49 protein-coding genes and 1 pseudogene (1 of these 50 running past the window's edge) are annotated in these 57,671 nt (G+C 68.9%); 23 read left to right on the forward strand and 27 right to left on the reverse strand.

All coding sequences use genetic code 11. The features are described 5' to 3' along the window. The first annotated feature begins 244 nt into the window (after window positions 1–244). On the forward strand, window positions 245–778 hold the full coding sequence (locus A4R44_RS50940; protein WP_232791842.1) for a DUF1508 domain-containing protein: 534 nt from the start codon (window positions 245–247) through the stop codon (window positions 776–778). A 590-nt stretch (window positions 779–1,368) separates the two neighbouring features. Here A4R44_RS50940 and A4R44_RS29975 read toward each other — a convergent pair. Then, window positions 1,369–1,656: a hypothetical protein gene (locus A4R44_RS29975; protein WP_067588192.1), complete on the reverse strand. Its 288-nt coding sequence runs from the start codon at window positions 1,654–1,656 to the stop codon at window positions 1,369–1,371. Window positions 1,657–2,013: 357 nt separating this feature from the next. Continuing rightward, complete coding sequence (locus tag A4R44_RS29980; RefSeq protein WP_067588194.1) at window positions 2,014–3,579, reverse strand: NAD(P)/FAD-dependent oxidoreductase; 1,566 nt, start codon at window positions 3,577–3,579, stop codon at window positions 2,014–2,016. A 193-nt stretch (window positions 3,580–3,772) separates the two neighbouring features. On the opposite strand from A4R44_RS29980, the gene A4R44_RS29985 reads away from it, so the two are divergent. The 4 genes from A4R44_RS29985 to A4R44_RS52660 all read left to right on the forward strand — a co-directional run bounded on the left by A4R44_RS29985 (window position 3,773) and on the right by A4R44_RS52660 (window position 8,187). Beyond that, a complete protein-coding gene (locus tag A4R44_RS29985; protein ID WP_067588196.1) occupies window positions 3,773–4,714 on the forward strand; it encodes a LysR family transcriptional regulator in 942 nt (313 codons plus the stop codon). Window positions 4,715–5,130: 416 nt separating this feature from the next. After that, window positions 5,131–5,604 carry a MarR family winged helix-turn-helix transcriptional regulator gene (locus tag A4R44_RS29990; protein WP_067588198.1) on the forward strand — a complete coding sequence of 158 codons (474 nt, stop codon included), beginning with the start codon at window positions 5,131–5,133 and terminating at the stop codon, window positions 5,602–5,604. A 35-nt stretch (window positions 5,605–5,639) separates the two neighbouring features. Continuing rightward, window positions 5,640–7,283, forward strand: a complete 1,644-nt coding sequence (locus A4R44_RS29995) for an FAD-dependent monooxygenase (RefSeq protein ID WP_232791843.1) — start codon at window positions 5,640–5,642, stop codon at window positions 7,281–7,283. 685 nt (window positions 7,284–7,968) lie between these two features. Continuing rightward, window positions 7,969–8,187 carry a serine hydrolase gene (locus A4R44_RS52660; protein ID WP_198545499.1) on the forward strand — a complete coding sequence of 73 codons (219 nt, stop codon included), beginning with the start codon at window positions 7,969–7,971 and terminating at the stop codon, window positions 8,185–8,187. Window positions 8,188–8,272: 85 nt separating this feature from the next. On the opposite strand, the gene A4R44_RS30000 is transcribed toward A4R44_RS52660, so the two are convergent. Both A4R44_RS30000 and A4R44_RS30005 read right to left on the reverse strand, forming a co-directional pair. Continuing rightward, on the reverse strand, window positions 8,273–8,953 hold the full coding sequence (locus A4R44_RS30000) for a response regulator transcription factor (RefSeq protein WP_067588200.1): 681 nt from the start codon (window positions 8,951–8,953) through the stop codon (window positions 8,273–8,275). Beyond that, entirely contained in the window at window positions 8,950–10,185 is a 1,236-nt protein-coding gene (locus A4R44_RS30005) for a sensor histidine kinase (protein ID WP_198545484.1), read from the reverse strand. The genes A4R44_RS30000 and A4R44_RS30005 overlap by 4 nt, the downstream gene beginning before the upstream one ends. Window positions 10,186–10,295: 110 nt before the next feature. Here A4R44_RS30005 and A4R44_RS30010 point away from each other — a divergent pair, with 110 nt between their 5' ends. Beyond that, window positions 10,296–11,270, forward strand: a complete 975-nt coding sequence (locus tag A4R44_RS30010; RefSeq protein ID WP_067588202.1) for a hypothetical protein — start codon at window positions 10,296–10,298, stop codon at window positions 11,268–11,270. Between the two features lie 467 nt (window positions 11,271–11,737). Here A4R44_RS30010 and A4R44_RS48370 read toward each other — a convergent pair whose 3' ends face one another. From A4R44_RS48370 to A4R44_RS30025, 4 genes are all read right to left on the reverse strand, one after another. Continuing rightward, on the reverse strand, window positions 11,738–11,992 hold the full coding sequence (locus A4R44_RS48370; protein WP_157905031.1) for an SDR family oxidoreductase: 255 nt from the start codon (window positions 11,990–11,992) through the stop codon (window positions 11,738–11,740). A gap of 166 nt (window positions 11,993–12,158) precedes the next feature. Further along, the gene (locus A4R44_RS47490) at window positions 12,159–12,326 is read right to left on the reverse strand and encodes a hypothetical protein (protein ID WP_232791844.1); all 168 of its coding nucleotides are present in this window, start codon (window positions 12,324–12,326) and stop codon (window positions 12,159–12,161) included. 756 nt (window positions 12,327–13,082) lie between these two features. Next, entirely contained in the window at window positions 13,083–13,526 is a 444-nt protein-coding gene (locus tag A4R44_RS30020; RefSeq protein ID WP_067588204.1) for an ester cyclase, read from the reverse strand. A 32-nt stretch (window positions 13,527–13,558) separates the two neighbouring features. Beyond that, the gene (locus A4R44_RS30025; protein ID WP_369805955.1) at window positions 13,559–14,323 is read right to left on the reverse strand and encodes an LLM class flavin-dependent oxidoreductase; all 765 of its coding nucleotides are present in this window, start codon (window positions 14,321–14,323) and stop codon (window positions 13,559–13,561) included. Here A4R44_RS30025 and A4R44_RS30030 point away from each other — a divergent pair. Both A4R44_RS30030 and A4R44_RS30035 read left to right on the forward strand, forming a co-directional pair. Beyond that, complete coding sequence (locus A4R44_RS30030) at window positions 14,249–14,461, forward strand: multicopper oxidase domain-containing protein (protein ID WP_095213704.1); 213 nt, start codon at window positions 14,249–14,251, stop codon at window positions 14,459–14,461. The genes A4R44_RS30025 and A4R44_RS30030 overlap by 75 nt on opposite strands. Window positions 14,462–14,746: 285 nt before the next feature. Further along, complete coding sequence (locus A4R44_RS30035) at window positions 14,747–17,650, forward strand: AAA family ATPase (RefSeq protein WP_095213705.1); 2,904 nt, start codon at window positions 14,747–14,749, stop codon at window positions 17,648–17,650. Between the two features lie 82 nt (window positions 17,651–17,732). On the opposite strand, the gene A4R44_RS30040 is transcribed toward A4R44_RS30035, so the two are convergent. Next, complete coding sequence (locus A4R44_RS30040; protein ID WP_067588213.1) at window positions 17,733–18,530, reverse strand: trypsin-like serine protease; 798 nt, start codon at window positions 18,528–18,530, stop codon at window positions 17,733–17,735. Between the two features lie 288 nt (window positions 18,531–18,818). Between A4R44_RS30040 and A4R44_RS30045 the strand changes: the two genes are divergently transcribed. Continuing rightward, on the forward strand, window positions 18,819–20,348 hold the full coding sequence (locus A4R44_RS30045; RefSeq protein ID WP_161269796.1) for a protease pro-enzyme activation domain-containing protein: 1,530 nt from the start codon (window positions 18,819–18,821) through the stop codon (window positions 20,346–20,348). 926 nt (window positions 20,349–21,274) lie between these two features. Continuing rightward, a complete protein-coding gene (locus tag A4R44_RS49355; protein WP_067588217.1) occupies window positions 21,275–21,598 on the forward strand; it encodes a hypothetical protein in 324 nt (107 codons plus the stop codon). Between the two features lie 56 nt (window positions 21,599–21,654). Here A4R44_RS49355 and A4R44_RS30055 read toward each other — a convergent pair whose 3' ends face one another. The 9 genes from A4R44_RS30055 to A4R44_RS30095 all read right to left on the reverse strand — a co-directional run bounded on the left by A4R44_RS30055 (window position 21,655) and on the right by A4R44_RS30095 (window position 30,605). After that, window positions 21,655–22,416, reverse strand: coding sequence for an SDR family NAD(P)-dependent oxidoreductase (locus A4R44_RS30055; RefSeq protein WP_067588602.1), 762 nt, complete (start codon window positions 22,414–22,416; stop codon window positions 21,655–21,657). A 23-nt stretch (window positions 22,417–22,439) separates the two neighbouring features. Beyond that, the gene (locus A4R44_RS30060) at window positions 22,440–23,153 is read right to left on the reverse strand and encodes an SDR family NAD(P)-dependent oxidoreductase (protein WP_157905033.1); all 714 of its coding nucleotides are present in this window, start codon (window positions 23,151–23,153) and stop codon (window positions 22,440–22,442) included. Continuing rightward, window positions 23,150–24,019: a CoA-transferase gene (locus A4R44_RS30065; protein ID WP_067588221.1), complete on the reverse strand. Its 870-nt coding sequence runs from the start codon at window positions 24,017–24,019 to the stop codon at window positions 23,150–23,152. The genes A4R44_RS30060 and A4R44_RS30065 overlap by 4 nt, the downstream gene beginning before the upstream one ends. Before the next feature lie 6 nt (window positions 24,020–24,025). Then, on the reverse strand, window positions 24,026–24,928 hold the full coding sequence (locus tag A4R44_RS30070; protein ID WP_067588223.1) for a CoA transferase subunit A: 903 nt from the start codon (window positions 24,926–24,928) through the stop codon (window positions 24,026–24,028). Between the two features lie 30 nt (window positions 24,929–24,958). Continuing rightward, window positions 24,959–26,104: an acyl-CoA dehydrogenase family protein gene (locus A4R44_RS30075; protein WP_067588226.1), complete on the reverse strand. Its 1,146-nt coding sequence runs from the start codon at window positions 26,102–26,104 to the stop codon at window positions 24,959–24,961. 6 nt (window positions 26,105–26,110) lie between these two features. Next, on the reverse strand, window positions 26,111–27,646 hold the full coding sequence (locus tag A4R44_RS30080) for a class I adenylate-forming enzyme family protein (protein ID WP_067588228.1): 1,536 nt from the start codon (window positions 27,644–27,646) through the stop codon (window positions 26,111–26,113). Window positions 27,647–27,672: 26 nt separating this feature from the next. Further along, window positions 27,673–28,443 (reverse strand): SDR family NAD(P)-dependent oxidoreductase, encoded by a 771-nt coding sequence (locus A4R44_RS30085; protein ID WP_067588230.1) that lies wholly within the window; start codon window positions 28,441–28,443, stop codon window positions 27,673–27,675. 4 nt (window positions 28,444–28,447) lie between these two features. Further along, window positions 28,448–29,251, reverse strand: coding sequence for an enoyl-CoA hydratase/isomerase family protein (locus tag A4R44_RS30090; protein WP_095213707.1), 804 nt, complete (start codon window positions 29,249–29,251; stop codon window positions 28,448–28,450). Between the two features lie 112 nt (window positions 29,252–29,363). Next, entirely contained in the window at window positions 29,364–30,605 is a 1,242-nt protein-coding gene (locus tag A4R44_RS30095; RefSeq protein WP_067588234.1) for a TetR/AcrR family transcriptional regulator, read from the reverse strand. A 446-nt stretch (window positions 30,606–31,051) separates the two neighbouring features. On the opposite strand from A4R44_RS30095, the gene A4R44_RS30100 reads away from it, so the two are divergent. Together A4R44_RS30100 and A4R44_RS30105 are read left to right on the forward strand one after the other, a co-directional pair. After that, window positions 31,052–32,434: an MFS transporter gene (locus A4R44_RS30100; protein ID WP_067588237.1), complete on the forward strand. Its 1,383-nt coding sequence runs from the start codon at window positions 31,052–31,054 to the stop codon at window positions 32,432–32,434. A 10-nt stretch (window positions 32,435–32,444) separates the two neighbouring features. Next, window positions 32,445–33,371 carry a cyclase family protein gene (locus A4R44_RS30105; protein WP_067588239.1) on the forward strand — a complete coding sequence of 309 codons (927 nt, stop codon included), beginning with the start codon at window positions 32,445–32,447 and terminating at the stop codon, window positions 33,369–33,371. Between the two features lie 278 nt (window positions 33,372–33,649). On the opposite strand, the gene A4R44_RS30110 is transcribed toward A4R44_RS30105, so the two are convergent. Then, complete coding sequence (locus tag A4R44_RS30110; RefSeq protein ID WP_163069792.1) at window positions 33,650–34,009, reverse strand: hypothetical protein; 360 nt, start codon at window positions 34,007–34,009, stop codon at window positions 33,650–33,652. Window positions 34,010–36,434: 2,425 nt separating this feature from the next. On the opposite strand from A4R44_RS30110, the gene A4R44_RS30115 reads away from it, so the two are divergent. Continuing rightward, window positions 36,435–37,583, forward strand: coding sequence for a S9 family peptidase (locus A4R44_RS30115; protein WP_067588243.1), 1,149 nt, complete (start codon window positions 36,435–36,437; stop codon window positions 37,581–37,583). 231 nt (window positions 37,584–37,814) lie between these two features. Then, window positions 37,815–38,054: pseudogene (locus tag A4R44_RS52665) on the forward strand (DUF6444 domain-containing protein); the annotation flags it as partial. A gap of 221 nt (window positions 38,055–38,275) precedes the next feature. On the opposite strand, the gene A4R44_RS30120 reads toward A4R44_RS52665, so the two are convergent. Together A4R44_RS30120 and A4R44_RS30125 are read right to left on the reverse strand one after the other, a co-directional pair. Next, a complete protein-coding gene (locus A4R44_RS30120) occupies window positions 38,276–38,629 on the reverse strand; it encodes a hypothetical protein (protein ID WP_157905035.1) in 354 nt (117 codons plus the stop codon). 2,153 nt (window positions 38,630–40,782) lie between these two features. After that, on the reverse strand, window positions 40,783–41,745 hold the full coding sequence (locus A4R44_RS30125) for a LysR family transcriptional regulator (RefSeq protein ID WP_067588245.1): 963 nt from the start codon (window positions 41,743–41,745) through the stop codon (window positions 40,783–40,785). Window positions 41,746–41,860: 115 nt separating this feature from the next. On the opposite strand from A4R44_RS30125, the gene A4R44_RS30130 reads away from it, so the two are divergent. Genes A4R44_RS30130 through A4R44_RS30140 form a run of 3 tightly spaced genes read left to right on the forward strand, consistent with a single transcriptional unit; the run spans window position 41,861 to window position 44,683 of the window. After that, a complete protein-coding gene (locus tag A4R44_RS30130; RefSeq protein ID WP_067588247.1) occupies window positions 41,861–42,841 on the forward strand; it encodes a dipeptidase in 981 nt (326 codons plus the stop codon). After that, window positions 42,838–43,350, forward strand: a complete 513-nt coding sequence (locus A4R44_RS30135; RefSeq protein ID WP_067588250.1) for a VOC family protein — start codon at window positions 42,838–42,840, stop codon at window positions 43,348–43,350. The genes A4R44_RS30130 and A4R44_RS30135 overlap by 4 nt, the downstream gene beginning before the upstream one ends. Then, window positions 43,334–44,683 (forward strand): MFS transporter, encoded by a 1,350-nt coding sequence (locus tag A4R44_RS30140; RefSeq protein ID WP_067588253.1) that lies wholly within the window; start codon window positions 43,334–43,336, stop codon window positions 44,681–44,683. The genes A4R44_RS30135 and A4R44_RS30140 overlap by 17 nt, the downstream gene beginning before the upstream one ends. A 139-nt stretch (window positions 44,684–44,822) precedes the next feature. On the opposite strand, the gene A4R44_RS50950 is transcribed toward A4R44_RS30140, so the two are convergent. Beyond that, window positions 44,823–45,002: a hypothetical protein gene (locus A4R44_RS50950; protein ID WP_067588255.1), complete on the reverse strand. Its 180-nt coding sequence runs from the start codon at window positions 45,000–45,002 to the stop codon at window positions 44,823–44,825. Between the two features lie 1,545 nt (window positions 45,003–46,547). Here A4R44_RS50950 and A4R44_RS46375 point away from each other — a divergent pair. Beyond that, a complete protein-coding gene (locus tag A4R44_RS46375; protein WP_095213711.1) occupies window positions 46,548–47,477 on the forward strand; it encodes a PaeR7I family type II restriction endonuclease in 930 nt (309 codons plus the stop codon). A 249-nt stretch (window positions 47,478–47,726) separates the two neighbouring features. Here the strand turns inward: A4R44_RS46375 and A4R44_RS30150 are convergent, their stop codons facing one another. The 4 genes from A4R44_RS30150 to A4R44_RS30165 all read right to left on the reverse strand — a co-directional run bounded on the left by A4R44_RS30150 (window position 47,727) and on the right by A4R44_RS30165 (window position 52,263). Continuing rightward, a complete protein-coding gene (locus A4R44_RS30150; protein ID WP_067588258.1) occupies window positions 47,727–48,434 on the reverse strand; it encodes a PaeR7I family type II restriction endonuclease in 708 nt (235 codons plus the stop codon). Further along, entirely contained in the window at window positions 48,424–50,094 is a 1,671-nt protein-coding gene (locus A4R44_RS30155) for an Eco57I restriction-modification methylase domain-containing protein (RefSeq protein WP_067588260.1), read from the reverse strand. The genes A4R44_RS30150 and A4R44_RS30155 overlap by 11 nt, the downstream gene beginning before the upstream one ends. A gap of 364 nt (window positions 50,095–50,458) precedes the next feature. Further along, the gene (locus tag A4R44_RS30160) at window positions 50,459–50,749 is read right to left on the reverse strand and encodes a hypothetical protein (protein ID WP_067588263.1); all 291 of its coding nucleotides are present in this window, start codon (window positions 50,747–50,749) and stop codon (window positions 50,459–50,461) included. 1,070 nt (window positions 50,750–51,819) lie between these two features. Continuing rightward, window positions 51,820–52,263 carry an enediyne antibiotic chromoprotein gene (locus tag A4R44_RS30165; protein WP_067588265.1) on the reverse strand — a complete coding sequence of 148 codons (444 nt, stop codon included), beginning with the start codon at window positions 52,261–52,263 and terminating at the stop codon, window positions 51,820–51,822. A gap of 207 nt (window positions 52,264–52,470) precedes the next feature. On the opposite strand from A4R44_RS30165, the gene A4R44_RS30170 reads away from it, so the two are divergent. From A4R44_RS30170 to A4R44_RS30180, 3 genes are read left to right on the forward strand one after another with little or no spacing between them, the layout of a single operon-like run. Further along, window positions 52,471–53,154, forward strand: a complete 684-nt coding sequence (locus A4R44_RS30170) for a GNAT family N-acetyltransferase (RefSeq protein WP_067588267.1) — start codon at window positions 52,471–52,473, stop codon at window positions 53,152–53,154. 17 nt (window positions 53,155–53,171) lie between these two features. Next, entirely contained in the window at window positions 53,172–54,761 is a 1,590-nt protein-coding gene (locus A4R44_RS30175; protein WP_067588269.1) for a (2,3-dihydroxybenzoyl)adenylate synthase, read from the forward strand. Further along, the gene (locus tag A4R44_RS30180) at window positions 54,758–55,222 is read left to right on the forward strand and encodes a PaaI family thioesterase (protein WP_067588274.1); all 465 of its coding nucleotides are present in this window, start codon (window positions 54,758–54,760) and stop codon (window positions 55,220–55,222) included. Before A4R44_RS30175 ends, A4R44_RS30180 begins: the two co-directional genes overlap by 4 nt. Here A4R44_RS30180 and A4R44_RS30185 read toward each other — a convergent pair. Further along, a complete protein-coding gene (locus A4R44_RS30185; RefSeq protein WP_067588604.1) occupies window positions 55,197–55,655 on the reverse strand; it encodes a glyoxalase/bleomycin resistance/extradiol dioxygenase family protein in 459 nt (152 codons plus the stop codon). The genes A4R44_RS30180 and A4R44_RS30185 overlap by 26 nt on opposite strands. An 83-nt stretch (window positions 55,656–55,738) precedes the next feature. On the opposite strand from A4R44_RS30185, the gene A4R44_RS30190 reads away from it, so the two are divergent. Next, window positions 55,739–57,178, forward strand: a complete 1,440-nt coding sequence (locus A4R44_RS30190) for an MFS transporter (protein ID WP_067588277.1) — start codon at window positions 55,739–55,741, stop codon at window positions 57,176–57,178. 4 nt (window positions 57,179–57,182) lie between these two features. Next, window positions 57,183–57,671: the 5' portion of an acyl-CoA thioesterase II gene (locus A4R44_RS30195; protein ID WP_067588278.1), read on the forward strand. 366 nt of this gene lie beyond the right edge of the window; only the first 489 of its 855 coding nucleotides appear in the window; the start codon lies at window positions 57,183–57,185; its stop codon lies beyond the right edge, outside the window.

Raw genomic sequence — 57,671 nt, forward strand, 5'->3', positions numbered from 1 at the left:
TGTCGGCCAACGGTCTCGACTCGTTCATCGCGGCGCAGATCTACTCGAAGCCCGCCTTTCCGGGGCTGGCCAGCGTGTCGGCGACGACACGTCCGCCGGACGAGGCGGGCACGGCTGCCGGCCGGATCCCCGGTCGAATGGCAGCCTGCCGTCCGGGAAACCCCCGGATCGGGCGACGGGCGCGAGCACCGCACGCCCAGCGCGATGGGCTGCACAGGACGGTCGGGCGGGAAGAAGGTGCAGCATGGCGGGGAAGTTCGAGGTCTACCACGACAAAGGCGGCAAGTTCCGGTTCCGGCCCAAAGCCGGCAACGGCGAAATCGTCGCCTCCGGCGAAGCCTACGAGACCAAAGCCGCGGCCAAGCCGTACAGCGCGCCGCCAGCGACGCGAAAAACGTCGAAACCGACGGCTGACTGCCGCGATACTCGCAGAGATCAGGACGTCCGCAGCGAAACCGCAGCACAAGAGCGAGCGACGCAGCGCCTGCGCCGGAGCAAACCACCAAAGTGCAGGCACCGCGCCATGGTCGCCGCCAGACTCGGCATCGACCCGCTCCGCGAAGCCGAAGACGCGCGAGCCCGAAGTCCCACGACAACGCGGGCTGTCCACGACCACCGATCGCGTCCGCGGACCGGCCAACGGCAGGTCCGAGACGACCTCTCCGCCCCAGTGCGCCGTCGCCGCGGCGGGCGTGAATACCAGTCCGACAACCATGAGCAACGCGAGAAAAAAGCGGGTTGCGCCCTTCGCGCTCATGACGGGAACTCATCCAGGTAGTCCGGCCAATGGGTGCCGCCGGGCACCATCGGCTGCGGGTCCGATGCGGCAAATGCGAGAGGTCGCCCAGCGACGTATCGATGCCGCCGAAAGCGCAGAGGAACGCGGGCACACTGGAATTGAACAGCCGAAGCGGCCTGGGCACGCCTGGAATGACTCTCCGCATCGACCCTTCAGCAGTGTCGACGACGGTGGGCACGCCGTAGCTGTCACCGATTCCGACCAATTCGCGCCCGTCGATGAGCCGAGGCTCCTGGACTGGCAGGTCGTGGAAGACAAACTGCCAACAGTTCTCGACCGGAAGGCCGACCTCTGCGCGGAATTCCCGTAACCGCTCGGGCAGCGCCGGATGCAGTGCGTCCGGCGGGATCGGGCGCAGCTTTCCCCTCCATGCTGAGCGGATCTTTGCGACAAGGTCGTCTCCGCTGTCAGCGGTCGCAAGAACCGCCCCTGCCTGCGTCCCGTTCGAGCGCAGAGACCTGCTCCGCTCGCGATCATCCGCCCCTCGCCGGTCACTCGATCAGCCGATGCCGCCGCGCCCGGCGGGCACGGGTCCGCCTGGGCGAGTTCCGCGCTGGGCGTGCGGTGCGCTAGCCCCTTTTCGACTTGATGTACACGGTGACGTTGGTCGCGAACTTCCACCAGCCCTGCTCGACGTGCCGCCAAGTCCGATTGTGGTGCGTAGTCGCGGGGAAGTGGACATAGTAGCCGGTGTAGCTGGTTTCGCTTGCGATATAGAAAGCGTCGATGTCGACGCCTTCCGGGGCAGCGTAGGTGGTGTGCGGCTTGACGTGCGCGAATTGGCTTTTCGGACACGTTCCCGACCTTTTCGGCGGATACGTTTCGTCGGCTCCGCCTCCGTTCCATCCTTTGCACACCAGTATGTGGGTGTCCGTGTCATTTCTTATCGTTCCGCAGATCGGGCCTGCGCAGCCTCCGTCTATCTGAGCCGCCGTCGTGCGGTCATTCAAATGGGACGGGACCTTTCCCTGACCGACGCCCGCAGACGTCGCCCAGACAGCAGCCGCGCGACAACGACCTGGCCTTCCGCCGGCCGAGGCAGGCCTAGGGCGGCTCAGGAATCAGCGCCGAGCCGGGCGGGCCACGTCGTCCATCGGATCAAGCCACGGCCCGGTTCGATCGATGGATCAGCTGAGCGTCGAATAGCCGCTGTGATCGGTGAGCCGGTTCGCAGTTCGCCACGAGGATGGTCTGGTGGTGACCTGCTTCGCGCACTACCCGGCCGACGCCGATCCGGCACAGGAACTGACCCGCTTCCCCGTGGCCGGCGCATCCGCGGCAGAGGTGACCGGCAGGGCTGGAGATCCTGCCGGGCCGGACTTCAGCACGAGGTCGCCGAGATCGAGCGTGCTGGTCATTTTCTGGAAGCTCGCGAGGTTACCGGGCCATTTGGTCACCACTTTGCCCGTCATGCCCAGGCGGTACCAGCTGTGGCACGCACCGGCCTCCCAGACAGAGTCCGCCATTGCGCCGTCGACCCAGGTGTTGAAGTCCCGCTGAGCCCGCTGCGACGGTTGGACGGAGACAGCGTCGTTCTCGTCGACCAGCCGAAGGTATTGCATGATCATCTTCATCTGCGCCTCGATGACCGCGACGATAGACCCGCTCGCCTGGGTGTGCGGCCCGGTCACGAGGAAGAGGTTGGGAAACCCCGCGACGACAGTGCCCTTGTAGGCGTGTGGCGCTTCGCGCCACACATCCGCCTTCAACGACCGCGCGGATTCACCGCGGAACTCGATCCCGGCGAACATGGCGGTCGCGGTGAAGCCGGTCGCGAGAACGACCACGTCGGCGTCCCAGGCGCGCCCGTCGCTGGTCACGACGCCGGTCTCGGTCATCGCTGAGATCTCTGCCGACCAGACTGTGGTTCTGCGGTCGGCGAGGGCGGGATAGAACGCGCTGGACATGACCGGCCGGCGGCAGCCGAACCGGTACGACGGCGTCAGGAGTTCGCGCAGGCCCGCGTCGCGGATCTCCGACTCCATGTAGTCCCGCCACTGCCCTTCGATCTTCGCGAGGCCGGCCTCGTCCATGACCGCCTGTGTCTGCGCCTCGACGTTGAACCTGTGCTCGGCCGCCGAACGCAGGGCGTCCATCCGCGCCGGTTCGTCCCGGAACCGTGCCTGCGCCTCGATGTCGTAGAACTGTTCGTCCTTCGGCATGACGTAGGGCGGGGTGCGGATCACCGCCAGCACGCTCTCGGCCACGTCGACTGCGTAGGGCAGAACCTGCGCAGCACTGGCGCTCGCACCGACGACCACCACGCGCCGACCTGCCAGGGAGATTCGCTCGTCCCATTGCGCGGTGTGGACCACCTCGCCGCGAAACGTCTCGCGCCCCGGAAGGTCAGGAATGCGAGGAGTGCTGAGCGAACCGCTCGCCACGATCAGGAACCGGCACGACAGCGATCCTCCCTCGGCGGTACGCAGGTTCCACACGCCCGCGGGTTCCGCCCAGCTCGCCGACACCAGCCTGGTGGCGAACCGGACGCGGTCCCGGACCCCCAGATCGTCGGCCACCGTGTTGATATAGGCGAGAATCTCGTCCCACGGCGCGTAGCTCCGCGTCCACGTCGGGTTCGGAGCGAACGAGAGGCTGTAAAAGTGGGCCGGGACGTCGCAGGCCGCATTGGGGTATCGGTTGTCCCGCCACACCCCGCCCAGTTCGGCGGCACGCTCAAGAATGACGAAGTCGTCCCGTCCCTCGGCCAGCAGGTCGTGCGCAGCGCAGATTCCGCCGAAACCCCCACCGACCACGACGGTCTCGTGGTACTCGATCATGATGTCACTCCCACGTCGGCTCTGATCGAGCGGTTCTCGCGCGTGGCGGGCATCAGTTCACCCCGTGCCCGTCACCTCGCTTCAGATCGGCACCAACACTCCACGCTGCCGAGGCGGGACGTCCAAGGCTTGTTTCGCATCCCGTGACGCGTTTCAGGCATCACGGCCCGGCGAGCGGGCTATCTTGTGTGGGGTGCACCCGACCGACGCGCTGCCACCGGCCGAGTTCGACCTCCGGCTGGTCCGCTACTTCGCGGTGGTCGCCGAGCAGCGGCATTTCGGCCGCGCCGCGGCACTGCTGCACGTCACACAGCCGAGCCTGAGCCGCCAGATCCGGACCCTTGAGCAGCGCGTCGGCGCCCGGCTGCTCGACCGCGACCGGCAGGGCACCCGCCTTACCCCCGCCGGAGCCGCGTTCCTTCCCCACGCCAGGCAATTGCTAGCCGTCGCCGCGACCGCCGCGGCGGAGGCCCGTGCGGCCGCGGCGCCCAGCCGGGTCACCGTCGGCCACACGCGCGGGCTGATCATCACTCCGGCAGTGCAGCGACTGCGCCACCACCGCCCCGAGGCCGAGGTGCACACCGTGCACCTGGAGCTGTCCGAGGTTCGGGCGGCCCTGTTCGGTCACCGTGTGGACGCCGTCGTGGCTCGACTGCCGTTCGCCACTGACGGGCTGCGCATCACCGTTCTGTACGAGGAGCCCCGGGTGCTGCTCGTGGCCGGGGACCATCAGCTGGCCGGCCGCGAATCGGTCGCCCTCGACGACATCGCGGCTGAGCCCATGCCGAGGCTGCCCCATGCGGAGTGGGACTCGTACTGGCGTCTGGACCCCCGTCCGGACGGTACGCCGGCACCCGACGGTCCGCTGATCGGCCACCTTGAGGACTCGTTCGAACTGATCGCCTCCGGGCAGGCCGTCGCCATCGTGCCCGCCGGGCTGCGTGCCGACAGCACCCGCCCGGACCTGACCTCGATCCCGCTGCACGGCTTCGCGCCCTGCCAGGTGGTGCTCGCCACCCGCGCCGGGGAGACCGCGCCCTTGGTGGCCGCGTTCCGCGAGGCCGCCCAGGCTCTGCTGAAGGGGGCGGGCCACCCCCGCAGCGACCGTGCTGCGCCAGCCGATCGGCCGCACTGAACCGATCCGCCACGACGACAGGCTCTTTCGTCCGCCCAGCGCGCTGGGGCGCACATCGGCCCCTGGTGACGGGGCTGCTGTTCGCCGCGCCGTATCCGGCTTTCATCATCGGTACGGCCCTCGTCCACGACGTGTGCCATCGATGCGTCGTCAGGGGAGACAGCGGCGTACCGAGTCGAAGCAGTCCGGCGATGACGATGCGGAACAGAGCCGCCGTCACCGCCCGGGCGGTGTCCGCTTGCCTGACCTCGCCCTCATTGCATAGGAACATTATCTAATTTGCCCCGAGCGGCGAGACGGTTCGGTGGCGAAACCCCACCACGATCGCGGTTAGAACCCAGACTTCGGTAACACCGAGGGCAGTGACGATCTCCGCACTGCTGGCCAATTACATCATCCTATGATATAAATCGAGGATGGGCGAGAGCGAATGCGACCACGGGCGGGATGACGTCACGGAGGCTTTCGACGAGGTCATCCGCCTGATGATCCGGCACCTGAACGACCACGGAGGCCTGACGTTCCCCGCGATCACCTGCCTGGGCAGGCTCTACCGGGACGGCCCGGCCCGGCTGACGGCACTGGCGGCGGCGGTAGGTGCCAGCCAGCCCTCGACGAGCCAGCTGGTCCAGCGCCTGGAGCGGCAGGGACTGGTGGCGCGGGTCAGGGATCCCCAGGACGGGAGGGCGTCGCTCATCGTGCTCAGCGACGCCGGCCGCACCCTGGTGGCCAACCGTCTCCGCGAGCGCCGTGACCGCCTGACGGAGTTGCTGGCCACGCTCTCCCCCGAGGACGACGCCTCGCTTCGGTTGGCGATGCAGGTGATCCGACCGATCGTCCGGCGGTTGACCGAGACCGCTCGCCGGTCGGAGGCCCAGGCCGGGTCCTGACGACTTGGCCACCCGATCCATTCCGGAGGTACACCATGACCACACCGTCCACAACCGCCGCCGCTTCCGCCTCGGCCGGGCATCCGCTCGACTATGACGTGGTGGTCGCCGGGGCCGGCCCCGCGGGGCTGATGCTGGCCGGTGAGCTGCGGGCCGGCGGCGCCTCGGCAATCGTGCTGGAACGGTTGGCCGAGGCCGATCCGATCCTCAAGGCAGGAACCCTGAACCGGCCCAATATCGAGGCGTTCTCCCGGCGCGGCCTGCTTCCCGCGCTGCGGCAAGCCCAGCGGGAGACGGAGTGGACCGTCTCCTACATTTCCACCCGGCGTCAGGACGGCACGAGCGCGCTGCCCAGGTTCTCCGGACATTTCGCGGCAATCATGCTCAGCGACGAGATGCTGGACGAGTCCGACCCGGACCTGGCCGGGCTCCATCCCCCGGACATGGTCGCCCTGGTCCACCAGAAGCAGGTCGAGGCGATCCTCGCCGACCGCGCCGCCGGGCTCGGCGCGGAAATTCGCCGCGGGGTGGAAGTGACCGGCTTCGAGCAGGACGGCGAAGGGGTGACGGTCACGACCGGCCAGGGGCCGATCCGGTGCGGATGGCTCGTCGGCTGCGACGGCGGCCGCAGTACCGTGCGCAAGCTCGCCAGGTTCGACTTCCCCGGCACCGACCCGGAAATCACCGGCTACCACGGGATCGCCGACATCGTCGGCATGCAGGACCTCGGCGTCGGCTGGCACGCGACCGACACCGGCGTCTACCTCAACGACCCACCGCGCGGGCGGATCACCACGGTCGCGTTCGACGGCGCACCGGCAGACCGCGAGACCCCGGCGACCGCCGAGGACCTCCAGGCATCCATTCGCCACGTGACCGGCGCCGAGGCCACGGTCACCGGGGTCACGAGCCTGACCCGGTTCACCGACAACACCCGTCAGGCCACGACCTACCAGCAGGGGCGAGTGCTGCTCGCCGGCGACGCGGCCCATGTGCACCCTCCCTTCGGCGGACAAGGGCTCAACCTGAGCGTGGGCGACGCGATGAACCTCGGTTGGAAGCTCGCCGCCGCTGTGCGGGGGACGGCGCCGGACGGGCTGCTGGACACTTACACCGCCGAGCGGCATCCCCTCGGCGCCTGGGTGCTGAACTGGACGCGTGCCCAGATCACGGTGATGCGCCCGGAGCCCCATGCCCGCGCGCTGCGCGAGGTGGTGGCCGACTTGGCACGGACCGTGGATGGCACCACCTACCTCGCGAAGAAGATCTCGGGCGTCTGGCAGCGCTACGACCTTTCCGGTGACCATCCGCTGGTCGGCGCCAGCGCACCCGACTACGCGCTGGCTGACGGGTCCCGGCTCGCCGACCACATGCACGACGGCAGAGCGCTCCTGCTGGACCCCTCCGGTGCGCTGCACGACCTCGCTGCCCCCTACCTCGACCGCGTGCGGACGATCACCACGGCCCCGCTGACCGACGACGCTCCGGCGGCCATGTTCCTACGGCCCGACGGTTACGTCGCCTGGGCGGGCGAACCCGGCCGGAGCTCGCTGGACAAGGCACTGCAGACCTGGCTCGGCGTCCCACTGGCACATCCGAACCAGACTCCGGAAGCGGTCACCACCGCCACCAACCCCTCTCTTGGCCAGAACCCACCCAGTGGCGAAGCAAAGCCTTGAGCAGAGTCTCGCGCGGTTCGATCATGGTGCGACACTGCCCAGCAGAGCCCCGAGCCGCGATCGGCCGCACCCGAGACCCCGGGACACAGCACGATTCGAATACCGGCGCTCCACTAGCTCGGTGATCCGCCGAGGGCAGCTTCCGCACGAGAACGCTCGTTTCCGCCTGCCGCGACCGCACCATGATCACTTAGCCAGGTGTCGCGGAGAGAAGACCCCGGCCGTTCGCCAGGGTGACTGAATCTCTGCGGCGGCTTCTCTTTCCGGCTCGCGTGGTAAGTCCTCGCGGAGCTCCAGGAGCGTGCAGTCTTCCTCGACCCGCCGCCGCGTCCGCCAGCCCTCGCTGACTTTTTCGTCGCACGCCGCCCGGATCGCGGCGAAGCTCGTCTCCAGCCCGCACAATGCCAGCCGCCACCAGCATCGCCAGATCCGGCTCACGGGGTCCCGCCGGGCGGATGCCCACCGTGACCCGAACACCACCAAACTCGGTGCCACCACGCTCGCCTGCAACGCCACCCCACCGGCTCCACCAACCCCGCCGAAACCAACAACTGCAGCGACACCAGCCAATTCGTCTCCAGCAACACCTTCACCACCACCGACGGGTTCACCGCGACAGCGCTGGGCATGACCCCGCACGCACCAGCCTCACCCGCGATCCCCAAGGCCCGGCGTCACCAGCGGCATCGACGGCAACCACTTCACCGACACCGGTCGCGACGACGACGCGATCGGGAATTTCGTCACCGCCCTCGCCGGCGAGGGCCACCTCTTCCCGCCGGGCACCGTCTGCTCCTGGTCCAACAGCGGGCACGCGGCGCTCGGCAGACTGGTGGAGGCGTTGCGCGGCAAGCTCTTTCACGACGTGTTCGACGAGCGCCTGGTGACGCCGCTGGCCACGTAGAGGCCGGCGGGGAGCGCGTGCCCACCACGGCATGGGCGGTCCGCTACCTCTCCACACCCCAGCGGCTCGCAGCTGGCGATGAGCGCTACGAGCCCGGAGTGACCACTCCGGCCTCGTAGGCGTTGATGACCAGCTGCGCGCGGTCCCGTGCGTTGAGCTTGGACAGCAGGCGTCCGACATGCGTCTTCACCGTGCCGAGCGTGACGTACAGGTTCTCGGAGATCTCGGTGTTGGACAGGCCGCGGGCGATCAAGGCGAGGACTTCTCGCTCGCGTTCGGTGAGGCTCCGCAACGCCGCGGAGGCCAGCCCGGCGGAAGGCCCTTGGCGGACGAACGCGGCGATGAGGCGACGCGTGATCCGGGGCGCCAGCAGCGCGTCGCCCGCGGCGACCACTCGGATCGCGGTGACCAGCTCGGCCGCGGTCGAATCCTTGACCAGGAAGCCGCTGGCCCCGGCCCGCAGCGCGGCGTAGACGTATTCGTCGAGGTCGAAGGTCGTGAGGATGAGGACGCGGACCGACGCCGTCTCGGGGTCGGCGCAGATGCGCCGGGTGGCTTCGATCCCGTCCAGGTCCGGCATCCGGACGTCCATCAGCACCACGTCCGGCTGATGCCGCCGGGCCAGGCGGACGGCCTCGGCGCCGGTGCCGGCCTCGCCGACCGGCCGGAGCCCGGGTTCGGCCGCGAGCAGAGCGCGGAAGCTCTCCCGGATGAGCGCGTGGTCGTCGGCGAGCAGCACGCGGGTGTCCGGAACCGGGGCGGTCACGAGGCGGTCCTCGGCTCGGAGCGGGGGATCTCGGCCACGACCCGGAACCCGCCGCGGGCGGCCGGGCCGACGCTCAGCGTGCCTCCGTGGGCGGCGATCCGCTCCCGCATCCCGATCAGCCCCTGCCCGCCGCCCGGACGACCGCGCGGCATCGTGCGCGCCGGGCCGTCGTCGGCGATCTCGACGTGCACCGCGTCGCCCAGCCCGCGCACCACGATCCGGCAGTGCCGGGACTCGGAATGCTCGACGACGTTGGTGAGGGCCTCCTGCACGATCCGGAACACTGCCAGATCGACACCCGGCGAAAGCCCCGCCGTTCCGGTGAGCGCGAGGTCGACCTCCAGTTCCGGCCCGCTGAGACGCTCGGCCAGGGCGGGCAGGTCCGCGCTGCCGGGCAGCGGGGTCAAAGCGGGACCTTCCGGTGCCGCGCCGGCGGAGACGGGACGCAGCACCCCGAGGATCCGGCGGATCTCGGCCATCGCGGCCTGGCTGGTCTGCTCGATGGTGCTCAGCGCGGCCTTCGCGTGCTCGGGCTGCGCGTCGGCGAGACGGCCCGCCACGGTCGCCTTGACCGCGATCAGGCTCATGCTGTGGCCGAGGATGTCGTGCAGCTCGCGGGCGATCCGGAGCCGCTCGCCGGCCACCGCCTCCACCGCCGAGCGGCGCGCGAACTCGGCTCTGTCCGCGCGCCGCGCGTGGACTACCCGCCCAGCCGCCCAGACCACGACGAGCTGGACCGCCACGGTCCCGAGTTCGAACTGCCACCACAGCGGCGCCTCGCTGTGCAGCGCGGCCGCACCCACCGGCACGTGGACGCGGTAAAACCTCGGGACGGTCACCGCGGCGGCGACGAGACAGCCGGCCAGCGCGGCGACGGCGACGGCGGTCCGGTCGGTCAGGTTCGCGACCGTGTAGGCCGCGACGGCGACAGGCGCGTAGGTCACCCACAACGCCCCTGCGCCGCCGACGCCGAGGAAGGTCGCCGACGCGGCGACAAGCACGATCCAGGACAGCACCGGAACGCTCCAGCGGCGGCGAAGCAGCAACGGCAACCCCACAGCTGCCCCGACCGCCCAGGAAACCCACGCCGGTCCTGGGTACGGCGGACCGGGCGGGTCGCGCAGGGTGTAGGCCACCAGCCACGTCGCGACCAGCGCCAACGCGACGTCAAGTACGACCCGGCGGTGACGCCGGGCCTCCCGGAACCGGTTCAGGCCGGCGAACTGCGGCACCCCGGCACGCTATCGCGGCTCCGGAGCCGCCGCGTCCTGCCCAGGTCAGACTTCGAAGATCCGACCCTGGTCAGATTCGGCAGGGCGCCCTCGCGCGGGAACGTGTGCCGATGACGACCTTGACTGAGCGCGAGAGCCGCCCCGCGTCCGACCTTCGGGCGATCACCGTCTTCGCCGTGGCCGTTGTGCTGGGCGGAGTGGGCGGCTTCGCGCTCGCCAAACTCTTCGGAGTCGGCGAACTGCGCTGGGGCGAAACCGAACTCTCGGCCATCTCCTCGACAGCCGGCGCGCTCGTGGTGGGGGCGGTCGCCGGGCGGCTGCTGCTGAGCGGTACCGGTCAGGCCATGCGGGTGCACGCGCCGGCACCCGTCGCCGGCTGGCCGGGCTCCCGGTTCGGCGCGGCCGCGCTCGTCCTGGCGCCGTTGCTGCTGCTGGCCGCGGAGGCCATCCGGTCGGGGACCGACTACTTCTACCCCGCGCAGCTCGCTGCCATGGCCAGCGCGCCGGGGGCCATTCTCGCCTCGTACGGCCTTTACACCGCCGGCCTGGTGCTGCTCATCCCCGCCTTCCTCGCGCTGACCGGGCTGATCGCCCGGGAACGGCCTGGATGGGCCTTCTGGGGAGCGACCATCGCCGTCGTGGGCAGCACGGTGCGCATCTTCCAGGACGGAATCAGCTTCCTGGCCCTGCACCTGGTGCCCGCGCAAGGGCTGGAGACCGCGACGACGGCGGTGAGCGAGACCTACCAGTCCTGGTACGTGCTGCAAACCCTCGACGGCAGCGACAACCTCGCCTGGGCGGTCCTCGCGATCGGCGCGTACCGGGCCAGGGTGCTCGGCTGGGTGCCCGCACTCGGTGTGGCGTTCATGCTGACCCACTACAGCGGCGTGCTGAAGGGAACCGACCTCAGCACCCTCACCGGCGCGGCGCTGCTCGCCGCCGTGTTCGTCCCCCTCGGAGTCAGCCTGTGGCGGCGCGCCGAACCCGTCTCCCGCAAGGTGTGGTGGGGCGGTATCGCCTCGGTGGCGCTGCTGGCCGCGCAATACCTGGTCACCGCACTGAACGGATTCCGCAGCTGGGGATGAGTCCCCGGTGCGGCCGGGTGCGAGGCAGGAACCGACCTCGCTCGATCTCGGAACGTCCCTGCCAGATTCTGGACAGTGCTGGGATCTGACGGCAGTTCTTGAGGATGCCGCGCAGGACGGCCTTCCGACTGGCCGGCTCCTGCGACCCAGGCGATCGAACAGTGCTCGCCATCGAACCGTCCATCGAGATGCTTCGCCAGCGACCGCCTACCGCCGCACTCGCCGGACTACGGCGAATAGCGCCGCGCCAAATCGTCCTCGCCTACGACACCCACCGAATTCTGGCTCGCCCACGAGTACATTCCCGAAATCGCCGACCCGGGACTGTCTCGCCCTGTTCAACCGACATCGCGAACGCACTGAAAGCCGACAGCATCACACCCCTGCCCTGCGGTTTCACCGACGGCGTTTCCCGGCCTGCCAAGACCCGCTCAGCCTCGACCAGTGGGACGTCGGCTTCCTGCTCATCATCTGGCGAGATATCCGCCGTCCACGGGAAGCACAGTTCCGTTGACGAAGGAGGTCCCAGGCGAACACAACCAGGCCACTGTTTCCCCCACCTCGCGCGCTGCGGCCACGCGGCCCATCGCGGTGCGGGAAACGACGGCTTCGATCTTGTCCGCTGGAGCGTTGGCGGTCATCCCGGTCTGGATCGGGCCCGGACCAACAGCGGTGACGCGTACGCCCTGTGGTCCGTACTCCGCGGCGGCGCTGCGGGTCACGTGCTTGCTGGCCGTGCAGACGCTCTGGCCCCCGCCGTCGATCAGTCCCAGACCGACGACGGGGTGACGATCGCTCCGCGAGACGCGATCACGTACTTCACGCAGAGAAACACGCCGGTCAGGTTCCCGGCGACGACGCGGTGCCACTCGGCTTCGTCCAGGTCGGTCAGGAGACCGGGGGCGAAGTGCCGGCGTTGTTGCGGGCGAAGTCCAGCCTGCCGAAGGCGTCCACTGCCGCCGTGACCACGTTCTGCACCGACACGTCGGTGCGCACGGCCAGCGCCTTCGCGCCAAGCGCCTGAACCTCGGCGACGGTCTCGTCGGCGTCGACCACATCGCACAGGACAACCGACGCCCCGCGACGGGCGAAACGCCAGCGCGCTGGCCTGCCCGATCCCGCTGGCCGCGCCGGTGACCAGTGACTTTCCCGTCAAATTCGCCGTCCGTGAGGATTTCCTCGTCAAGTCCCGTCTCCGCCCGCGCACGATAGCTATGCCGGATCGGCCGATCCCGGCTGTCCGGCGCGCGAGCGAGGTGACCGTCTCTNCCGTCTCTTGAGGACCGCTTGCCGTCTCGAAAGACGCAGGCGGCCTTCCCCGCGGAGACCAGCGATGCGGGCTCACGGTCCTTGCCGTGCCGTCCGCCCGGCGAAGCGTGGGATCCTGACCCGCACGGCAGCGAGCCAGACGCCCGGCCCGCTGCGCTCTGACCGGAAACGCCGCCCACGCGCGCTGGCCGCAGTGGCCGGAGCCGACGTCGGTCCGTCCGGTGCCCGCCCCGGTCACAGCCCCATGGCGCGTCGTCCGGTCAAAGTCCTCGGCCAGCAAGCCAGTCGCTCGCCCGCGGCAACGGGGCCACGAAAACGTGCTCGGTGCGCGTTGAGCACGAGTGCCGAGCCGGTCCTTCCCCGCCAACCGCCCGAACTGGTTGTCCGTAGTACTCGGGCAACGGCGTATCGCGGAGAAACAGGCATCGTGCCTGAACCCGGCGGGTCGCCGCTTCCGTCTCCAGCACTCCGACCCCGGCCAGAAGCCGCAGGCCGGTCACGATCCGAGGATTCATCTCGCATTCGCCGTATTCCTCCTTTGGTTCAGGAACCCGGCACGTGGGGCAATGCGGCCAGACGAGCGGGGACGACACCGAATCCGTCGATCATCTGCACATAATTCCAGCAGTCGATATTGTGCGCGATCTTCCCGTCGCTGAAACGATACGAGGAAAGCCCGTTGAACTCGATCGCGTGTCCAGTGCGATCGACTCCTTCGAACAATCCGTTCCAATGGGCGCGGATGACCCAGTGGCTGCTTCCTCGTTCCGGCGTCACGACTCTCACCGGGAAGGTCAAACTGAAGTCCGGCATCGTCTCGAACACTCCGCGAGCGAATTCGCGGACGCCCTCGTGTCCCTCGTGGCGCACTCCGAGCGCCAGATCCTCGTAAACACAATCTTCGGTGAACAGCTCCGTCAGAGCGCCGACATCCTTGGTCGACCACGCCAGCTCGAGACGGTCGAAAATCCACTCGCGCGCACGCATCTGGTTCTCCTCGCCTGATCGGCCTGGGCGGGTCATGGCCGGCCGGCGCCGAAGTGCGGAAGGACTTTCGTGCCGAGGAGTGCCAGCGCGCCCATCGGATCGGGCCCGATCGGAGGCCCGAAAGCCACGTGGTCGGCGCCGGCCGCCACCATGCCCTCGACCCGCTCGATGACGTCGCCCGGGGTTCCGGTGAGAGTGAACGCCTCGATCGCCTTGTCGGTCACCAGCGCCTTGGCCTCCCGTACATCCCCGCGGTTGAATGCGTCGTACGACGCATTGATCTCCTCCTCGGCAATGCCCGCGGCCCTGGTCATGGGAGCGAGGAACGGCTGGAGCAGAGCCAGGAAGCCACGGATGTGGTCATCGGCCACCGCCCGATCCTCATGGATCGAGGTGAGCGGGCCCGCGATGATCTCGGCCTCGTCGCCGGACCGGCCCGCGGCCGCACGGCCGGCCAGGAACTCGCTGCGCAGCCGCGCGATGTGCTGCGGCCCGGCCGTGCAGTCGATCTTGATACCGGGTGCGAACTTCCCGGCGAGCCGGGCTGTTTGCGGACCCCAGGTTCCGATGAACAGCGGCACGCGCCGAGGCACCTCGAATTGAAAGTAGAGCTCGGCCGTGGCTTCGAAGAACTCGCCCTCGAAGGGCGTCCGGTCGCCGGTGAGCATGCGGTCCATGAGATGCCAGGCCTCGCGGAGCATCGTCAACGGACGGTGCGGTAGCTGTCCGGCTGGAAGGACACCGTCTACGTGCCGCCGCAGGTCGAGGCGAAGCTGATCATGCGCTTTGCCGACCACGCCGATGCGAAGGTGCCGTACCTGTACCACTGCCACCTGCTCTGGCACGAGGACGAAGGAATGATGGGCCAGTTCGTCGTCGTCGCGCCCGGCCAGGAGCGCAGCACGATCGACGGCGACCCTGATCACGAACACTGACTGGGACTGGGTGTCGCCGTCGTCTGCCGGGTGAAACGGCGGCGGCAGAGCCGGTCCGGACTGGATATGCCCATCGCCGGGAAATCCCGGAAGACGCCGCGCGAGGACCGAGCGGGGCCAGCCGCCGTCCTCGATTCCGGATCGAGGAAAAGCAGGCCGAGGACGGGAGTTGGGGCCGCCGAAGACCCGGAGCCAGCTCGCCGGCACCGCCCTGCCAGCGTGTTACGCTGAGTTGGTTTTCGTTCACTCGCCACGAACTACTGCGGTGGCCGCCGGAGGGCGAGCATGCGACATTCCCGTGCCCCAGTTCGCTCCGCGATTTCGGTGCGCGGTGTCCCTCCGCCGCTGATCGGCCGCGACGACGAACTGCGCACGCTGGTGGACGTGGTGACGCACCCGCCCGCGACAGTGCTGATCGAGGGCGAGGCCGGGATCGGCAAGACCCGGCTCGTGCAGGAGATGCTGCGGCGCGCGGATCCCGGGCAGCGGTGGTCCGCGATCGCCCACTGCCGGCCGCTTGGCGAATCGTCCTCGTACGGGCCGCTGGCCGAGATGTTCGCGGCGCACAGCGAATCCGTCCTGGCCAGGCTCGCCACCGGTCCTCGGCTCAGCCCGGCCGTCGGCGCGCTCGGCCGGCTGCTGCCCGAGTTGTCGGCGGCGTTGCCCGAACCGCCGCCGATGCTGGGCGAGCCGAAGGCGGAGCGGCACCGTACTTTGCGGGCGCTGCGCGAACTCCTCGGCGCGCTGGTCCCGGCCGTGCTGGTGTTCGAGGACGTGCACTGGGCCGACCACGGCACACGGGAGCTGCTCCGGCTGCTCATACAGCGACCAGCCGACGGGCTGGCCGTGGCAGCGACATACCGGCCCGAGGACTCCGACGGGCTCGCGCTGAAATTGGCGCGCCGGCACAGCGGGACGGCTACGAGCGCGGCGCTCACGCTCGGTCCGCTGGACCGAGCACAGGTCGGGGAGCTGGCCCGCGCCCTGCTCGGTGTCCGGACGGTTTCCGCGGACTTCGCCGCCGCCCTGCACCGGCGCACCGCCGGGATTCCCTTCGTCGTGGAAGAAACCGCGCGCACCGTAAGCGCCGAGCAGGGGCCGGCGGGCGCCGAGGCCGGGCTGCTGCGGGAGCTGCCGGTGCCGGTGGTGCTCAGCCAGGCGATGTCCGAACGGATGGCGACGCTGCCGGCGACGGCGGTCCGCGCGGTAGAGGCTCTCGCGGTGCTCGGCACCGCGGCGGGACATCAGCTCCTCAGCGAGGTCAGCGGCCTGTCGGAAGAGCAGACGAACACCGCGCTGCTGGAGGCGCTCGCCCGCGGGATGCTTGTCGAGCCGGAACCCAATCGCTACGACTTCCGGCATGTGCTGGCCCGCCAGTCCGTCTACGACCGCCTGCCGGGGCCGAGACGCCGGGAGCTGCACGCGTGCTCGGCGTCCGCGCTCGGCCGGGCGGCGAGCCCGGACCTGGTGCAGGTCGCCGAGCACCACCGGCGGGCCGACGCCGTCGGCGAGTGGCTGGCGACCGCGTGCCAAGCCGCCGTGCAGGCCCGGGACCGCGGCGATCCGTGGCTCGCCGCGGACCTGTACCGCCGGCTGCTGTCCGGGCCGGCCGCGGACGGGTTCCGGGCCGGCGAGATCGCGGTCCTGCTCGCGAAGACCGCGGTCGAATTCATCGACTCCGACGACGCGATCACATTGCTGGGCGACGTGCTCGGCGACGAACGGCTGGACCGCGCGGCCCGCGGGACCGTCCGGCTGCATCGCGGAGTGCTCCTGCGCCGCAAGTCCGGGTGCGTCGCGCAAGGGCGCGACGAGCTGGAGATCGCGGTCCGCGAACTGCGCGACACCGAGCCGGCCGCCGCCTTCCACGCGATGGCGGTGCTGGCCGAAGCGCAGTACGGGGACCTCCCGCTCGCCGAACACCGCACATGGATCGACCGGGTCGACGAACAGCTGCCCACGATCAGCGACAGCACGCTGAAGACCACCGTGCTCGCCAACCAGCTGCACACCATGGTGCAGATCGGCGACCCGGCCGGACGCGAACGAACCGGCGCGCTGCCCGAGCGGCTGCCCACCGCCGACGGCCGCAGGCAGCTGACCAGAGGACTGCTCAACCTCGCCGACGCCTGCGCCTGGACCGGCCACTACCGGCAGGCAGGCCGGCATCTGCGCGCCGGGCTGGCGCGGATCGAGCGCGGTGACGGAACCCCGTTCCTGCTGTGCGTGGCCCGCTCCACCGAAGTGCATCTCGACCTGCTCACCGGCCGGTGGGCCGGGCTTGCCGACCGGGCCGCGCAGCTGCTCGAACGCTACGGCGACGTACCGAGCGTGCGGGCCGAACTGTCCCTGGTGCGCGGATCGCTGGCGGTGGCCGAGGGGAACTGGAGCCAAGCACGCCGCTGGCTGCGCGAACCAGCCCGGCCCGATTTCGCCAACTCCTGCGTCCCGATGTCGCTGGCAGGCTCGGCCGCGCTGATCCGGGCGCGGCTGCTCTGCGGGCAGCCGCGCTCCGCGGCGCAGGAGATCGGGAAAGCACTGGCCAGCACGCGGCGCAAGGGAGTCTGGAGTTGGGCGGCGGATCTCGTTCCGGTAGCGGTGGGCCACTATTGCCGGTCGGGCCGCCGCGAGGACGCCGCGCTCCTGACCGCGGAATTCGAGCGCGGGATCGACGGGCTGGACACGCCGCTCGCGGCGACCGGACTTCAGGTGTGCCAAGCGCTTCTCGCCGATTGCGCCGGAGACGCTGTCTTGGCGGCCGAAGGCTTCGCGCGGGCGTCGGCCCGCTACGCCGGTCTTCCGGCCCCTTACCACGCGGCGCTGGCCGCCGAACAAGCCGCGAGATGTGCGTTGCGCGGCGGCGGATCCAGCGGTGCGGCCGAGATGGCAGCCGTGGCCGAACAGTTCCAGGCGCTCGGCGCGGCACACGACGCCGAGCGTTGCGCGGCCGCGCTGGGCGCGAGCAGGCAGCGCCGCAGCGGCCGTCCGGCATACGGGACACGACTCTCGCCCCGGGAACGCGAAGTGGCCGGGCTGGCCGCGCAGGGAAAGACCAACCGGCAGATCGCCGAGCTGCTGTTCCTGTCGCCGCGCACCGTCGAACATCATGTCGCGAAAGCGATGCGCAAATGCGGTGCCGGTTCCCGCCGGGACCTGCGCGGGCCGAGCGGGACGCCGGGCGCCGAGTGACCGGGCGGGGCGGGCCCCGCCCGGTCACTCGGCGCCCGGTTCTCCCCGTTCCCGGCCCGGATTCCCGTGCCGGAGACTGTGCTCAGACGCCCGCGGTCGCGGTGATCCAGTCCCGGACCTCCTTGCTCACCACGGTCTGGTACCCGCCGAAACCGTCTCCGGCGGTCGGCTTGTGGCCGAACGAGCAGACCCCGATGACGTTGCCGGTCGCCTCGTCGATCGCGGGTCCGCCGGAGTCGCCCCCGGAGGTCTCACCGTCGTTCTTGATGCAGAACGCGTCGCCGAAACCGGCGCCGCAGCCGACCTCCTCGATACTTCCGCTGGAGGTCTTCAGGTCCTCCGGCAGGTTCGTCCAGTCCGGGTTTTCGTACCCCCAGCCGAACACGTGCTCGGACAGGCCGACCTTGGCCTCGCCGACGTCGCCGACCTTGGCGTACTGCGCGACCTGGACCTCCTTGTCCAGCTTGACCAGCGCCACGTCGTTGTCTCCCGGGGCCTCCTGGAACTCGGTGCTGTCGGCGGTCTGGCCGCCGCTGGAGCGGTGCAGCGAACCGATCCGGAAGGACAGGTCCGAGCCGTCGACGCAGTGCTTGGCGGTAAGCACCCACTGAGCGGCGATGAGCGATGCGGTGCAATGGAATTTCTGGTCGGCCTTGCCGTGCAGCGCCGCGATGAACGGCACATCCTCGGTCACTTTGTGTCCACCGACGACGTTCGGCTGCGCCCCTGGGTGCGCGGCCGCTCCTTCAGCGGGCAGCGCGTGGGTCGTGACCGGCCCGGAACCGGTCGCCGCCTGTGCGGTTCCGCCGCACAACGCGGCGCCGATCGCGAAGGCGACACCGGCCACCGAAAGAAAACGGAGCTCGGCTCGTTGCACCATTCTATTCTCCTTACGGCCGACATTTCCCGGGCACTAATTTACCCACCAGGAAAGTCGTCAATTCGACGAGATTGCGGAAAATGTGCCATTCCGATGATTTCGGGCGGCGACGTCAACCATGAACCCCGAAGACTTCGGAAACAAGGCTCCCCGGGTTACGTAGGTGCACCTAGTTTATCCGAATTCCGCCGGCCATCTTCTTTAGGTATGCGCCGCATACTTTCGTCGGTGTCCGTCCGGTTGCAGCCATCCGATGCTTTCCCGAGGCATCGAGAGAGGCAGCTTTCCATGCGAATTCCAATACTTGTTTCGTCCGTCGTGGCGGCCCTCGCCGGCGCCGGCGTCACCGCGACGGCCGCGGCAGCCCCGATATCCGACGTTCCAGGGCTGGCCCCGTGGGCGGCGACGCGCGATCTGGGCCCGGCCGGCGAGCAGCAGCACGTCGTGCTGACCCTGAAGTCGCACGACCAGCCCGGCCTCGACCGCTTTCTCGCTGACCCACGGCATCCGTCGCTGAGCAGTGCGGAATACCAGGCTCGGTTCGGTCCGGCCCCCTCGGCCGAGCAGACCACGGAGGCCTGGCTGGCCGGCACCGGACTCGACGTGCGGCACCGGCCCGGAAGCCAGGTGTTCTCACTGCGTGGCCCGGCCACGCGGGTGGGGATGGCGTTCGGCACCGAACTTCACCGCTTGGCCGGCCCCGGGGGAACCACGGTCGGCGCGATCCGGGCGGGTGCGCTGCCCGCGCCCGTCGCCGAGGTCACCGCGGGAGTCGCCGGACTGGCGGGCGCGGCGCACGCCCGCACCCCGGCACGAGCCAGCCGCGCAAACTCGCCCGCGGACGTGCATCCCATGGGCCCGCAGGACTTCGCTTCATTCTATTCGGTCCCTGCCGAGCCCTCGGGACGCGGGCAGCGCGTGGCCGTCGTCGGCTGGACGAACATGGACGGGGTCGTTTCCGACCTCGCCCAGTTCCAGCAAGCGCACAAGCTGCCGCAGGTGCCGATGACGGTCGACTACGTCGACGGCAAACCCACCGCGGTCAACGACCAGATGGAATGGGATCTGGACACCCAGTACGCGACCGCGATGGCCCCGGGACTGGACGAGGTCCACGTCTACGCCTCCCGCTCCAGCGAAAACACGGATCTGACCGTGGCGTTCTCGAAATGGGCGGACGAAAACGCCTATCCGGTCGCCAGCGCCTCGCTCGGCGATTGCGAGACCGACGCCAAAGACTGGGTCGGCGCGCTGGAGCCTGTGCTGCAGAAAGCGGAAGCGCAAGGACAGACGCTGCTGGCCGCGAGCGGCGACGACGGCACCGGCTGCTTCAACGGAGTGCCGGACCAGCGGTCCTACCCCGGTTCCAGTCCTCACGCCGTCGCCGTCGGCGGCACGGAGATCACCGACATCAGCGGACACCAGGTGACCGGGTGGTCCGGCTCCGGCGGCGGCGAAAGCGCAGCACTGGCCAAACCCGCCTGGCAGACCGCGCCGATCCCGCACGGCACCGGCAAACGCGCGCTTCCCGATCTCTCGTTCGCCGCGACGAACTACAGCATCGTCGACAACGGCGGGTCGAACACGGTGGCCGGGACCTCCGCCAGCACCCCGGTGATCGCCGCGTTCCTGGCCCGGGCACGGGAAACCAACCCGAAGATCGGGTTCCTCGGCCAACGCCTCTACTCGCTGGGCGAAAGCGCCTACACCGACATCACCTCCGGGAACAACGGCGAACCCGCGGGTCCGGGCTGGGACTACGTCACCGGTCTCGGCGAACCTGCCGTCACCGCGTGGCTGGCGGCAGTGGCTCGCTGAAACGCTTTCTGGCAAGGGAATTTCCTGTCCGGGACAGTCTGTTCCGGACAGGAAATCCCGCTCTCGGCGAGCTGTCCGGCCGGAGATACTGTCGAATCCGGTGGATCGGCAGGTTTCAGGCGAGCGCCGTTCCGGTCGTTTCGGCCGCGGCGCGAGGGATGCCGGTGTGCTGTCGCGAACTCGCGCCAGCGGGCTTGGGCGGATTCGGCAGACCACGGCGATCCCGGCCGCTCATGAGCGCGGAGCCTTGGTGACCTTGGTCCGCATGCGGACGAGCACGAACAGTGATTCGATCGGATGTGCGGTGCGCAGTGCAGAACTAGAGCAGCACGTCGAGGTCGTCGACAGTCTTGGCGACGGCCTGCGGATACTTCGCACCGTGATCGATGTCGAACGCCTTCATCGCCCATCACGCCGGTCGAGGTCCTCGGCCCGATAGATGTCCTTCCTGGTCCCGAACGCGCCGGATGAGCGAGTCCCGGCGGTTCGGCAAGGACATTTCGCCGAGTTATGAACCCAGCGACGCTGTTGCCGGGCTTCCGGAACATGTCACGGAGCGCCTTCCAGAGCCCCGGTGCGCCGTCTTCGATCGCGAGCACGGGTGTGGTCACGCCCCGGCGGCGGCAATCGCGCAGCGGCTCGGCCCACGATCCGGCGGATTCACAGCAGCCGTCACTGATCGGTGCCGGACAGGTCGCGCTGGCCGATCCAGGCGACGCCGCCGAGGTATTCGCCGCAGGCGCGTTCTCCCGGCGTGCCGGGGAAACGTGGCCCAGGTCGTCCTCGGTCGGGTCGCCGTTTCAGCTGGCTGGAACGACTCCCGGCCGTCGTGCGAGGCCGGCAGGTGTGGTGTTGGCACGGCCGCTTCGCGCGAGATCCGGTCGAGATCGGCCAGACCGAGCGCGGCTTGCCCGAGAGGAGTGAGCGTGATCGAGGTGCCGCGCAGTCGGCCGAGCACCGGGCGGCGCTCGGCGGTGCCTCCGCGCGGGCATCTCGTCGACCTCGTCCGGCTCGGTTCGCCGGGGCCGTCCGGCTGGCGCGGCTCCGCCGAGACGTCGCCACACTGCGCGTCCCGGACGGATCGAGCCGGCGAAGTTCCCCCGGCCGAAGCCCCGCGCCCGGAACCGAAGCCCGCCCCGGCGAACACGCCGGGCCTGCGCCGGACGATGTTCGCGGTCGGCGACATCAACCACACCGTCGCCCGCCTGCGTGCCCACGGAGCCGAGCCGGACGGCGAGATCGCGCGCTAGGAGAACATTTTCCCGCTCCGCTACGGCCGCTCGGCGGAGAGCTCGGCTGAGGGCAGTCACGAGATCGTCATCCCGCTGTCGACCGAGACGATCTGCCCCGTCATTCGCCGGGACTCCTCCGATGCCAGGTACAGCGCGATGGCCGCGATGTCGCCCGGTTCGAGCAGGCCCAGCAGGTGCCGATCGAGCAGGGGCTGCGGGATGGCGCCTTGGTCGAGCCGCTTGGCCAATCGCTCGGTGACGGTGACGCCCGGCGCGATCGCGTTGACCCGGATGCCGTGCGGGGCGTACTGGACCGCCATCGAGCGCGTGAACGAGACGATGCCGCCCTTGGCGATGGCGTAGCAGTCCCGCGCGGGCGGCGGTTTGCCCATCAGCGCGGCCATCGACGTCGTGTTGATGACCGACCCGCCGCCCGCGGCCACGAGTTCCGGCAGCGCGTGCCGGCACATCAGGAAGGTCCCGAACAGATCGCGCTTCATCGTCTGCCAGAACACCTCGACCGGCACCTCGGTCACCGGGCCGTCGCCAGGGCTGGTGCCGCCGACGTTGTTGTACAGGACATCGAGGCGGCCGAACGCAGCGACAGCCAGCCGGACTGCCGCGCGCACCTCGTCCTCCTCCGAGGCGTCGACGCGGGCGAAGACCGCGGTGCCGCCGGCCCCTTCGATCTCCCGGACGACCGAACGCCCGGTGTCCTCGTTCAGCTCGGCAGCCACCACCCTGGCCCCGTGCTCGGCGAACAGGAGCGCGGCCGCGCGGCCGATTCCGGCCCCCGCTCCGGTGATCAGGGCGGCTTTTCCGGCCAGGCGTGCCATTTTCGATCCTTTCGCGACCGTGCTCATCCGAATCGCAATCCGCCGTTGACCTGGACGACCTGCCCGGTCACGAAACCCGCCGCCGGAGCGACCAGGTACAGCACGGCCGAGACGACGTCCTCCGGCGTGCCCATCCGGCGCACCGGCACTTGGTCCGGCGTGGCGCCGGGAACCCCGAACATCCCGCTGTCGATCCAGGCCGGGGACACCACGTTCGAGGTCACCCCGTCGGCGGCTAATTCCGCCGCCGCGGCTTTCGCCAGCCCCACGAGCCCGGCTTTCGAGGCGGCGTAGGCGGCGACGTTCCCCGCCCCGCCGGTCTCCGCGACGAGCGATGCCAGCTGCACGATGCGGCCGTATCCGGCCCGCCGCATGCCGCCGATCACCTCGCGGATCAAGTAGAACGCCCCGGTGAGGTTGACGCGCAGGGCGTCGTCCCATTCGCTCGCGGTGTCTTCCAGTCCGCGCCGCGCCACCACCGCGGCGCTGTTGACCAGGATCGACGGCTCGCCGCCCAGCACGGTTCGGGCCTCGGCCACCGCATTCGCGACCGCGCCTTCATCGCCGATGTCGCAGGGGATGAACACCTCCTCCGGCGTTTCTCGCTCCGGCCGGCGCACGTCCAGGCCGCCGACCCGCGCTCCGGCGGCGCGCAACGCCGCCGCGATCGGCCCGCCCAGTCCCCCGCTCGCCCCGGCCACCAGCGCGACCTGGCCGCTCAGGTCAGGGGCGGTCACGACCGGGCGGCTTCGACCAGTGCCCGCGCCCGATCCCATTCCCGGGTCAGGATTTCGCGCAGGAACGCGACCCGCTCGCGGCCGCCGAGAAAGTCGAACCGGGCAGTGGCGAACGGATCGATCCGCTCGCGCAGCACCCTCAGCTGCGGCTCGGTCGGCGCCCGCGTCACCGGAACCCGGTCCGGCACCGCGAGCTCGAACCCGGTGTTGTCGACCACCTCCTCGACGCTCACCCCGGGATGCACGGACGCGAGGGAGAACGGCTCGTCGTCGGCGTCCTTGCGCAGGACCGCGAGCGGCGAGATCGCGATGACCGGACCGGGCAGCAGTCCCCGCTTTTCGCGCGCCCCGGCGCCGACCGGCGTGCGCCGTCCGGTCGCGAAGTCCACCCGGGGCACAAAGGTGCGGCGGTCGTGCCGGGAGAAATACGCGACCACCGTGTGGTAGTTCTGCACCACCTCCGGCGATCCCGCGCCGCCCGGCAGCCGGACCTTGGGCCGGTCGTAGTCGCCGATCACCGAGAGGTTGATGGCGCCGTCCCCGCCGAGCTGGACCGACGACACGCATTCGATCATGCCCCGGGTGCCGATGTGGACGAGCTGGTTCGACTCGGTGAACGACCAGCGCCCGCGAGCCGTTTTGTAGATCGCCGCCTCCGCGCCGGAGAAGCCCAGCTCGATCGGGTCCATGCCGATCGCGTTGTACCCGGCGAGCCAGGCGTCGGGCGCGTGCGTGAGCTTGGCGAGCATGTAGGCGGCGTAGGCCAGCGGCGTGAACGAGCCGAGCACGGTGACCCGCTCGCCCTCCTCCCGCATCTCCTCGCTGATCCGGCACGCCATCAACTCGTGAATCTCGTACGTGGCCAAGGATATTCACCTTTCCAGGACGGTGGCGGCTTCCACCAGCGCGGAAAGCACCTGCCCCCGGTCGCCGGACACGGCGCGGGCGCGGTACTCGTCTTCGGTTTCGCCGCGGACGCGGTCGAGGTACCTGGCGAACGCCTCGGGGTCCGACGCCGCTTCCTGGTAGTCCAGAAGCTCCCAGGCGTCCATGGCGTACCGCGGGACATGCGAACAGGGATGCGCGCCGAACGGCGCTTCCACCACGGCGTCCACCAGGAAACCGGGGATGCGGGTCAGCTCGGCGGACTCGGCGATCCGTTCCCCGGACACGATTTCCTCGCAGGTCACGATGACCCGCGACGCCGCCCGCGCCAGTTCCGGGTCCTGGCCGTAGGTGCCGTCGAACTGCGCGTTGCCGAGTTCGTCGCAGCGGGACGCGTGCACGATCGCGACGTCCGGCCGGATCGCCCGCACCGCGGGCACGTCCTCGTCGCCGAACGACGTGCTGGCCCGCCCGTAGACCTCCGGGTGCAACGGCACCAGGTCCGACCCCTCCGGACCGGCCAGCGGCAGGAAGGGCACGCCACGGCCGGCGGCTTCGAGAGCCAGCTGCAACGAGATCGCGCTGACCTCGGTGATCGCCAGCTCCCCGGACTGCACGGCGCGCCGGAAGTTCGCCGCCATCCCCATCGCCTCCATGGTGACCATCGAGAACGTGAGATCAGCGAGCGCCCCGGCCCCGACCAGCAGGTCGACGTCGATCGAGCCGAGCAGGGCGATGCCCGAGACGTCCGTGCGCCCGGCCCGCACCAGCTCGCGGACCGCGGCCATCGGGTGGTTGGCGAACCAGGCGCCGCCCAAGGCGACCGTCGCCCGCTCGGGCACGAGCGCCGGGAGTTCGCTCAGTGCGACAGTTTTGCTGCGAATCGACATTCCGCTCCTTCGATCGTGACGACGCGGGCGCTATCCGGCGAACAACGAGCGTCCGATGATGTCTTTCATGATTTCCGTGGTACCGCCGTAAATGGTCTGGATGCGCGAATCCAGCCACGCCTTCGCCACCGGGTATTCGAGCATGTAGCCGTACCCGCCGTGCAGTTGCAGGCAGCGGTCGATCACCTTGTTCGCCAGTTCGGTCGTCCACCACTTCGCTTTCGCCGCGTCAGCCGGATCCAGTTCGCCCGCGTTGAGCGCTTGGACGCAGCGGTCGACGTACACCTGCGCGATGTCGATCTCGGTCGTGAGTTCGGCGAGCAGGAACCGCGTGTGCTGGAAATCGGAAATGGGCCTGCCGAACGCCTCGCGCTGCCGGCAGTACTCGACGGTGGCGCGGCACACGTGGTCCGCTCGCGCGAGAGCGGTGACCGCCACGGTCACCCGTTCCTGGGGCAGATGCCGCATCGAATACGAGAATCCGAGTCCCTGCTCCCCCAGCCGGTTGGCCGCGGGAACGCGGACCTCGGAGAAGAACAGCTCGGCCGTGTCCTGCGCCTTCTGGCCCACCTTCGCCAGATTGCGTCCCCGCGTGAAACCGTCCATCCCGCGCTCGACGACGAGCAGCGTGATTCCGCGCGCCCCGGCGGAAACGTCGGTCTTCGCCAGCACGATGACCAGATCGGCGTTGATTCCGTTGCTGATGAACGTTTTCTGGCCGTTGAGCACGTAATGGTCGCCGTCGCGCGTCGCGGTGGTGCGCAGGCCCTTCAGGTCGCTGCCCGCGCCCGGTTCGGTCATGCCGATCGCGGTGATCAGCTCGCCGCTGGCGAACCCGGGAAGCCAGCGAGCCTTCTGTTCGGCCGTGGCGAGGTCGGTCAGGTACGGCGCGACCACGTCGTTGTGCAGCGTGAACCCGGGCCCGGTCGCTCCCGCTCTCGCCATTTCCTCGCCGAGGACCGCGTTGTAGCGGAAATCCCGGACCCCGAGCCCGCCGTATTCCTCCGGCACGCTGAACCCCAGCAGGCCTTTTTCCCCGGCCCGCGTCCAGAGCGCACGCGGGACGATGCCTTCGCTCTCCCAGCTCTGCTGATGCGGCACCACTTCCCTGGCCAGGAACTCGCGCGCGGTCGCCCGGAATTCTTCGTGTTCTCGGTCGAACAGGTCACGTCGCATGGTCGCTCAGTCCCGCACCTTCCCTGTGCCGTCGCCGGGCCATTGCCGGCGGATTTCGCGTCGAAGCACTTTGCCCGTCGGGCTCCGGGCGAGCTCGCTGACGAACCGGATCCGTTTGGGGATCTTGTAGCCCGCGATCCGCCCGCGGCAGTGCTGTTTGAGGTCCTCCGCACCGGGAGCGGCACCGGCCAGCGGCACCACGGCCGCGGTCACGATTTCCCCCCAATAAGGATCCGGCGTGCCGACGACTGCCACGTCCCGGACGTCGGCGTGCTCCAGCAGCACGTTTTCCACTTCGGTCGGGTAGACGTTCTCGCCGCCGCTCACGATCTTGTCGTTCAAGCGGTCCACGAGGTAGTGGTAGCCCTCCGCGTCCCGGTACGCGAGGTCGCCGGTGCGGAACCAGCCGTCGCGAAAGCATTCGGCGGTCGCCTCGGGCTGGCGCCAATAGCCGGACATCAGGTTCGGCCCTCGGCAGGCGATCTCGCCGATTTCGCCCGGCCCCGCGTCTTTCCCGTCTTCCGTGACGACCCGCATCCGCATGCCGACCGCGCTCCGGCCGATCGACTTCAGCAACCCGGGCGCTCGCTCCGGCTGATGGTCCTCCGGCGGCAGCACGCAGACGCCCAGCGCCTCCGTGCTGCCGTAGCCGTTGACGAATTCGCACCCCCAGGTCTCGATGGCACGCCGCAGCAGGCCCGGCGGCATCGGCGCGGCACCGTAGAGCACGCGCCGGAGCCGCGAGGGCGCGTTCGCCGGCCATCGCGCGAGGACGTCCCGGATCATCGACGGCACGAGCTGCGCGTGGGTGATTTCGCCGCTGGACAGCGCCGCGGCGGCGTCCGCCGGATCGAATCTGACGAGTTGCCGGCAGGTTCCGCCGAGGTAGGTGAACGCGTGGCCGAGCTGCGCTCCGATGTGGAACATCGGCATCGCCGCCAGATACACCCCGTCCGGCCGCGCGCCGATCTCCTGGCCCAGCGAAATCATCGCGGCGTGCAGCGCACCGTGCGTCAGCATGGCGCCCTTCGGCTGACCGGTGGTGCCGCTCGTGTACGAGATCATCGCGAGCCGGTCCGCCGGGAATTCCGCGGGCGCCGCCGCGGGCGCCGCCGCCGCGATCGCGTCCTCGTACCGGAGCACCCCGGCCGGAATCTCCGGATCCGCGGCTGCGAGGAAAACCATCGGCCGGTCCGCCGCGGCCCGCGCCGCCGGGTACAGCCGCGGACCGACCACGAGCAGGGCAGGATCGCAATCCTCGACGATTCGGCCAAGCTCCGGAGCCGACAGCCGGAAGTTCAGCGGCACGTGGACCGCACCGGCGCGCAACGTCCCGACCCGAACCTCCAGATACTCGATTTCGTTGTACGCGAGCACCGCGACCCGGTCCCCGGGTCCGATCCCCCGCGAGCGCAGGAATTCCGCGAACCGGTCGGCGCGGTCGCTGACCTCGGCGAAGCTCAGCGCGCGGCTCGCCACGCGCACACACGTCTTGCGCGGGCGGCGAGCCACCGCGTGCGCGAGCAGATCCGGTACTTCCACTCCGATCTCCTTCCGAACACGTGCGGCTACCGGGTGGTGAAGCCGCCGTCGACGACCAGGGTGTGGCCGGTGACGAAGCTCGCCGCGGCGGACAGCAGGAAGACCAGCGCCCCGTCCAGGTCCTCCGGACGGCCCAGCCTGCCCAGCGGCGTGCCGCCGGTGATCCAGTGCGGCGCGCCGCCGTCCGCGGAGACCAGCCCGTCCGTCATTTCCGAAGGGAAGAAACCGGGCGCGAGCGCGTTGACCCGGATCCGGTGGCGACCCCACTGCGAGGCCAGCTCCCTGGTCAACCCGATCAGTCCGGCTTTGGAGGCGACGTAGCCCGCCTCCGGCATCGGTGCGGTCGAGCGCAGGCCCATGATCGAGCTGACGTTCACGATCGAGCGGGCGCTCCCGGGAAGTTCGCGCATCGCCCGCGCGGCGAGCGCGGCCAGCGCAAAGGGCGCGACCAAGTTGATTTCCAGCTGCCTGCGGAACGTTTCGACCGCCTCCCGCGACGCGGGTCCGGGTTCGCTCACTCCGGCGTTGTTGACCAGGCCGTCGAGCCTGCCGTACCGGTCGAGCGCGGTCTCGATCAGCCGCACCCGGTCCTCGTCGACCGCGACGTCACAACGCACCGCCGTCGCGGAGGGCAATTCGCCGGCCAGGTCCCGCAACCGCTCAACGCGGCGGGCAGCCACGACGACACTCGCACCGGCCGCGCTCGCCGCGCGAGCCATCCGCTCGCCCAATCCGGAACTCGCTCCGGTGATCGCGACCACCTGTCCGTCGAGCGGCCGGTTTCCGCTCTCCTGCACGGTTTTACCGCCCCTCGCTCGCCCTGCCGCCGATCTGTTCGGCGATCGTGCGCAGACCCGGGACCACCCCCGGCTCAGCCAGTGCGGCGGTGAACGCCTCGTCCTCCCGCCGCCGCGCCGCTCGCGCGTCGATCGCGCGCGACGCGGCCAGCAACCGTTTGGTGGCCGCCAGCGAACTCAGCGGAGCCGCGGCGATCCGGTCGGCCAGCGCCGCCACGGCCGCGCCCAGCCGCTCCACCGGAACGCTGCACAACGCCAGCCCCGCCTCGACCGCCTGTTCCGCGCTCAGCCATTCCCCGGAGTAAAAGAGATGCGCCGCGCGCTGAGGACCGAGAATGGCGGGCAAAGTGGCACTGCTGCCCGCCTCGGGAACGAGCCCGAGCGCGGCGAACGGCACCCGGAACCGCGCGTTGTCCGCGACGATCACGATGTCGACGTGGCCGAGCAGGGTGAACCCGATACCGACCGCAGGCCCCGCGACAGCCGCGAGCAACGGCTTCGGAAACTGCTCAAGCCGGCCGAGGAACCGCTCATAGGCCGCGCGGGCAACGTTCCTGCGCGACTCCGACGCCGCGGCCAGATCATGCAGGTCGGCACCGGCGCTGAACCGGTCCCCGCCGCTCAGCACGACGCAGGAGACTCCGGAATCCGCTCCGGCCTCCGCCAGCAGATCGGCCAGCTCGCCGTAAAGCTCCGCGTCGAAGGCATTGCCCGCGGCGGGCCGGTTGAGCGTCAGTTCGAGCACTCGGCCCCTCCGCTCGGCGAGCACTCTTTCAGCCGTCCCCGTCTTCGCCGCGGAAGTAATCATGGCGTCAGGTTATCACGGCCGCGGCGAGGAGCCAACGGTCTTCTTCGGACAGTGCTTGCCGCGGATAGTCCACGCACCGCAACGAAAACACCTCAGCCGGGAACGACGGCGGTCAGGCCGGGCGGGAGAACCCTCCGATGAACAGCCGCTCGACACAGGTCGCGACCCGCTCGTCCGACAGGTCCGCGTCCCAGCCCAGGATCAACCGCGTGTAGACCACCGACTCGTCGCACAGCGAATAGATCTCGCCGACCGCCGAGGCGTCGCAGCCGGCATCGGCGATCCCGACCTGCTGCCCGAACCGGATCGCCTTCGTGAGCGCGTCGACGAAGTTCGCGCGCATGCCGATCCACGGTTCGGCCGCCTCGGCCCGCCGCTGCAGAAGCTCCTGCCACACCCGGAACAACGCGATGTGCCGCCGGTAGACCTCGAAATAGGCCAGCAGGGTCGCCCGGATCGCCAGCCTCCCCCGCACCAGCGGCAGGTGCGTCTCACGGACGATGTCCGCCTCGGCGGTGGCCTGCAAGCTGCGGAAAATGTCTTCCTTGTCGAGAAAATAGCGGTAGACCGTACCCGAGGAGACCCCGGCGATCCGGGAGATGTCCAATGCGGTCGTTCCCGCCAGGCCATGGTCCTCGAAGGCGCGCAACGCGGCCCGGCGCACGCTCTCCCAGGTCTTCTGCCCGCGCGTCGACCGCGGGCCTTCCTTGCCTTCGGCGGGTTTCCACTGGATGAAGGGCCGGGAACCGGGCCGGATGTCGTGCGGCCGGGTCGCGATGTCGATTTCCGACCGGGGCGGCACCGAGGTCTCGTCCGCGTACAGGCCGTTCCCGACCAGCCGGGCCAGGTTCCCGGCCAGCTGCGCGGCACGGTCGGCCGACCAGCCCGCCGAGATCGCGAGCGCGCAGTGCAGCAACAGGTCGACCAGAACCCGGGACAGCACGAGGCGTTCCTCGTCCGGAACCGGCAGGTGCGCCCCGAACGCTTCGACGACCTTCCCGCGCAGCCGGGCGAAACGGTCGATCTCCCCGGTTCCGGGGCGAGCCAGCTCGAAGAGCGCGCGCACCGTTCCGGCGTGCGATTTCGCGGCCGACAGCCAGCGCCGCATCGCCTCGGCCAACCCCTCCGACCGGCCGAGCGACTCCACGGCGTCCTGCTCGAAGAGGTCCACCAGCTCGGCGAACAACGCGCCCTTGCCGGGGAAATACCGATACAGCGCACCCGTAGTGACGCCGACGGCGGCGGTGATGTCGGCCAGCCGGGCCCCGGCGAAGCCGCATTCGGCCATGCACCGTTCGGCCGCGCCGAGGATGGCCTGCCGCGTCGGGATCCCGTCCTGCGCGCGGCTCGTCATTTCGCCCCCGCGACCACTGCGACCTCGCGGCCCATGCCGCCCCCTCTCGCTACGACCGGACCAGCCGCCGCGGCCCCCGCCGAACCAGGTCCATGAGGGTCTCCCTCCACCGACGCTGTTCCCCTCACGACCACGACCGCCCGCCCGCACCCGCGTGCACGACTCACCAGCGCACCCGAACCCGGCCCGGCACTCCGATACGACCGGGAGCGAGGGGCAATCGGTCCCGCCACGATAACATGACACCACTCTATGCCTCCCCCGCGCCTGCCGAGNCACCCCTCTATGCCCCCCCCGCGCCTGCCGAGCCGACCGCACACCTCTCCGGCTTCGGGCGCACCTCGCCGCACGTCTGCGCAGCTCCACGGTCTGGCTCATAACCTGGCGTCGTGTTATCGTCCTCCCGCTCACCCCCAAGCCCGCGCATGTGCGCTGAGGGAGGACCCATGTCCCCGTCCGTCGGCAGCCAGTCCCGAACGCTCGTGGCCCGCCTCGACCGGATCCCGCGCTGGCCGTATCCGAAGATCCTGCTGTGGATCGTCGGCTCCGGATACTTCTTCACGTACTTCGAGACGAACAATCTCGGCATCGCCTTGCCCGCCATCAGNGCCATCAGAAAAGACCTTGCCGCCGGCGGAACCGCGATCTCGCTGACGATCACTTCGAGCCTGCTCGGGTTCGTCGTCGGCGCGTTCTTCACCAGCTTCGTGAGCGACAGATACGGCCGCCGGGCGGGGATCCTGGCTTCCCTCGGCGTCATTTCCCTCGGTTCGCTGGCGACCGCGGCGAGCCCGAACCTCGAATGGCTGATCGCGTGGCGCCTCGTCGCGGGCGCCGGGGCGGGCGGGGCCGTGGTCACCATCAGCACCTACATCGGCGAACTCGCTCCGGCCGGGCTGCGCGGCCGCTACAACGCGTGGGCCAGTTTGTTCGCCTTCGTCGGGACGACGGTGACGCCGCTGATCGCGCTGACGCTCGTGCCGTCGGTCAGCTGGGGCTGGCGGCCGTTCCTGCTCATTCCCATCGTGTCCGTGCTTTTCCTGGTCGCGACGAGGAAATCGCTGCCGGAATCGCCGCGGTGGCTGATCTCCCAGGGCCGGGACGCCGAAGCCGAGAAGATCATCGGCCAGGCAGAGCGTTTCGCGACCCGCCGGTCCGGCATCCCGCTGCCGCCGCCGGCTCCCGTCGCGGACGAGCCTCGCGCGACGTCGCGAGTTCCCTACGGAGCCTTGCTGCGCAAGCCTTTCCTCGCCCGCAGCCTCCTGCTCACGGCCATCTTTTTCCTCTTCTACCTCACCTCGTACGGATTCGCGAGCCTCAACCCGACGTTCATCAACCAGCGCGGGTTCGATCTGAGCGCCAGCATCGGGTTCGTCGCCATCGGCAACGTGGGCACGATCGCGGGAGCGCTGCTGGCCCCGTGGATCAGCGACCGGTTCGAGCGCAAGCACGTCGTCGCGGCGGCCTCGCTCCTCACCGCCGCGGGCTGCGCGCTGCTCGGCGTCTCCTCGCACCTGCCGGGGCTGCTCGCCGGAACCATTGTCACCTGGTTCGCCGCCGCGGTGTTCCAGCCGATCCTGTACACGCTGGGGACGGAAACCTTCCCCACCCGGGCCCGGACCGCGGGCATGGGCTTCTCCGACGGGATCGGCCACCTGGGCGGAGCGGTGGCGGCGCCGCTGCTCGTCGCGATCCACGGCGGCCTCGGCGTGACCGCCGCCTACCTGGGCATGGCGGCTCCGATGATCGTCCTGCTCGCGTTCCTGCCGTTCATTCCGGCCACGGTGCGCAAACCGCTGACGGAGATCAACCCCGAAACCGCTTCGTGAAAGGCCCGGCATGCCCGATCAGCACCTGCCCAGCGAAGACGAGGTGCGCCTGCTCCTGCGGCGCGACCGCAACTGGACCCGCTGGGGCCCCGACGACCAGCGCGGCGCGATCAACCTGATCGACGACGCCAAGCGGCGGCAGGCGGCCGGGCTCGTCCGGTCCGGACGCTCCGTCTCCCTGTCCCGCCCGCTGGACGCGGCGAAAAGCGCGCACAACCCGGCGCCGATCGGCCAGCGGCTCGCGCGGGAATCGTGGCGGGCCCCGGGAGCCGGATACGCCCACGACGAGATCGTCGTCGACTGCCACAGCCGCAACATCACCCACCTCGACGCGCTCTGCCACATCTGGGACAGCGAGGGAATGTGGGGCGGCAAACAGCCGGACGAGGTGCTGTCCGAATCGGGCTCGTCCTGGGGCGGCATCGACACCTGGTCCGACGGCATCGTCACGCGGGGCGTCCTGCTCGACATTCCGGCGCTGCGCGGCGCCGACTGCGTCGAAACGGACGAGCCGGTCCAGGGCAGCGAACTCGCCGCGGCCGCCGCGGCGGCCGGCCTGGCCGTGGAACCCGGCGACGCGGTGTGCGTGTTCGGCGGACGGGACGAATGGGACGCTCGCCACCGCCAGGACTGGACCGGCTATCCCCCGGACCCCCGGCCAGGACTGCACGCCTCTTGCCTGGAATTCCTTCGCGGCCACGACGTGGCGATGCTCGTGTGGGACGTCGCCGACGCGACGCCCAGCGGTTACGAAACGCCCTGGACCGTGCACGGCGCACTGATGTCCTACGGGGTCGCCCTGCTCGACCAGGCCCAGCTCGGCCCGCTCGTCCGGGAATGCCGGGCTTCGGGCCGCTACGAGTTCATGCTGTGCGTCGCACCGCTGCGCATCGCGGGCGGCACCGGTTCCCCGGTCAACCCGATTGCCATCCTGTAGTGCCGGTGCCGGTGCCGGTGCCGGTGCCGGGAAGGGGATGTTCGCCTGCCGGGGCCCGCGAAGGCGACGGTTGATCAACGAAGGACCTCGTCCCAGGCGACCGGGGTCGCGGCCCCGCAGCGTGCGACAGCGGTTTTGTCCTGGCTCCAGCCGATGAACGCGCGGCGGGCGCTCGGCCGGTTTCGGTGTCTCGCGGACGCGCCGGTCGGCGCGGGCCCCGGTGCGGGAGGGGAACGTCTTGCCGCCGCGGCGAAACTCAACCGCCTCGGTCCCGGACCTCAGGCGCAGCTCTTGCGGATCACCTCGTTGATCCGTGCGCCTTCGGACCGGCTCACCGGGCGCTGCGGGGTGCTGAAGCTCTGCACCGCCTCGCCGTCGGGGTCGGGGAGATGAGCGTTGAGCGCAGTGCATTGCCGGACCACCCGCTGCGGGAAGTAGGGCAGCTCCTGAAGAGCCCGCAACCCGTGCTGGACCAGATCGCTCTGCACCCCGGCCAGTCCGAGCGTGGCGTACGCCTTCGCCGACCTGTCGTCCGGGTTGTCGGCCATCCCTCGCATCCAGCTCGGCAGGTACTTCGGGTCCGCTTTGACCCGAGGCGGCATCGGTCCGGACTCCGCCGAGGCGGGCGCGGAAGACACGGCCGACGACGGTGCCGGCGCACTCGCGGGACGGCTAGCACTCTGCGGCGGCGAGGACGGTGCTGAACCGCAGGCGGTCAGCACGCAGGACGCGACCGCGGCGCCGACGACTGCGAACAATCGCGCTTTCCGGTCAGTGCCGGGCACCGGTCCGGCCGCCGCGCTCGTGAGATGCGTTGGGCGCCGCTGGCTTGATCGGTGTCCTGACATGAAATGCTCCGCTCCTGAGTGGACTGGTCATCTTCGGCAACCGTGCCAGGCCGCGGCGGGAGGGGTCCCGAAACGAGCAGTCCGGATTGCCGAGCCGCCCGGCCTTCGCCAGTCGCTGGCGGAAATGGCGGTTGGCCGCCGTTCACGCCAGACCTCGTGCGCGTCGCAGGTGCTGATGCCTGGGAGGTGCTGCGGGGGAGGTTTTGTCGGCTATTGCGCGGAATTCGGTCGGCAGTGTTCGATGTCGGCGAGACTTCGCTTGACAGCGCACGAGAGTTTTGACGCGTGGGCAGACTGGATAGGGGCCAAGAGACACATCTTCTCGGCGGTCCTGGGCACCGTGACCCCGCCCGGCAGGAACAACGCGGAGACGTTCCAGATTGTTCGTCCCGGCTTCGAGGCCAGGGCGCGCTCGCCTGCACCGACCCGGCGCAAGCCGATAACCTCGGCTTCGCCGACAACGGGCCTGCCTCTTGGCTACAGCGGGCACGGCGCCAGGGTCGCGACGACGCAATATTCGCAACTGCGGCCAGCTCTTCCGGTGGCCGAGACACGCGATGCTGCATCGCGGCTCAGGAACTCCTGACGAGTTCTCGCAAGCTTGAACGGTGCCGCAGCCGAATACAGCGCCAGCACCGAGGTATAAGCTGCCGCCGCACGAGCGAGGTGCAATTGGCACCGGTGACCGTCACCCGCCCGGGACGTTCTCCCCGCGGAACACCAGCAGATCACTGCCCGGCAAGCCGGCCACTGGCCGCACCGGAACCACTCGGGTTCGGCGGAGGCTCGTTGTCCGGGCCCCGACGTCGGCACCATATTTTGCGCCTTGCGCATGTGACTCAATCAACTCGGTTTCACAAAGCCCAATGGCGGACTCCGCGAGCGCATTGCCGGAGGATGCCACCAACTGGGCCGATTGGAGCGTCGATTCCGAACTCAGCGAGATGCCGTGCGAACCGGAAGAACGCGCACCGGACTTTCCGGCCGAGACAAAAGACCAGTCGCCCAGTTCCGGTCGTCAGCGACGATCTCGGTGCATGCAGGTATGACGATTGACCATCCCGGGATTTGTCGAGAAAACTCGTCAATGACCGCAGCAGGATGCACCCCTCCGGCAATCGCGCGGAGACAGCCGCGTGCCATATTTCTTCCGGGCACTCGGCGAACGCGCGGCCGACCAGCCCAGCGAGCCGGCTGCGGCGTGCATCGTCGCGGTCTTGCAGGGACGCGGGCAGACCACCGGCCGGACCCGCCTGGGCGAGCGACCGTGCCCCGCGGTGCCAGCTCGCAGCGCATCCGGCCGATCCGGCAGCGGCCCTCATGCTCGAATCCTGGCCGTCAATTCCTCGTCCCGCACCACACGGGACCGGTCGCGTCGAGCATGCGAAAATCCGGCCTGGGACGCCTCACGGGCGAAACCTCGGCAATTTTGGCAATAAATGCGAACGGCACTGGCCCTAATTCGCAGACGGCACCGCTTTTTCAACAGATCACCCTCCGCCTTCAAGCGCCAGTTTCCCCTTCCCGCTTCTTCCATCGCACCACTCGGCTTCTCCTTGAACACGCCGTTCCGCCTCCGCCTCGTCCAGCCAGGCACCCAGCGTTCCCTTGCCGGCTCCCAGATCCCGGGCAACCTCAGCGACCGGCCGACCAGCAATCCTGCCCGCCTCGGCCTCATGTTCCCGAGCATGCGTCCGGAGCGCGCCAGACCCATTGCGACGTCCCTCCGCACGGGCCGGCATGCACCTCATCGGCTCTTCACGGAACAGCCGGGGCCCACCAGCGACTCCCGCCGCCCCGGATCGCGGCAACCCTTGACAAAGCACATCCGGAGGTTATTACTATAGCTTAGGACAAAGTATCTTAGCACTGAGCGACCTGCGATCGGCCCGGCGAGGAGTCCCACGACCATGGTCACGCCCACTCATGCCGTCACCGCCGAGGCGACCGGTGCGCTGCCCGGGCGTCGGCCGATGAGCCGGTGGCGGCCCAGAGCAGGCCCTGATCGCCGACGCGGCCATCTTCACCGGGCGTCGACGATCTCTTCACGATGAATCGGGCTTTCCCCACCCGCCACACGGGTCATTCCCGTGCACACCGCTGGCTGCCGTCAGCCCGGCACGCATGCTTCGTTATCCGATCCGCGACTACGCACAACGACGAGCGGGGACGGGCGATCGTCGCACCCATCGGTCCACCCTTCTAGGAGAATGAGATGAACGTAAGTTCCTCCTTTGCGCGACGTCGTCCACTGACGATTCTGCTCGCGGCTGGATTGACACTCGCGGCGTGCAGCGGTGCTCCGGCAGCTCGCACTCCGGAACTGCCGCGTCCGGGCCAATTGCTGACCGCTGAGCCACAAGGCGGCTTGCCGGACGCTTCCCGGAATCTCCGAATCTCCTACGTCTCGACTTCCTACCTCGGCCAGAATACCGTCGTATACGGTCGCGTGTCGCTCCCTGCCACTCCGCCCCCGCCCGGCGGCTACCCGGTGATCAGCTGGGGCGAAGGCGCGACTGGAGTCGCTCCTCAATGCGCCCCGTCGCTTGTGGGGAGTGCGAGCTCTGACGCGTACCTCGATGAATGGCTTAAGCGAGGCTATGCGGTGGTGCGCACCGACTATGCGGGATGGGGTGCGGCAGGGCCGCGGCCCGAACTGAACCAGAAGAGCAATGCCGATGCAATCGTTGATATTGTCACCGCAGCTCATTCGGCGAGCGACAAGCTGAGCAACGACTGGATAGCAGCCGGGCACAGCGAGGGCGGAGGAGCCGCATTGTGGACCGCCGGCTTAAGCGATCACGCCCGTGCCAAGTATACGCTCAAGGGTGCCATAGCAATCGCCCCGACGGGTCCAGGCATCCTGAAGTTTATTTACGACGTAATTAATGGAAAGCCTATCTCTCAATTGGTCCAGATGCTTCTGGCATGGACGGTCGTGGGAGCGCACGTCACAGATCCCACGATTGACCTCCATCAGCTGGTGACAGATCACATGATGCCGCAGGTCGATGCGGCCAAAGCAAGCTGCAAGACCGCCCAGCTGCCACAGTTGCAGCCAGGACAGTATCTCAAATCCGGCAAAGAAACCGACAAACTCGCCGCATTCCTTCGCCGCCAAGACCCCTCCGCATTGACGATGAAGGTCCCCGTCCTGATCATCCAAGGCGACAAAGACCAGACCACCGTCACTCCCGACACCACGCAGCAAATGATCCAAAGCCTGTGCGGCCACGGCGCCTCGATCGAGTACGAATCTTACCAGGGCGAGAATCACGGCTCGGTGATCGGGGCATCACGGAAGGACGCGTTCAGTTTTGCCGCTTCCGCATTCGCCGGGAGCGCGCCAAAGAACTCTTGCTGACCGCAGGTCCTGGGCAACCGCACCACATCCGCCGGAGGCGGCCGCGACAGGTTCGCCGCCGCGGCCGGAATCTCGGGCCCCGCCCACCCGGCCGCCGGGTGAGCGCCGAATGCGCGGACCACCGCCGGGAGCGCAGCGAAACCGTTGTTCGGCACCGCCAATCTCAACTCGTAGAGGCCCCTCTCGCGAACCATGCCACCCGCATTCAAGCTGGATTGCCGAAGGAGCAAGATGAGCTTCTGCCTGGTCGAGTACCAAAACCCGGTGAACCCGCCCCACGAGCTTGCCGCCCTGGTTCTGTCGCAGGCGGCCGTGATCGCCACGATTGAGCTGTCGCGGGCTGAGCTGGAACGGCAGCTCAAGGCCAGCTCGCGCAACTCGTCGACACTTCCGTCGCAGGACCTGTATGCGAACCCGGCGCCGAAATCGCTGCGCCTCTGCAGTAGCCGCGGACAAGGGAACCAACCCGGTTCGACGGGTGCGAGCCTGAAGCTGGTCGAGGCCGCGGCCCTCGACCATGTCCTGGCGGCATGCTCGACGCGGAACCGGTTTGCGGAACCGCCCGAGCGCGGACGTGCTGCGCCGCCGGGTGCACTACCCGCCCGAGATCGTCCCAGTGGTGACCGGGCACCGCAGTGGCACCGGCGGCGTTGCCGGTGCGGTCTGCTCACCGCCGCGGCCGCCCCCGCGTGTTACTGGCCGAACGTCACCGCGCCGGCCGCGTGTCCGCTGACCTGCCACCATGTCCTGGTCGCACGCGCGGCGGAACCGCTCGCCGACGCAGCGAGCATGCGGGTGTCCACCAGCGGGGTCCACTCGGTGCTGGACCGGCTCGCGCCCTTCGCCGACGCGGCCCGGGACGCGCTGCGACGAGCGCCGGTGACGCGTTTCGACGAGACCGGGCTGCGCGCCGGCGGCACCCGGTTCTGCCGCGCTCGTCCTCCACCGACCGGCTCGCGGCCCACCTGCTGCACCCCGAACGCGGCCGGGACGCCATCCTGCCCGGATTCGCCCGGACCGCAGCGCACGACGGATGGCGCCCCCACCGCACCCACCCGCTCGGCAACGCCCACCACCAGAGCGAACTGCTCACCGCCGCCGAAACCACCGGGCCAGCACTGGCGCGCCCAGCTCAGCGGTTTCCTCGACGAACTCAACGCCGCCGCCGGTGAACTCGACCCCCGCGAGATCCCCGGCAACGTCCTCACCGCAGGGCGACCCCGCACACCCGCAGCCACACCGGACGCCCCCAGGGCGGCAGACCCGGCCAAACCAAAACCCGGGCCCGGCTCGAACGGCCGCACCGGCATCGCGAAGACGTCCTGCGATTCCTGTTCGACCTGACCGTTCCCTTCACCAGCAACCAGGCCGGACGCGACACCCGCATGACCAAACGCGACTCCACCTCGCCGGCTGGCGCACCACCGTGCGCTCCCGCGTCTCCACCACCCCGCGAAGGCGGCATCACCCCACGCCGCCACGCCATCACGGGAAAGCCCTGTCTGCCACCACAACCGGCAACTGCCTGACTAGTTGCCGGACGGTTCGAACCAGCTGTGCCTGCCCAGCCCCGACGGCGAACCGCGGCCGCGGAGACGTTCACCAGCGAAATGCAAAGGACGGACATCTGATCATGGTCAACGAAGATTCCAGCCTGCCGACCGCACCGGTGCGGAGAAGAGCGTTCTTCGGGCTGGCCGCCGTCGCTTCCGCAGGAGGACTTGTTGCGTGTTCGGAACCAGCACGTTCACCTGAAGGCGCCACGAGCGAGATACCCGCCGCACCGGCGGGAGACCATGTACGAGTGCTCGGGGTGAACGGGGGCCTATCCTCAGCACCACCCGCTCCCAACCAGCGCTGGCGCTGGTGGTCGGCACCCGAGCATACCTCGTCGACTGCGGCGGAAATGCGGATCAGCAGTTAGTGGAGTCCGGTATCGGATTCGCCGGGTTGGGCAACACACCACCACGCCGACCACGTCACCGGCCTGACCGGCGTAGCTATGCTCGGCTGGACCTACACCCCCTCTCCGGTAGGAGACCTTGACGTATGGGGCCCGCCGAAGATCGACGCGGTGGTCAGCGGAATGCAGCAAAGCCTCGGGGAGGCGACCAGGCTTTTCTCCGGCAGCAGGCGGCCGCGACGAGTGACCGCGCACGTCGTATCCGCCCCGGCGACCGGTAGCGTCGAGGTCCTCCGCGACGACTTGGTCAGGGTGACCGCGACGCGAGTGTTTCACGGGCCCGAGGTTCCCGACGCCTACGCTTATCGGTTCGACATTCTCGCTACCGGCCACAGCGTTGTGTTCTCTGCTCGTCTGGCGCTTCGGCAAGATCGAGCGGAGATGGTCCGCGCGCGGCTCCCCCGGCCGCACCACGGAGCGGCGGCGATGACTGCTTCAGCTCGCTGGACCGAGGAGCAGACTCCGGCCAGCTTTCCAGGCCGTCGCCTGGCACACGCGCAGCCGCAACAGTCAGCCCGACGAAACCCGCTGCCGCCGAGCGGGCGCATCGTCCGGCACTGTCCATGACCGTCGTTTTTCAGGAGCAGTACCATCTTTGGTTCCGCCAGCGTCGGCCGCACGGCGTAACGAGACCGCGCCCGCCGCGGACCGGTACCGGTTCCTCTCCTCCGCTGCGGGGCTGGCCCGGATGCCGCTCGTGTTGGTCTGCAACGGCCCGCAGGGGTGCGCCGGTCGCGCGCCGACGATCGCCGCGACTTGCTCCGCCGCGCACCCGCAGTAGCAGGTGCCGTGCGCGGACGGGAGGCACCGCACTGCGGGCGAGGTCGGCGATATCGGGCCAGGCCAACAGGTACGGATCCCGATCGGCCGCCGGGAGCGGCCCGGGGACAAGATCGCCGCGCGATGCCGCGAACCGCATCGGCGAGCCTGAGTTCGCGGCCAGGCTCGTCCAAGCGGAGACGTCGCTCCGCGAGGCGTGGCCGCCGATCCTCGGCCAACGCCCCCGATCGGATCCGGTCGCGAACAGAATTCCGCGCCCGCCAACGCGAGCGGGCCGTGCGCACGGCCCGGGTCCGACCGGTCGAACAGTCGCAACGCAGCGGGCCACGGCGCCATTCCGCGCCCGGTGAGTTGCCTGACCTGCCGCCCGGCGGGGCGGCCGCGTTTCCCGTATTCCGCTCGACAGTCCCAGGCGGGAAGTCCGCGTTTTCGGGAACGCCCCTCAGGAACTCACGATCACGGGTCGGGTAACAACCCTGCGTCGCTGCCTGCGGACAGGAGCTTTTGCGGGGAGTCGCCGTCCGGGGCGGTGGCGAAGCATGTCTGCGCCGCGCGCAGGAACTTCGCGGCGAGCGGATCGGTGTGTTCTTCGGAGACAGCGACGAAGAGCCGGGAGACCGCGCCCTCGTCCGCGATGTGCCGGTAGACGAGCCCCGGGGGGTGGTTGGTGCGTACGGAGGCGGGCACGATGGCCACGCCCATCCCGCTGCCCACCAGGCCCAGGGTCGTGGTGAAGGCCAGCGCTTCGAGGGGGTAGCTGAGATCGATCCCGGCGGCCGCGGCCAGTTTCGCGATGACGTCGGACATGGCGGGCGCGACGGCGCTCGGGAGCACGATGAATTGTTCGCCGGCCAGCGCGGCGAGGCGGACTCGCCGGCGCCGGGCGGCCGGGTGCTCGCGGGGCAGTGCGAGCAGCAACGGCTCGGTGAGGAGGGGGAAGAGCCGCACCGAGGTCGCTTGGCTGGTGTCCCGCACCAGCCCGACATCCAGGTCGCCCTGAGCGACGGTGCGCAGCTGTTCCAGTGTCGGCATCTCCTGGAGCCGCAGCTTCACCTGCGGGTTCGCCCGTCTGAACGGCGCGACGATCCGCGGGAGCGTGCCGAAGGCCGCGGACGGCACGAAACCGATGCGCAATCGGCCTGCTCGTCCGGAGACGAGGTGGTCGATCCGCTCCGCGGCTCGGGCGTGCTGCGCCAGCAGGGCTTTCGCCTGCTCATGCACGGCGCGGCCCACGGGAGTCAGTCGCACGGACCGGGTTGTCCGCACGAGCAGTTCCACGCCGAGGCGGCGCTCCAACGCACGCACCTGCTGGCTCAGCGCCGATTGGCTGATGTGCTCCCGGGCCGCGGCACGCCCGAAGTGCAACTCGTCCGCGACCGCCGCGAAGTACTCCAGCTGACGCACGTCCCAGTGATCCATCTGCGTTCCTAATCAATCGATCAGCAAAACGGACTTCAACTTATCGATGGCCGGCCGCATCCTCGGTGCCAGGGGCACACTCCGGGCTCCGCGAGTACTCACCGGAAGGCAGGGCATGACGCAACCGCTGCTGATCGACGGATGCGAGATCAACAATTGGACGCCGCAGGTCATCGATGACCTCGCCAAGGGAGGCGTGGGCGCGGTACAGGCCACCTGCGCCGTGTGGGAGGACGCGCGCGGTACGCTGGACCGGCTGATGGGCTGGCGGCAACGGTTCGCGCAGTACTCGGACCGGCTGGTGCATGTCCGCTCTCCGGACGACATCCGCGCGGCCGCGGACAGTCATCGGCTCGGGGTCTTGCTGGGGTTTCAGAACACCGCACCGATCGAAGACGACCCCCGCCTGCTGGACCTCTATCACGAGCTGGGTGTTCGGGTGGTCCAGCTGACCTACAACGTGCAGAACGCCGTCGCCGCTGGTTGCCTGGAGCCGCACGACTCTGGTCTTTCGCTGTTTGGCCGCAGGGTCGTGGAACGAATGAACGCCTTGGGAATGCTGGTCGACTGCTCGCACGTGGGCGACCGCAGCACCCGCGAGGCGGTCGACGCCTCGAGCGACCCGATCGCGCTGACCCACACGAATCCCCGCTGGTTTTGCGATCATCCCCGCAACACCCCCGACGACATCCTCACGGCTGTCGCCGACCGCGGCGGCGTCGTCGGTGTGACCACCTACCCCACGTTCATCGGCGGCCCGCAGGTCACGCTGCGCCAATTCTGCACGATGGTGGCGACGCTCGTGGACCAGATCGGGGTGGACCATGTCGCGCTGGGCAGCGACTTGTCCCGGGAGTGGACCGATGCGGATCTGGTCACGCTGCGCAACGGCCGGCTGAACCCGGACCCGGAGCCGGCGCGCTGGCCTCGCTGGCAGGACTGGTTCGGCACCGCCGCGGACTTCCCGGTCCTGCTGGACGGTCTGCGCGCGGTCGGCTTCGACGAGCCGGCCCTCGCGGCTGTCGCGGGAGGAAACTGGCTCCGGCTGTACGACGCTGTGTTCCGCGAAGGGGCGACCGGAGGGACTCGGTCATGAGCCTGGCCCTGGGCCATGTCGGCTACACCGTTTCCGACCTGGACGCCGCGATAGCCTTCTTCACCGAGCACTTCGGCTTTGTCCTGCGGCATCGGCAGCTGCAGGACAACGACTACACCAGAGCCACGGTGGGAGTCCCCGATGCGGTGGTCGACAACGCCATCCTCACTCCCGCCGGCCATGTCGACGGGTGCGAGCTCCAGCTTCTGCAGTACGTGGTACCGGCCCTCCCGGGGGCCTTCGCACCCGTTGCCCAGCCAGGTTCGGCTCACCTGGCGCTGGAAGTCACCGACCTGGCGCAGCTGTACCGCCGAAGCTCCGCGAGCGGCGTGCGGTTCACCTCCGCACCCAACCGCATCGACTCCGGCCGCAACGCAGGCGGCCTGATCGCCTATGCGCTGGGGCCGGACAACCTCCGCATCGAGCTCGTTCAGCGTCCCCAGTCCGGCACCCGGCGAGCATCGCACAGCAGCGGGGCACACAGGAGGACCGATGAATACCGAAGCTGACTCCGGGACAGAGCTCACCAGCCAGACCCGCGGACAATTGATCCGCGCTGCCGTCGCCGGCAATTTCGCCGAGTGGTACGACTTCGGCGTTTACGGGGTCGTCGCTTCCTCGGTAGCGGCACACTTTTTCCCGTCCGGCGACCCGACCACGGCGCTTCTGAGCACCTATGCGGTTTTTGCGCTCACCTACGTGAGCCGACCGCTGGGCGGCCTGGTAGCCGGTTGGATCGGCGACACCTGGGGACGCCGGGCGTCGTTGACCATCACCATCGTCCTCATGTGCACCGCCACGGCGCTCATCGGAGTGCTGCCTACCTACGCCGCCATGGGCGTCGGCGCACCCGCTCTGTTGCTGGCCTGTCGACTGTTGCAGGGCCTCGGCGCCGGCGGAGAATACGGCTCGGCCGCCAGCTTCCTCTACGAGCACAGCTCTCCGCGCACCCGCGCCCGCAACATCAGTTACCTCGTGGCCAGCACCTTCCTCGGGGTGCTCGCCGCTGTCGGAGTGGCGAGCTTGACCAGCGCCGTCCTGGGCAACGCCGCGTTTGACGCCTGGGGGTGGCGCATCCTGTTCCTGCTCGCGTTGCCGCTCGGCGCGATCGGTATCTACGTCCGCTTGCGGGTCCAGGAAACTCCCCAGTTTCGGCAACTCGCCCACGCCCGAGGAAGCCGGAACCAGCGGGCCACGCCCATCCGGGACGCCTTTGGGCAGCAGTGGAAGACGATGCTCGTGTTCTTCTTCGTGGTCGCGGTATACGCGCTGATCACGCCGACCGTGTCCTCGTACTTCACCACGTTCCTGAAGGGCCCCGGGCAGATGTCCAGCAGCGATGCCTACAGCATCACCCTGATCACGGACGGCATCCTGGTAGTCGCCGCGCTGGCGGGCGGAAGGATCATGGAACGCGTCGGGTTGCACCGGTTGATGGTGGGAGGGGCAGCCTTCGTCGCCGTCTTCAGCGTCCCGGCGTTCGTCATCGCCGCCCAAGGATACGTGGGCGGGATCGTGGGCGGTGTCATCCTGGCGACCGGCAAGGGGATGCTCGCCGTCCCGGCGGCGCTCGCGATCGCGTACATGTTTCCGACCGAAACCCGGGTTACCGCCGGATCCTTCGCCTACAACGCCACCGTTGTCCTCTTCGGCGGCAGCGGGCCGCTGCTTGGCGTCTGGTTGAACTCGCAGGTGGGAAGCGAGTACGTCTTCGGGGTCTATCTGTCGGCCGTCGCGCTCGTGTCCGTCATCGCGGCCTCAGTCGGGCGACTCCGGCTGAAGCATCCGGCCGGATCCGTCTCAACGCTCCCGGCCGAGGGCGACGCGGTCGCCCCGTCATGAGGGCCGAGCCGCCCAAGAGGGTCCCGAGCGGCCTTCGAGAGTGGCCGCTCGATCACACCGGAGGGCTTGCAGCCCCGCCAGCGGGACTGGGGTTGACCCGCTTTGACCGACAGGGCCGCTGAGGTCTGGTCAGGTCAGGCTACGTGACGCGTGGCTGTTTCGTTGCTGGCGGGGCTGAGGCAGCCTTCGATGTCTCGAAGACCGCTTTGTGCGCGGCGGCGCGGGCGGGCCAGTCCCGCCGGTCGAGCAGTTCGGCTTTGCTGATCGCGAAGAACGATTCGGCGACCGCGTTGTCCCGGCATTGTCCCTTGCGTCCCACCGATAACCGTACGCCTTGCTCGTCGGCGAGCGCGTTGAACTGGGCGGAGGTGTACTGGCAGCCGCGGTCGGACCGAAAACCACTCCGGGTTCGGGGCGGTGCTGGGCGAGGGCGGTGCGCAGGGCGTCGGCGACCAGCTCGGTGCGCAGGTGATCCGCGGTGGCGCAGCCGACCGCCCGGCAGGAGTCCAGGTCGATGACCGCGGCCAGCCTTCCCAGGCGGGGATGTAGGTGTCGTCCCCGCACCAGCGGGTCTCGATGCTTGTTGCGGTGCAGGAGAAATCACGCTTGATGAGGTCGGCGGGCAAGGTCGCTGCGGGGCCGGGTGTGGTTGTGGTCCGCCACCGTTTCGGGGTCCGCCCCGCCAAGCCCGCGGTGCGCGAGAGCCGGGCGATCCGCTTGCGGAAGTGCCGCCGGCCGCGGGCGCGAAGTCCAGCGTGAACCCGGGGTGTTCCGCAGGCACCGTCCCGGCTCGCCGTGGAGCGCGAAGATCTCCTCGGTCAGCTGCGCGTCATCGCGTTCGCGCTGGGGAGGGTGGCTACGCGGTGGGCGGCTCGGGAGAGCTTGAGCAGTTCGCCGGCACGTTTGACGTTGCCGCTGCCGGCGTTCACCGGGTCTCCTTCGCGAAGAAAGCCGTCGCTCGCCTGAGGATCTCCACGTCCTCCGACAGGCGGCGGTTCTCCCGCCGCAGCCGGGCCAGTTCGGCCCGTTCGTCGCTGGTCAGACCGCCGCCGGTGCGGCTCCCGGCGTCGCGTTCGGCCTGTTTGACTCACTCGCGCACGCCGGTCTCGGTCAGGTCGAAGTCCTTCACGATNCTTCACGATCTGGCCGAGACCGGTCGCCCCTTGGCACAGCTCGACGATCTCGGCCTTGAACTCCGGCGTGAACGAACGACGAGGCCGAGGCTTCCTCCTGCCCATGGCCTCCATGATGGAACGTCCTTGCGCAGGGCGTCAGCCCTGATCTTGGATGTCCGTCGAAACGGGTCAGGCCCAGTCGTCGGTTCATGCGGCTACGTGCCGCGGCCGGCCGAACCGGCACAGGCGGACACAGTCTGCGTGGCGAGGCCCGGGGTTCTGGACCGTCTCAGCTGCGGCTGGCCTCGGGCCCCTGTCGTGTCACACGACTACAGATCTGCCGGGAGAACGGCATCACGGCCCGGTTGACCAAGCCGCGGTCGCCCACGACGACCGGGAGCGGCGACGACACGAGAGCACGGCCGGTCCATGCCCGCTGCGAGAGCTGGTATCGGCGTAGGTCGCGTCGGAGCATCACGAGGCAGGGCGCGAAAAGTTAATCCACTGTCCACGACGACCGCCCGGCGTCGAAGCAAGCCGACATGGCCATCCCGCCCCTGTGGCTGATCCGTCGGCTCCCGGCCGTCACCACGCAAGCACGTCATCGCGCGCTGCGCTTGCACCGCGCGCGCACTCACGACGCCCGACTCGACCAGATCACCTTCGAACTCGGCCGGGTCGGGTTCGGGCCAGCATCTTCGGTAGAGTCCGCTAATCACGAGCGATAGGCCTTGGGGGTAGTTCGCGGCATGACACCTGAGCAGCATGCTGAAGTGGAAGCGGCGATGCGTTCTTTCTGGGAAGTGCGAAGCAAGGCGCGGGATGCGCAAACCAGCCGTGGCGTGGCCGAACCCGGCGAACGAGCTGGCGTCACGGCAGGCGGGCACCTCGACCATGTCGCTCACATGCTTGCCAACGCATGTATCGCAGCCGGCGCAGCACCGACCAACGTCTACTACAAAGCCCCAAAAGAGGTCACCGACAGCAGTGTCGTGGCACCCGGCTCCATCTCCCCCGGATTCACCCTTCCAGGCTTCTACCGGCCTACCAAGATGTGGGATGTCGTGGTTCGAGCCAACAAACGACCTATCGTGGCGATCGAACTCAAGAGCCAACTGGGGCCCTCCTTCGGAAATAACGCGAACAACAGAGCCGAAGAGGCCATCGGTACAGCAACCGATCTAGCCAAGGCAGTCAAGAATGGACTACTTCCCGAAATGCCATGGATCGGCTATGTTTACGTCATAGAAGACGATCCTGCATCAAACGAAAAAAGCAGCGGGAAGCGGGATCGAATCCTCCACCCCAAGGACGAAATATTTAACAAAACATCTTATCAGGATCGAGTTCGAATTCTGTGCCGCCGCTTAAAAGAGGAACGCGTCTACGACAATACGTGGGCAATCGCAACAAAAAGGCCGTACTGCCCAAACGAGCATGCCACGAAAAGCGTCAAGGAAAGCACTCCGTGCTCGTATTTGACCAAGAAATTTAAAGATCGAAACCACGTGCATGAATTCGGCTTCAAAGAGCTTGATCAAGAACTCATCGGATACTCTGGATTCATCGACTCCCTGACGGCAGTCGTTCGACACCACTGCTCCCTTGACCGGAAGGAGAACCACTTCAGGGAGCACTGGGATCCGCACGCGCCCACCTTATACGATCAGACCGAGTAGCAGCCTTTGGCCACTGATCTGACATGCACAGACACCAAATACCTACCGAGCAACCCTCCATGCATCCGATTTAGCAGACTTTTGACTTGAAAACCGGGCAACGGTCAGCGTGCGGCCACGCTTTCAACTTACCCAAGCTCCGGCACCCGCATATCCCGACACCACCCCTGGGCTGCCAGTTCGACAATGGACCGCGTGTCGACTTGGCCAGCACATTCAACGAGCCATTGCCACTTATGCGGTGATCATCTACTCGTCCCGCAGAGCCTGGACCGCGAACTTGACCCGCGATTCAATCTGCATCGCCAGCGTTTCTGCTGTGGCTGTGGAAATCGGCTCGTCGTAGCCGACAGTGCCATCGTCATTCACCCATGTTCTGACCATCCAGCCCGCCTGATAAAGATTCCTAGCGATCAGTCTCTCGATGGCTTTTCCATATTGACTGGCATATGAAAATGGCACGAACTCAGGGTCGAGAGGGAAATGCTTCGACCGCACTCCGTTGCGACGCCGGGGCTCGCAGTCACGATTGAACGTCATGCACCATGCGGCCCAGACTCCGAGTTTACCGAAGTTCTCGCTAATATCCTGCACGGTTTTCGCATCAACGACACTGCCAATGGCTTCCTCAATGCGATTATTCGCGTTGTTTCCTGGACTATTCTCCTGAGACTTAAGCTCCACGACGCCTACCAGATGACCCTTATGAAGTGCCACAACATCCCAGTTCTTCGACCTCCGGAAGTAGCCCGGGATCACCGTATCTGTCGTGACTTCGTCTTCACTGAGGCCGGCGTCTATGAACATCTGACGCACGAACACAGCAAGCGATTGCATGTGCTTGGCGTCGCGAGCCTGGGCACCGATGCCCGATCGACCTTGAGCATCGAGTTTCGCAACTGCCGCACTCTTAGCCTTCCACCAGTTAACCAGAAGAGGCGTAACATCAGGCGACATCGGTGCCTCCACCTTCGTCGAGCTCGTACTTCGCGGGGTCGATTCCATAGACCTTCGCTGCAACAGTCGTCGCCAAAGTGACGTCGCGGGCTTTGAATGCCCGCCGCAGCTCATCAGCGTCGTCAGCGTCGATCATGGCCGGGTCAGGAACGCGAATGCGCTTGAGGTACTGAGCTTGGAACCGCAGGGTTCCGCCGCGCATCCGCACGCAGTACGCCTCGATGAAGGCCTGCGCGATCCGGGACAGCAGGATCCCCCCCAGAACCTCCATGTCCCACGTGTCCGAAACGACATAGTAGAGGTTGTGGTGCGGGTAGTGCCTACCGTTTTCCAGAACCGGGTGGATACGCGCCTTCATATCCTGCAGCAGCAGCTTCGGCCTGCCGATGATTGAAGCGTTCACCTTATCGATGGTGCGATGCCAACTGTCAGGGTTTTTTTTCGCGACGAATCGATCTTTGATCGCCGGGTACGCGCTCAGATGGGCGGCGAGACGCGGGTAGTCGGCAAGATCGACGAGGTTGCCCTCAGCGTCCCACGGGTTCACCAGGTAGTTGCCCTGCCACTCGAACGAACCCGACATCAGGTCTCGCCGCATCGCGAGCGGCAGCATTCGGGACTCCTCCGCCGCGTCAGCGTCCTTTGTGACGTATGCCTTGTCGGCACCAGTGGCGATGCCAATGGAAACGCGCGTACCGGTGGCCGCGTTGTGCAGCGAAGCGAAGCCGTCGTTGAGCCGTTCGATCAGGGCCAGGCGCGCCGGCGAACCGGTCGGCCACATCTCACCAGACGGAAACCAATGGGGGAGGCAGTGGGCACGAACTCCAGTGTCGGTGAAGTGCGTCAGAGATTCGTCACGCGACCACTTCACCAGCGCCTGCGCCGAAGACTCGCCGAACGCAGCAGTCGTGTCCGCTACGACCGCCGTGCCCTGCGGGTGATTGGCCAGCACCGTGATCGCCGGGTAGGCTGAGACTTCGGACTCGAACGCGTCAACGTCATGCATAGTCCAGACGTGCTGGACCGAATACCGGGACGACACCAGGTCCCGCAAGACCCCGCCGTACTGGTTCCGCATCCAGCGGTCGGCACAGATGAAGCCAACCCGGCCGCCAGGTTTCAGCATCGCGAGGCATCGCTCGTAGAAGCCCACGTAGATGTCTCCGCGGCCCTTCATCGTTTTCCAGGCGCGGCGATACTCGGCCGCCGTGCTGACGTCCAGATCGTCGTAACGGATATACGGAGGGTTGCCGACGGCGACATCCGCGGCCAAGTCGTCTACGCCAGGCAGCAGGAAGTCCTGCTGGCGCACCCAGGTCTTCGCGAGCCCGTCAGCTGTGCCCTTCGACGCGCCTGCGGCCGCCAGCAAGTCACGGCAAAGGCGACGAGCGGTCTTCACGTGCTCCGGCTGCAAGTCATACGCACGGACGGCGTCGCCGAGCAGCGCCAGGTCTCGGCCTCGGGCTTGCGCCGAGGAGATCAGACGTTCGACCGCCGGGCCGAGGAACGCCCCGGATCCGCACGACGGTTCGATCAGATGCAGCGAGCCGAGGTCGCGATCGACGGTGTAGCCGGCGAGGTCGAGCAGCACGTCGACAACCCAGCGGCGAGTGAAAATCTCGCCGTAGTTGATCGTCGGTACAGAAGCGGTCACGGTCACCCCGCCACTCTAGAGACGACCACTGACAGTTCTGCGGCCGACACGACGGGGACGGGTCTCCCGGCTGTCAACCACATGAACGCCTCACCAGCTGAGGCACCTTTCGACCGAGCAGTGATGTAACTCATAGTCACGACCTGCGTCGACTTGGCGGTAGAGAGTCGTCAGCCGCGCGCCAATGAACCGGCCAGCGTGCTCGCACAGGTTGGATAACGCCACATGCCGATACGGCCCTTACCCGGCGTCAGAGCCCCCGCGCGCGCAGCCAGTCAGGCCCGGACGAACCCCACCGCAGATCTCCGCCGTTCAAGTGGCGATTTGGAGGCGTGCCGGTAGCGTGCAACTCGCCCCACGGACACACGCATTAACCCCACGGGGGACGGATGGTCACAACGACCATCCGCTCTTTCGCGTTATAGACCAGCTCCACGTCGATTTCCACGTACAGCTCTTGCAGCCGGGCCGGGCTCGCGCTGATCGCATCCGCCAGTGAGTCGGCCAGCGCTTCCACATCCGCTCTCCCCAGCTCTGAACCGGCCGGAGTCCTCGCCAGCTCCTCTGCCGCCGCGGCGCGTTCTTCCCTCGCGCGGTTCAGCGGTTCGATCCGCGCTTCCAGGTCCGCACCGGGCTCGATGGCCTGCGCAAGCCTCGCCAACCGGGTCTTGGCCTGGGCGGCCGCCGCTGAGCATCCGCCGTGCGTTGCGGGTTGATGTTCACCTCACCGGCGACGCCCAGCATCGCGTCCACAGTTGTGTCACGTTGATCCTCCGAGAAGGCGTCGTGGATACAGCTGTTCAACGGCCCTAGCAACACCGCTTCCGGCAGGTAGATGTTCTTCGGGTGATCCGGGAACGAGCATCCGGGCGTCCCTGGGCGTTCCCTCCGTCTTGCGCTTGCAGCGACCGCACCGGACTCGCCCGCGAAACGCGTGCGTCGCCTTCGGTCCTCGGGCCAGCTTGCGCGACCAGACAACCCGGTCAGCCGACGCGCGCCGGAACCGCGTCACTCCAGAATTGACCGGATCGTGCTGCTCTGCCGCCCATCCGCGAGACGATGCGCGCCGAGGGACACGGAATCCCGTCGCGGTTCAACCCGTTGGCGATGCCACACCGTGCCCGAGGCGGCAGAGGGCTTTCGGTTGCGCGCCCCAGCGATCGAAGAGGGGACGGCCGCCGTTGGCCGGCGGAGCACCTGAACGGCGACGACGACCGGGCCGCGATCACGGCTGCGCAAGCTCGGGTGCGGCAAACCGGCCGGACGCTCGGCACTTACCGCCGTCTCGGGTTCGCGCGCTCCACCGGAGAAGACATCAACCTGCCCCAGCTGCGCCAGTTCGCCCCACGCCCAGCTCGGCGCCGCACCGGCCGCGGGCGTTGCCGGACTCGTCGGGGATACACCTGTCCGATGAGGAACAGCGACTGACCGAACCGTTGACACATCTGGGAACCGGACTGCGGTTCACCTGCTGAACGCACAACGAAACGACGGAATCTGAATGACTGACCCGGCGGCGAAAGGCAGCAGCACAGCACAAACCGGACCTGTCCCCAAGCCGGCTCGCGGAGTCCTCCGCCGCCCGTCAGCTCCTGAACCCGATACCGCGATTCGGAGATTGCCGCGGCCTGGTACCGATTCGCGCGCAGCGGTTCCGTGCCGCGCTCGGGATCGCGGGCAGCGAAGCGGGGCTGTGCGGCGCGGTTCGGGGACCGCGCCGCACAGTCATTGTCAGGTGAACGAGATGACTGCGCTGGCTCCGGTCTGGTGGTCCTGGGTTATGCCGATCCGGCAGGAGACCTTGGTGCAGTCGACGGTGCTCACCGGGCTGCCGGTTTCCGGGTCAGTGCCGGTGAACTGGGTGTGCACGGCGAGCGACTGCTTCACGGTTCCGGAGGAGTCGGACTTCACCTGAGTCAGTGTGTCGTTGTTGCAGAGGATCTTCGAGTCGACCGTGGCGCACTGGCCGACGAAGGCGTTCGTGTCGGGGTGGAAGCCGGTGCCGGTGGCGGCGACCTGCTGGCCGTCCGCCAGGCCGGTCGCCGGGGCCACCGAAACCGCGGGGCCGGCCGCCGACGCGGGGACGGAGCCGAGGACGGCCGCGGCCGCCGCGGCGGCGAGCAGACCGGCCGCTTTCACCGGCAGGGGCAGATGTTTCTGAGGATCGCGAAACATGCGGGACAAGCTCCTTTCACAAGGGACAGAGAGGTTCTTGATCAAGAACGCCGACGGTGATTTGGCAACATTCCGCCGATGTCGGCAAACAGCAACGGTGACAGTCCGGTCACCAGCTGTCAACGGCTCGAATCCCGTTGCGGGCGAACGTCTTCCCCGTTTGCACAGTGCTGGCCCACCTGCGGCGGACGGTTCTACCGTGTCCGGGTGCCTCAGCTACCGCCGCCGCCGGACGACCTTCCCCGGCTCGAAATCCGCGAACTGCGCAAGACCGAACGGCTCGCCGCCGCCGGGCTCACCGCCCGCGCGATGCGCGACAACCCCACTACGTACGCGATGTTCGGGGCGGAGCCGCTCGACCGGCTGGCCGGGATGCAAGCGGTGTGGACCGCCTTCTTCCACCGGCAGGCGCCCCCGCAGCTCGGCGCGTTCTACCGCGGCTGCCTCGTCGGCACCGCTGCCGCGAGTCCGCCGGGACACTGCATCGGCACCACTTTTCCCGGCGACGCCGCGAAAATCACCGCCGGGGCCGCGCCCGCCGCCGGCGATCCGGCGATCGGCGACTACGTGCGCGCCCACTACGTGCTGCACGACCTCGCCGCACCGCACTGGCACGTCGGACCGGTCGGCGTCGAACCGCGGTTCCAGGGCCGCGGCATCGGCGAATCCCTGATGCGCGCGCTGATCGACATCATGGACGCCGACGGCAGCGCGTCCTGGGGCGAGACCGACACCGAGGCCAATGTCCGCTTCTACCGCGCGCTCGGCTGGAATCTCGACCGCACCGTCACCGTCAGCGGCATCCACCTGTGGTTCCTCGGCCGGACCGCGCCCGGCGCGACGGCCGGGCGTGCAACTGCCGGTCCTCCGCAGTCGATCACCGCAAGCTGACCGGGAGGGGACCGCCCATGCTGGCCGGAGCACAGCCGTGGCCGCCGGAATTCGCCGCCCGGTACCGCGCCGAGGGCTACTGGACCGGAGAGACACTGGCCGACCTCGCGCGGGGCTGGGCACGCCGCGACGGCGCGAGGATCGCGGTCGTCAGCGGCGACCGCCGCGTCGGGTATGCCGAACTGGACCGGCGAGCCGACGAACTCGCCGCCGGGCTCGCCGAACTCGGCCTGCGTCCCGGCGACCGGGCCATCGTGCAGCTGCCGAACACGGTCGCGTTCGTCGAAGTCGCGCTGGCGCTGTTCCGACTGGGCGTCGTGCCGGTGTTCGCGCTGCCCGCGCACCGCGCACTGGAAATCGGCTGCTTTGCCGAACTCACCGGCGCCCGCGCGTATTTCGGGCCTGCCGAGCACGGCGGATTCGACTACCGGACACTGGCCGGAGAGGTCAGCGCGAACGCCCCGGACCTCGAATTCGTCGTGACGGACGGAGATCCGGGCGCGTACCGCCGGCTCGCCGACATCTCTGCCCCGCCGCGGCCGCTGCCTTCGCCGCGCGGCGAAGACGTGGCGTTCCTGCTGTTGTCCGGCGGCACGACCGATGTGCCGAAGCTGATCCCCCGGACCCACGACGATTACGCCTGTCAGCTGCGCGCCTGCGCCGAAGTGCTTTCGGCGGGCGAAAACAGCGTGTATCTCGCGGCGCTGCCCGCCGGGCACAACGCCGCGCTCGGCTGTCCGGGCGTGCTCGGCACCCTGCGCGCGGGCGGACGCGTGGTGCTCAGTCCGACGCCGAGTCCCGACGACGCATTGCCGCTGATCGAGGCCGAAGGCGTCACGCTGACGACGCTCATGCCGGCACTTCTGCCGGTGTGGTTCGAGCTTGCCCCGCTGTTCGGGGCCGATTTGAAGAAGGTGCTGCTGGAGGTCGGCGGCGCGGCGTTGCGCCCGGAGCTCGCGCGGGAGATGACCGATGCCGGCTGCCGGATCACCCACTGGTTCGGGATGGCCGAGGGCGTGCTGTGCTGCACTCGCCCCGGCGCCCCGGCCGCCACCGTCGCCACCACCCAGGGCACTCCCCTGTTCGCCGCGGACGAGCTGCTGGTGGTCGACGACGACGGAAACGCTGTCGTACCAGGCGAAGAGGGCGAACTGCTCTACCGCGGTCCGTGCACGTTGCGCGGCTACTACCGGGCCGACGCGCACAACACGCGATCGTTCACCCCGGACGGATTCTTCCGTACCGGCGACCTGGTGCGGCTCACCCCGCGCGGTGAGCTGCAAGTGACGGGACGGATCAAGGACATCGTCAACCGCGGCGGCGAGAAGGTCGGCGCGCAGGAGCTCGAAGCGCTGCTGGAACGCCACCCCGGGGTGGCGGCGGCAGCGGTGGTCGCGGAACCGGACCCCGTGCTCGGCGAACGGATCCGCGCGTTCGTCGTGCCCGCCGCGACACCGCCGAAACTCGAAGAGCTGCGTACCTTCCTGCACGAACAGGGCGCGGCGGCGTACAAACTGCCGGACCGGCTTGACGTCGTCGCCGGCCTTCCGATGACCGGCGCGCACAAAACAGACAAGAAACGGTTGCTGCGGGAGGCTCGTCCATGACCGTGCACAGGCTCACCGGGACGACGCATCGGGAAACCCACTGTTTCGTCTGCAGTCCCACCAACGAATCCGGGCTGCGCATCCCCTTCGACTACGACGACGTCGCGAAGGTCGTGCACGCCCGGTTCAGCTTCGGCGAGAACCAGTCCGGCGCGCCGACCTTCGTGCACGGCGGGATCGCGCTCGCAGTGCTGAACGAGGCGATGGCCTGGGCGGTGGTGAGCGAAACGGGCGATTTCGCCGTGGCGGCCTCGATGACGACGGACTTCCGGCGTCCTCTGCGCATCGGCTCCGGTTACTCCGTGCGGGGCACCGTGCTCTCCCGCGACGCGGGGCAAGTGCGCGCCGAAGCGACGATCGCGGACGATTCCGCGCGTGCGTGCACGCACGCGGAAGCGTGGTTCCGCGTGCTCTCGGCGGCGACCGCCCAGCGGCTCAAAGCCCGGGTCGCTCGGCCTTGATCTCGCTCCATCCCTCGTCCAGTTCGACAGTGTCGCTCAGGTGCTGCCAGAACGTCCATTGGTGCCCGCCGGGATCGGTGACCATCGCGATCCGCGCGCCGTAAGGCTTGTCCTCCGGAGCGACCCCGTTGACGCCGGCCGCGCGAATCCGTTCCCACTGCGCGTCCACATTGTCGACGTACACAATGCACATGTGCCCCACCGGACCGGGCACGCCCTGTTCTGCCCAATAACCCGGATCCGCGCCGTGCAGGGAGACCGGCGCGTCGCCCGCTCGCATTTCGGCTTCGCGCACGATGCCGCCCTCGTCGGCGTACCGCGCGACCTCGGTGAATCCGAACGCTTCGGCCAGCCATTCCAGCGCGGCCGCCGCGTCCTCGTAGTACAAGTACGGGCCGATCCCGCGGAATCCGGCATTGTCGTTGCCTGCCATCTCGATTCCCCCGGTCGTTCGTTGCGGCGGCGTCGGTTCCGCCGCCACTATAAGGCAAGCCGATCTCCTCTGGAGGGACTGTCATGGCCGAAAGCGGACGGACACCCGCGGGGAAACCCGCGCGCAACGGCGCCGTGCTCGCAGTCGCGTGCCTCGCCCAGCTGATGGTCGTGCTGGACGTGTCCATCGTGAACGTGGCATTGCCGAGCATGCGCGACAGCCTCGGGCTCAGCCCGGCGGGCCTGCAGTGGGTGGTCAACGCCTATGCCGTCGCCTTCGCCGGTTTCCTCCTGCTCGGCGGCCGGTTCGCCGACCTGTTCGGCCGCCGCCGGATGTTCCTGTGCGGGCTCGTGCTCTTCATCGCGGCGAGCCTCTTCGGCGGTTTCGCCCAGAACGGCACGTGGCTGGTCGTCGCCCGGGCGGTGCAGGGCCTCGGCGGCGCTGTCCTCGCTCCGGCCACGCTCACTGTGGTCACCACCGGATTCGCCGATCCGGCCTGGCGCACCAAGGCCATCGGCGTCTGGAGCGCGACCGCCGCCGCGGGCGGCGCGGTCGGCTCGGTGATCGGCGGCGTGCTCACCCAGGCGGCGGGCTGGCAATGGGTGCTGTTCGTGAACGTGCCGCTCGGCGCGATCATCCTGCTGCTCGCCCTCGGGTCGCTCACCGAGTTCGTCCCCGGACGCGACCGGGGCAGGCCGGACTTCGCCGGCGCGGTCACCGTCACCGCCGGGCTCGCGGCGGTCATCCTCGGGGTCACCCAGCTCGAAGGTCATTCGTGGGGCGCGCCCGCGGTGTTCGTCCCGCTCGTGGCTGGCGTGCTGCTGCTCGCGGCGTTCGCGGTCGCCGAAACCCGGGCGCCGCGGCCGATCGTTCCGCTGGGCATCTTCCGGCGCGGGAACGTCGGGCCGGCCAACCTGTTCGCCGCGCTCGGCGGCGCCGGCACGGTAGCCGTGTTCTACTTCGTTTCGCTGCTGCTGCAACGGGTCTTCGGCTACGACGCGCTGCGGGCCGGCCTCGCTTTCCTGCCCATGTCGGTCGCCATCGCCGCGGGCACCGGGATCTCCACCAAACTGCTGCCCGCCCGGGGGCCGAAGCCGCTGCTCATCGCGGGCGGGCTGGTCGCGACGGCCGGGACGGCGTGGCTGGCCCAGTGCCCCGCCGGCGGCGGCTTCGCGGCCGACCTGCTCGGCCCCACGCTCGCCATCGGGCTCGGGATGGGCCTGGTGATGGTGCCGGTCACCGCCGCGGCGACGTCCGGGATCGAGCCGGCGGAAGCGGGCCTGGCGTCCGGGATCATCTCCACCACGCGCCAGTTCGGCGGCGCGCTCGGACTCGCCGTGCTCACCGCGGTCGCCGCGACCACCACGGCGGGCCGCACCGGCCCGGCGGCCGAGACACTGACCGCCGGGTACACCCGGGCGATGCTCGTGGGCTGCGCGCTGCTGCTCGCCGGAACACTCGTGGCTTTCCTGCTGCCGGGCCAGGCGGTGCCCGCCGAGCGGGCGTCCGCGGCGACGGAGTGACGGCGTGGGAGACCTGGCCGAGGACACCGCACTCGCCGAACTGCCCGCGGAACCCGGCGAACATCGCTTTCGGGCCGAGCTGAGCCGCGACTGGGACCTCATGGGCCCGAACGGCGGTTATCTCGCGGCGATCGCCTTGCGCGCGGCGGCCGCGCACGCCGGGCAGGCGCTCCCGGTCAGCCTGTCCTGCCAGTTCCTCGCCCGGCCGAGATTCGGGCCGGTGCACGTGCGGACGGAGGTGCTGCGGGCGTCGCGACGCGCGACCGCCGTGCGAGTGCGGATGGAGCAAGGAGCCGATCGACCGGTGCTGGAAGCGCTGGTCTGGGCGGCGCAGTCCGGTCTGGCCGGGCCCAACGCGGACTGGACGCCCGCCCCGCGGGCTCCCGGGCCGGACGGCGTGCCCGATCTGCGCACCCATCTCGCCGCCGAAGGACGCGGAGTCCCGGCCTGGCACCGGAACGTGACCCTGCGCGAGATTTCCGGGCGCACCGGC

Origin of the sequence: Amycolatopsis sp. M39 (assembly GCF_001651785.1) — a bacterium.
Taxonomy (GTDB): Bacteria; Actinomycetota; Actinomycetes; order Mycobacteriales; family Pseudonocardiaceae; genus Amycolatopsis; species Amycolatopsis rubida.

Bases quoted from the DNA above. Each gene is read 5' to 3' on its own strand.
- A4R44_RS50940 (WP_232791842.1), top strand. From the start codon at position 245: ATGGCGGGGAAGTTCGAGGTCTACCACGACAAAGGCGGCAAGTTCCGG.
- A4R44_RS29980 (WP_067588194.1), bottom strand. From the start codon at position 3,579: ATGATCGAGTACCACGAGACCGTCGTGGTCGGTGGGGGTTTCGGCGGA.
- A4R44_RS29990 (WP_067588198.1), top strand. From the start codon at position 5,131: ATGGGCGAGAGCGAATGCGACCACGGGCGGGATGACGTCACGGAGGCT.
- A4R44_RS29995 (WP_232791843.1), top strand. From the start codon at position 5,640: ATGACCACACCGTCCACAACCGCCGCCGCTTCCGCCTCGGCCGGGCAT.
- A4R44_RS30010 (WP_067588202.1), top strand. From the start codon at position 10,296: ATGACGACCTTGACTGAGCGCGAGAGCCGCCCCGCGTCCGACCTTCGG.
- A4R44_RS30020 (WP_067588204.1), bottom strand. From the start codon at position 13,526: ATGCGTGCGCGCGAGTGGATTTTCGACCGTCTCGAGCTGGCGTGGTCG.
- A4R44_RS30035 (WP_095213705.1), top strand. From the start codon at position 14,747: ATGCGACATTCCCGTGCCCCAGTTCGCTCCGCGATTTCGGTGCGCGGT.
- A4R44_RS30040 (WP_067588213.1), bottom strand. From the start codon at position 18,530: ATGGTGCAACGAGCCGAGCTCCGTTTTCTTTCGGTGGCCGGTGTCGCC.
- A4R44_RS30045 (WP_161269796.1), top strand. From the start codon at position 18,819: ATGCGAATTCCAATACTTGTTTCGTCCGTCGTGGCGGCCCTCGCCGGC.
- A4R44_RS30055 (WP_067588602.1), bottom strand. From the start codon at position 22,416: ATGGCACGCCTGGCCGGAAAAGCCGCCCTGATCACCGGAGCGGGGGCC.
- A4R44_RS30070 (WP_067588223.1), bottom strand. From the start codon at position 24,928: ATGTCGATTCGCAGCAAAACTGTCGCACTGAGCGAACTCCCGGCGCTC.
- A4R44_RS30075 (WP_067588226.1), bottom strand. From the start codon at position 26,104: ATGCGACGTGACCTGTTCGACCGAGAACACGAAGAATTCCGGGCGACC.
- A4R44_RS30090 (WP_095213707.1), bottom strand. From the start codon at position 29,251: ATGATTACTTCCGCGGCGAAGACGGGGACGGCTGAAAGAGTGCTCGCC.
- A4R44_RS30095 (WP_067588234.1), bottom strand. From the start codon at position 30,605: ATGACGAGCCGCGCGCAGGACGGGATCCCGACGCGGCAGGCCATCCTC.
- A4R44_RS30105 (WP_067588239.1), top strand. From the start codon at position 32,445: ATGCCCGATCAGCACCTGCCCAGCGAAGACGAGGTGCGCCTGCTCCTG.
- A4R44_RS30115 (WP_067588243.1), top strand. From the start codon at position 36,435: ATGAACGTAAGTTCCTCCTTTGCGCGACGTCGTCCACTGACGATTCTG.
- A4R44_RS30125 (WP_067588245.1), bottom strand. From the start codon at position 41,745: ATGGATCACTGGGACGTGCGTCAGCTGGAGTACTTCGCGGCGGTCGCG.
- A4R44_RS30130 (WP_067588247.1), top strand. From the start codon at position 41,861: ATGACGCAACCGCTGCTGATCGACGGATGCGAGATCAACAATTGGACG.
- A4R44_RS30135 (WP_067588250.1), top strand. From the start codon at position 42,838: ATGAGCCTGGCCCTGGGCCATGTCGGCTACACCGTTTCCGACCTGGAC.
- A4R44_RS30140 (WP_067588253.1), top strand. From the start codon at position 43,334: ATGAATACCGAAGCTGACTCCGGGACAGAGCTCACCAGCCAGACCCGC.
- A4R44_RS46375 (WP_095213711.1), top strand. From the start codon at position 46,548: ATGACACCTGAGCAGCATGCTGAAGTGGAAGCGGCGATGCGTTCTTTC.
- A4R44_RS30150 (WP_067588258.1), bottom strand. From the start codon at position 48,434: ATGTCGCCTGATGTTACGCCTCTTCTGGTTAACTGGTGGAAGGCTAAG.
- A4R44_RS30165 (WP_067588265.1), bottom strand. From the start codon at position 52,263: ATGTTTCGCGATCCTCAGAAACATCTGCCCCTGCCGGTGAAAGCGGCC.
- A4R44_RS30175 (WP_067588269.1), top strand. From the start codon at position 53,172: ATGCTGGCCGGAGCACAGCCGTGGCCGCCGGAATTCGCCGCCCGGTAC.
- A4R44_RS30180 (WP_067588274.1), top strand. From the start codon at position 54,758: ATGACCGTGCACAGGCTCACCGGGACGACGCATCGGGAAACCCACTGT.
- A4R44_RS30185 (WP_067588604.1), bottom strand. From the start codon at position 55,655: ATGGCAGGCAACGACAATGCCGGATTCCGCGGGATCGGCCCGTACTTG.
- A4R44_RS30190 (WP_067588277.1), top strand. From the start codon at position 55,739: ATGGCCGAAAGCGGACGGACACCCGCGGGGAAACCCGCGCGCAACGGC.